54 protein-coding genes (1 of these 54 only partly in view) are annotated in these 56,376 nt (G+C 72.1%); 37 read left to right on the top strand and 17 right to left on the bottom strand.

What is annotated here, in order from left to right; genetic code table 11:
- The 22 genes from ABZ920_RS26450 to ABZ920_RS26345 form a co-directional block, all read left to right on the top strand.
- On the top strand, window positions 1-952 hold the 3' portion of the coding sequence (locus ABZ920_RS26450; RefSeq protein WP_361509859.1) for a homoserine dehydrogenase. The gene continues 377 nt to the left of window position 1, outside the view; 952 of the gene's 1,329 nt are visible here — the last part of the coding sequence; the start codon falls outside the window, past its left edge; it ends in the stop codon at window positions 950-952.
- A gap of 6 nt (window positions 953-958) precedes the next feature.
- A complete protein-coding gene (gene thrC, locus ABZ920_RS26445; RefSeq protein ID WP_361509856.1) occupies window positions 959-2,017 on the top strand; it encodes a threonine synthase in 1,059 nt (352 codons plus the stop codon).
- Window positions 2,018-2,616: 599 nt separating this feature from the next.
- Window positions 2,617-3,534, top strand: coding sequence for a homoserine kinase (thrB, locus tag ABZ920_RS26440; protein ID WP_361509853.1), 918 nt, complete (start codon window positions 2,617-2,619; stop codon window positions 3,532-3,534).
- 419 nt (window positions 3,535-3,953) lie between these two features.
- Window positions 3,954-5,960 carry a transcription termination factor Rho gene (gene rho / locus ABZ920_RS26435; protein ID WP_361509850.1) on the top strand — a complete coding sequence of 669 codons (2,007 nt, stop codon included), beginning with the start codon at window positions 3,954-3,956 and terminating at the stop codon, window positions 5,958-5,960.
- A gap of 570 nt (window positions 5,961-6,530) precedes the next feature.
- Window positions 6,531-7,670 carry an LCP family protein gene (locus ABZ920_RS26430; RefSeq protein ID WP_361509849.1) on the top strand — a complete coding sequence of 380 codons (1,140 nt, stop codon included), beginning with the start codon at window positions 6,531-6,533 and terminating at the stop codon, window positions 7,668-7,670.
- A 318-nt stretch (window positions 7,671-7,988) separates the two neighbouring features.
- A complete protein-coding gene (rpmE, locus tag ABZ920_RS26425; protein WP_361509847.1) occupies window positions 7,989-8,213 on the top strand; it encodes a 50S ribosomal protein L31 in 225 nt (74 codons plus the stop codon).
- A 108-nt stretch (window positions 8,214-8,321) separates the two neighbouring features.
- Window positions 8,322-9,389, top strand: coding sequence for a peptide chain release factor 1 (gene prfA / locus ABZ920_RS26420; protein ID WP_361509844.1), 1,068 nt, complete (start codon window positions 8,322-8,324; stop codon window positions 9,387-9,389).
- 84 nt (window positions 9,390-9,473) lie between these two features.
- Window positions 9,474-10,313, top strand: coding sequence for a peptide chain release factor N(5)-glutamine methyltransferase (gene prmC, locus ABZ920_RS26415; protein ID WP_361509877.1), 840 nt, complete (start codon window positions 9,474-9,476; stop codon window positions 10,311-10,313).
- Between the two features lie 52 nt (window positions 10,314-10,365).
- Window positions 10,366-11,013 carry an L-threonylcarbamoyladenylate synthase gene (locus ABZ920_RS26410; RefSeq protein WP_361509841.1) on the top strand — a complete coding sequence of 216 codons (648 nt, stop codon included), beginning with the start codon at window positions 10,366-10,368 and terminating at the stop codon, window positions 11,011-11,013.
- A complete protein-coding gene (locus ABZ920_RS26405) occupies window positions 11,010-11,687 on the top strand; it encodes a protein-tyrosine-phosphatase (RefSeq protein WP_361509837.1) in 678 nt (225 codons plus the stop codon). Before ABZ920_RS26410 ends, ABZ920_RS26405 begins: the two co-directional genes overlap by 4 nt.
- A 461-nt stretch (window positions 11,688-12,148) precedes the next feature.
- On the top strand, window positions 12,149-13,396 hold the full coding sequence (locus ABZ920_RS26400) for a serine hydroxymethyltransferase (protein WP_361509834.1): 1,248 nt from the start codon (window positions 12,149-12,151) through the stop codon (window positions 13,394-13,396).
- A 120-nt stretch (window positions 13,397-13,516) separates the two neighbouring features.
- Window positions 13,517-14,929, top strand: a complete 1,413-nt coding sequence (locus ABZ920_RS26395) for an MraY family glycosyltransferase (protein WP_361509831.1) — start codon at window positions 13,517-13,519, stop codon at window positions 14,927-14,929.
- A gap of 298 nt (window positions 14,930-15,227) precedes the next feature.
- Entirely contained in the window at window positions 15,228-15,662 is a 435-nt protein-coding gene (locus tag ABZ920_RS26390; RefSeq protein WP_361509828.1) for a hypothetical protein, read from the top strand.
- A 225-nt stretch (window positions 15,663-15,887) separates the two neighbouring features.
- A complete protein-coding gene (atpB, locus tag ABZ920_RS26385; protein WP_361509825.1) occupies window positions 15,888-16,709 on the top strand; it encodes a F0F1 ATP synthase subunit A in 822 nt (273 codons plus the stop codon).
- 75 nt (window positions 16,710-16,784) lie between these two features.
- A complete protein-coding gene (gene atpE, locus ABZ920_RS26380; protein WP_024884520.1) occupies window positions 16,785-17,015 on the top strand; it encodes an ATP synthase F0 subunit C in 231 nt (76 codons plus the stop codon).
- A gap of 42 nt (window positions 17,016-17,057) precedes the next feature.
- Entirely contained in the window at window positions 17,058-17,600 is a 543-nt protein-coding gene (locus ABZ920_RS26375) for a F0F1 ATP synthase subunit B (RefSeq protein WP_361509820.1), read from the top strand.
- Window positions 17,597-18,412, top strand: a complete 816-nt coding sequence (locus ABZ920_RS26370; protein WP_361509817.1) for a F0F1 ATP synthase subunit delta — start codon at window positions 17,597-17,599, stop codon at window positions 18,410-18,412. The genes ABZ920_RS26375 and ABZ920_RS26370 overlap by 4 nt, the downstream gene beginning before the upstream one ends.
- 140 nt (window positions 18,413-18,552) lie before the next feature.
- Window positions 18,553-20,145: a F0F1 ATP synthase subunit alpha gene (gene atpA / locus ABZ920_RS26365; RefSeq protein WP_361509814.1), complete on the top strand. Its 1,593-nt coding sequence runs from the start codon at window positions 18,553-18,555 to the stop codon at window positions 20,143-20,145.
- Between the two features lie 21 nt (window positions 20,146-20,166).
- On the top strand, window positions 20,167-21,084 hold the full coding sequence (locus ABZ920_RS26360; protein WP_361509811.1) for a F0F1 ATP synthase subunit gamma: 918 nt from the start codon (window positions 20,167-20,169) through the stop codon (window positions 21,082-21,084).
- A complete protein-coding gene (atpD, locus tag ABZ920_RS26355) occupies window positions 21,084-22,520 on the top strand; it encodes a F0F1 ATP synthase subunit beta (protein ID WP_361509808.1) in 1,437 nt (478 codons plus the stop codon). The genes ABZ920_RS26360 and atpD overlap by 1 nt, the downstream gene beginning before the upstream one ends.
- Before the next feature lie 111 nt (window positions 22,521-22,631).
- Window positions 22,632-23,009, top strand: coding sequence for a F0F1 ATP synthase subunit epsilon (locus ABZ920_RS26350; protein ID WP_361509805.1), 378 nt, complete (start codon window positions 22,632-22,634; stop codon window positions 23,007-23,009).
- A 161-nt stretch (window positions 23,010-23,170) separates the two neighbouring features.
- On the top strand, window positions 23,171-23,617 hold the full coding sequence (locus ABZ920_RS26345; protein WP_361509802.1) for a DUF2550 domain-containing protein: 447 nt from the start codon (window positions 23,171-23,173) through the stop codon (window positions 23,615-23,617).
- Between the two features lie 85 nt (window positions 23,618-23,702).
- On the opposite strand, the gene ABZ920_RS26340 is transcribed toward ABZ920_RS26345, so the two are convergent.
- The 3 genes from ABZ920_RS26340 to ABZ920_RS26330 form a co-directional block, all read right to left on the bottom strand.
- Window positions 23,703-25,541: a glycoside hydrolase family 18 chitinase gene (locus tag ABZ920_RS26340; RefSeq protein ID WP_361509799.1), complete on the bottom strand. Its 1,839-nt coding sequence runs from the start codon at window positions 25,539-25,541 to the stop codon at window positions 23,703-23,705.
- A 171-nt stretch (window positions 25,542-25,712) separates the two neighbouring features.
- Window positions 25,713-26,354, bottom strand: coding sequence for a response regulator transcription factor (locus ABZ920_RS26335; protein WP_361509796.1), 642 nt, complete (start codon window positions 26,352-26,354; stop codon window positions 25,713-25,715).
- Window positions 26,351-27,517, bottom strand: coding sequence for a histidine kinase (locus tag ABZ920_RS26330; RefSeq protein ID WP_361509793.1), 1,167 nt, complete (start codon window positions 27,515-27,517; stop codon window positions 26,351-26,353). Before ABZ920_RS26330 ends, ABZ920_RS26335 begins: the two co-directional genes overlap by 4 nt.
- 151 nt (window positions 27,518-27,668) lie before the next feature.
- Here ABZ920_RS26330 and ABZ920_RS26325 point away from each other — a divergent pair, with 151 nt between their 5' ends.
- Window positions 27,669-28,202: a hypothetical protein gene (locus ABZ920_RS26325; protein WP_361509790.1), complete on the top strand. Its 534-nt coding sequence runs from the start codon at window positions 27,669-27,671 to the stop codon at window positions 28,200-28,202.
- A gap of 210 nt (window positions 28,203-28,412) precedes the next feature.
- On the opposite strand, the gene ABZ920_RS26320 is transcribed toward ABZ920_RS26325, so the two are convergent.
- Window positions 28,413-28,985 carry a cob(I)yrinic acid a,c-diamide adenosyltransferase gene (locus tag ABZ920_RS26320; protein WP_361509788.1) on the bottom strand — a complete coding sequence of 191 codons (573 nt, stop codon included), beginning with the start codon at window positions 28,983-28,985 and terminating at the stop codon, window positions 28,413-28,415.
- Between the two features lie 41 nt (window positions 28,986-29,026).
- Here ABZ920_RS26320 and ABZ920_RS26315 point away from each other — a divergent pair, with 41 nt between their 5' ends.
- From ABZ920_RS26315 to ABZ920_RS26300, 4 genes are all read left to right on the top strand, one after another.
- The gene (locus tag ABZ920_RS26315) at window positions 29,027-29,536 is read left to right on the top strand and encodes a TetR/AcrR family transcriptional regulator (protein ID WP_361509785.1); all 510 of its coding nucleotides are present in this window, start codon (window positions 29,027-29,029) and stop codon (window positions 29,534-29,536) included.
- A 178-nt stretch (window positions 29,537-29,714) separates the two neighbouring features.
- On the top strand, window positions 29,715-30,563 hold the full coding sequence (locus ABZ920_RS26310; protein WP_361509782.1) for a 3-hydroxyacyl-CoA dehydrogenase family protein: 849 nt from the start codon (window positions 29,715-29,717) through the stop codon (window positions 30,561-30,563).
- Between the two features lie 142 nt (window positions 30,564-30,705).
- The gene (locus ABZ920_RS26305; RefSeq protein WP_361509779.1) at window positions 30,706-31,029 is read left to right on the top strand and encodes an STAS domain-containing protein; all 324 of its coding nucleotides are present in this window, start codon (window positions 30,706-30,708) and stop codon (window positions 31,027-31,029) included.
- 276 nt (window positions 31,030-31,305) lie between these two features.
- Window positions 31,306-33,885, top strand: coding sequence for an ATP-binding protein (locus ABZ920_RS26300; protein WP_361509776.1), 2,580 nt, complete (start codon window positions 31,306-31,308; stop codon window positions 33,883-33,885).
- Between the two features lie 111 nt (window positions 33,886-33,996).
- On the opposite strand, the gene nucS is transcribed toward ABZ920_RS26300, so the two are convergent.
- A complete protein-coding gene (gene nucS / locus ABZ920_RS26295) occupies window positions 33,997-34,668 on the bottom strand; it encodes an endonuclease NucS (RefSeq protein ID WP_361509773.1) in 672 nt (223 codons plus the stop codon).
- Between the two features lie 326 nt (window positions 34,669-34,994).
- On the opposite strand from nucS, the gene ABZ920_RS26290 reads away from it, so the two are divergent.
- The gene (locus ABZ920_RS26290) at window positions 34,995-35,387 is read left to right on the top strand and encodes an SCO5389 family protein (protein WP_361509770.1); all 393 of its coding nucleotides are present in this window, start codon (window positions 34,995-34,997) and stop codon (window positions 35,385-35,387) included.
- Window positions 35,388-35,474: 87 nt separating this feature from the next.
- On the opposite strand, the gene ABZ920_RS26285 is transcribed toward ABZ920_RS26290, so the two are convergent.
- Entirely contained in the window at window positions 35,475-36,503 is a 1,029-nt protein-coding gene (locus tag ABZ920_RS26285) for an LLM class flavin-dependent oxidoreductase (protein WP_361509767.1), read from the bottom strand.
- 220 nt (window positions 36,504-36,723) lie between these two features.
- Here ABZ920_RS26285 and ABZ920_RS26280 point away from each other — a divergent pair, with 220 nt between their 5' ends.
- Window positions 36,724-37,056 carry an ATP/GTP-binding protein gene (locus ABZ920_RS26280; RefSeq protein WP_361509764.1) on the top strand — a complete coding sequence of 111 codons (333 nt, stop codon included), beginning with the start codon at window positions 36,724-36,726 and terminating at the stop codon, window positions 37,054-37,056.
- Window positions 37,057-37,061: 5 nt separating this feature from the next.
- On the opposite strand, the gene ABZ920_RS26275 is transcribed toward ABZ920_RS26280, so the two are convergent.
- From ABZ920_RS26275 to mce, 7 genes are all read right to left on the bottom strand, one after another.
- Window positions 37,062-37,934, bottom strand: a complete 873-nt coding sequence (locus ABZ920_RS26275; RefSeq protein ID WP_361509761.1) for an ABC transporter permease subunit — start codon at window positions 37,932-37,934, stop codon at window positions 37,062-37,064.
- Window positions 37,931-39,280 carry an ABC transporter ATP-binding protein gene (locus ABZ920_RS26270; RefSeq protein WP_361509758.1) on the bottom strand — a complete coding sequence of 450 codons (1,350 nt, stop codon included), beginning with the start codon at window positions 39,278-39,280 and terminating at the stop codon, window positions 37,931-37,933. Before ABZ920_RS26270 ends, ABZ920_RS26275 begins: the two co-directional genes overlap by 4 nt.
- A 112-nt stretch (window positions 39,281-39,392) precedes the next feature.
- A complete protein-coding gene (locus ABZ920_RS26265) occupies window positions 39,393-40,163 on the bottom strand; it encodes an ABC transporter permease (protein WP_361509755.1) in 771 nt (256 codons plus the stop codon).
- Between the two features lie 5 nt (window positions 40,164-40,168).
- Window positions 40,169-41,125 (bottom strand): ATP-binding cassette domain-containing protein, encoded by a 957-nt coding sequence (locus ABZ920_RS26260; RefSeq protein WP_361509752.1) that lies wholly within the window; start codon window positions 41,123-41,125, stop codon window positions 40,169-40,171.
- Window positions 41,126-41,267: 142 nt separating this feature from the next.
- Entirely contained in the window at window positions 41,268-42,203 is a 936-nt protein-coding gene (locus ABZ920_RS26255) for a cellulose-binding protein (RefSeq protein ID WP_361509749.1), read from the bottom strand.
- Window positions 42,204-42,386: 183 nt separating this feature from the next.
- Window positions 42,387-46,235: a polarized growth protein Scy gene (gene scy, locus ABZ920_RS26250; protein ID WP_361509746.1), complete on the bottom strand. Its 3,849-nt coding sequence runs from the start codon at window positions 46,233-46,235 to the stop codon at window positions 42,387-42,389.
- A 244-nt stretch (window positions 46,236-46,479) separates the two neighbouring features.
- The gene (mce, locus tag ABZ920_RS26245) at window positions 46,480-46,920 is read right to left on the bottom strand and encodes a methylmalonyl-CoA epimerase (RefSeq protein ID WP_361509743.1); all 441 of its coding nucleotides are present in this window, start codon (window positions 46,918-46,920) and stop codon (window positions 46,480-46,482) included.
- Window positions 46,921-47,067: 147 nt separating this feature from the next.
- On the opposite strand from mce, the gene ABZ920_RS26240 reads away from it, so the two are divergent.
- Together ABZ920_RS26240 and meaB are read left to right on the top strand one after the other, a co-directional pair.
- Window positions 47,068-48,267, top strand: coding sequence for an acetyl-CoA C-acetyltransferase (locus ABZ920_RS26240; RefSeq protein WP_361509740.1), 1,200 nt, complete (start codon window positions 47,068-47,070; stop codon window positions 48,265-48,267).
- Window positions 48,268-48,359: 92 nt separating this feature from the next.
- Window positions 48,360-49,316, top strand: a complete 957-nt coding sequence (gene meaB / locus ABZ920_RS26235; protein WP_361509737.1) for a methylmalonyl Co-A mutase-associated GTPase MeaB — start codon at window positions 48,360-48,362, stop codon at window positions 49,314-49,316.
- 106 nt (window positions 49,317-49,422) lie between these two features.
- Here meaB and ABZ920_RS26230 read toward each other — a convergent pair whose 3' ends face one another.
- The 4 genes from ABZ920_RS26230 to ABZ920_RS26215 form a co-directional block, all read right to left on the bottom strand.
- Window positions 49,423-49,899, bottom strand: coding sequence for a MarR family transcriptional regulator (locus tag ABZ920_RS26230; protein WP_361509734.1), 477 nt, complete (start codon window positions 49,897-49,899; stop codon window positions 49,423-49,425).
- 95 nt (window positions 49,900-49,994) lie between these two features.
- The gene (locus ABZ920_RS26225; RefSeq protein ID WP_361509731.1) at window positions 49,995-50,792 is read right to left on the bottom strand and encodes an AIM24 family protein; all 798 of its coding nucleotides are present in this window, start codon (window positions 50,790-50,792) and stop codon (window positions 49,995-49,997) included.
- Window positions 50,789-51,439 carry an AIM24 family protein gene (locus ABZ920_RS26220; protein ID WP_361509874.1) on the bottom strand — a complete coding sequence of 217 codons (651 nt, stop codon included), beginning with the start codon at window positions 51,437-51,439 and terminating at the stop codon, window positions 50,789-50,791. The genes ABZ920_RS26225 and ABZ920_RS26220 overlap by 4 nt, the downstream gene beginning before the upstream one ends.
- Window position 51,440: 1 nt before the next feature.
- A complete protein-coding gene (locus tag ABZ920_RS26215; protein ID WP_361509728.1) occupies window positions 51,441-52,079 on the bottom strand; it encodes an AIM24 family protein in 639 nt (212 codons plus the stop codon).
- Between the two features lie 199 nt (window positions 52,080-52,278).
- Here ABZ920_RS26215 and ABZ920_RS26210 point away from each other — a divergent pair, with 199 nt between their 5' ends.
- The 6 genes from ABZ920_RS26210 to ABZ920_RS26185 all read left to right on the top strand — a co-directional run bounded on the left by ABZ920_RS26210 (window position 52,279) and on the right by ABZ920_RS26185 (window position 56,179).
- Window positions 52,279-52,623 carry a DUF3817 domain-containing protein gene (locus ABZ920_RS26210; RefSeq protein WP_361509725.1) on the top strand — a complete coding sequence of 115 codons (345 nt, stop codon included), beginning with the start codon at window positions 52,279-52,281 and terminating at the stop codon, window positions 52,621-52,623.
- Window positions 52,620-52,913 (top strand): MTH1187 family thiamine-binding protein, encoded by a 294-nt coding sequence (locus ABZ920_RS26205; RefSeq protein WP_030187368.1) that lies wholly within the window; start codon window positions 52,620-52,622, stop codon window positions 52,911-52,913. Before ABZ920_RS26210 ends, ABZ920_RS26205 begins: the two co-directional genes overlap by 4 nt.
- 334 nt (window positions 52,914-53,247) lie before the next feature.
- Entirely contained in the window at window positions 53,248-53,382 is a 135-nt protein-coding gene (locus tag ABZ920_RS26200) for a hypothetical protein (RefSeq protein WP_361509722.1), read from the top strand.
- 22 nt (window positions 53,383-53,404) lie between these two features.
- The gene (locus ABZ920_RS26195; RefSeq protein ID WP_361509719.1) at window positions 53,405-53,914 is read left to right on the top strand and encodes a MarR family transcriptional regulator; all 510 of its coding nucleotides are present in this window, start codon (window positions 53,405-53,407) and stop codon (window positions 53,912-53,914) included.
- Window positions 53,915-54,043: 129 nt separating this feature from the next.
- Window positions 54,044-54,382, top strand: a complete 339-nt coding sequence (locus ABZ920_RS26190) for a DUF3817 domain-containing protein (protein WP_361509716.1) — start codon at window positions 54,044-54,046, stop codon at window positions 54,380-54,382.
- Window positions 54,383-54,478: 96 nt separating this feature from the next.
- Window positions 54,479-56,179, top strand: a complete 1,701-nt coding sequence (locus ABZ920_RS26185; RefSeq protein WP_361509713.1) for a methylmalonyl-CoA mutase family protein — start codon at window positions 54,479-54,481, stop codon at window positions 56,177-56,179.
- Window positions 56,180-56,376 lie beyond the last annotated feature (197 nt).

Genomic DNA, 56,376 nt, shown 5'->3' with positions numbered 1-56,376 from the left:
GGACCTCTACTACGAGGCCGCCGTCGCCGGCGCCATCCCGCTGATCCGGCCGCTGCGCGAGTCCCTCGCCGGTGACAAGGTCAACCGCGTGCTCGGCATCGTGAACGGCACGACCAACTTCATCCTCGACAAGATGGACTCCTCCGGTGCCGGCTACCAGGAGGCGCTCGACGAGGCCACCGCCCTGGGGTACGCCGAGGCCGACCCGACCGCCGACGTCGAGGGCTTCGACGCCGCCGCCAAGGCGGCCATCCTCGCCGGCATCGCCTTCCACACGCGGGTACGGCTCGACGACGTCTACCGCGAGGGCATGACCGAGGTCACCGCCGCCGACTTCGTCTCCGCCAGGGAGATGGGCTGCACGATCAAGCTGCTCGCCATCTGCGAGCGGGCCGAGGACGGCGGGTCCGTCACCGCGCGCGTGCACCCGGCGATGATCCCGCTCAGCCACCCGCTGGCTTCCGTACGCGGCGCCTACAACGCGGTGTTCGTCGAGTCGGACGCCGCCGGGCAGCTCATGTTCTACGGCCCCGGCGCCGGCGGCTCGCCCACCGCCTCCGCCGTGCTCGGCGACCTCGTCGCGGTCTGCCGCAACCGGCTGAGCGGCACCACCGGCCCCGGCGAGTCCGCGTACGCGGCGCTGCCCGTCTCGCCCATGGGCGACGTCGTCACGCGCTACCACATCAGCCTCGACGTGGCCGACAAACCCGGCGTCCTCGCCCAGGTCGCCACCGTGTTCGCCGAGCACGGCGTGTCCATCGACACGGTCCGCCAGCAGGGCAAGGAGGGGGGAGACTCCCCCTCCGGCGAGTTCGGCGGTACGGGAGAGGCCTCCCTCGTCGTCGTCACCCACCGTGCGTCCGACGCCGCCCTGAACGGGACCGTCGAGGCGCTGCGCAGCCTCGACACCGTACGGGGCGTCGCCAGCATCATGCGGGTTGAAGGAGAGTAACCAGCAATGACCCACCAATGGCGCGGAATCATCGAGGAGTACCGGGACCGGCTGCCGGTGTCCGACAGCACGCCGGTCGTGACGCTCCGTGAGGGCGGTACGCCGCTCGTGCCCGCGCAGGTGCTCTCCGAGCGCACGGGCTGCGAGGTGCACCTCAAGGTCGAGGGCGCGAACCCGACCGGGTCCTTCAAGGACCGTGGCATGACGATGGCCATCACCCGGGCGAAGGAGGAGGGCGCGAAGGCCGTCATCTGCGCCTCCACGGGCAACACGTCGGCCTCCGCGGCCGCCTACGCCGTGCGCGCCGGCATGGTGTGCGCCGTCCTCGTCCCGCAGGGCAAGATCGCGCTCGGCAAGATGGGCCAGGCCCTCGTGCACGGCGCGAAGATCCTCCAGGTCGAGGGCAACTTCGACGACTGCCTCACCCTCGCCCGGTCGCTCAGCGACAACTACCCGGTGGCGCTGGTGAATTCGGTCAACCCGGTGCGCATCGAGGGCCAGAAGACGGCGTCCTTCGAGATCGTCGACATGCTCGGCGACGCGCCCGACATCCACGTCCTGCCCGTCGGCAACGCGGGCAACATCACGGCCTATTGGAAGGGCTACCGGGAGTACGCCGCCGACGGCGTCGCGCGGCGCACCCCGCGGATGTGGGGCTTCCAGGCGTCCGGCAGCGCCCCGATCGTGCGCGGCGAGGTCGTCAAGGACCCGTCGACCATCGCCACCGCCATCCGGATCGGCAACCCGGCCTCGTGGCGTTTCGCGCTGGCGGCGCGGGACGAGTCCGGCGGTCTCATCGACGAGGTGACGGACCGTGAGATCCTGCGCGCGTACCGGCTGTTGGCCGCGCAGGAGGGCGTTTTCGTCGAGCCGGCGTCCGCCGCGTCCGTCGCCGGTCTGCTGAAGGCCGCCGAGCAGGGCAAGGTCGACCCCGGCCAGCGGATCGTGTGCACCGTCACCGGCAACGGCCTGAAGGACCCCGACTGGGCCGTCGCGGGTGCGCCGCAGCCGGTGACCGTGCCCGTCGACGCGGCGACGGCCGCCGAGCGGCTGGGCCTGGCCTGAGGCGGACGGCCGGCCGCCCGGGAACGGGCCGGCCGGCCACCGCAACAGGCCGTAGCTCACGGCCACCCCGTCCGGCCACCCCGTCCGGCCACCGCGACCGGCCGCACCTCGCGGCCACCGCATCCGGCCACCGGGACCGGCCGTGGCACGCGGTCACCGCACCCGGCCGCCGCGACCGGCCGTGGCACGCGGCCGCCGCAACGGCCGTACCTCACGGTCACCGCGTCCGGTCACCACGTCCGTGCGGCATACCCGCCCCGCGCCCGTCCGGTGCGCGGGGCGGTGCGGCGGGCGCGGCGCCCGTGCGGACGGACCCGCGACGGCCCCGGTGTACGAGGCGCGCGGATCGGGAACGTCCCAGGTGGGTGCACACGGGGCTTGCGACACGCATCGTGCGCCTCCCGTGCGCCCTATGTCGCCACAGAACCTACCTTCGATAGGCTGTACCGAACCCACCGCCGCATATGCCGCGGAGTCGCGCCGTCTCCGCGGCGCGGACGCGGCGGGCCGCCCGGCCGGAAGCGGCCCGAGGGTTCTCGTACGTCGTCGAATGTCCTCGGCAGTCGACAGTCACGCAGCTCAAGGAGAGTCAACGAGCGATGGCCGGTCCAGCGTTCCGCGCCGCCGCCGTCCGGGTGCGCGTCCCCGCCACCAGCGCCAACCTCGGCCCGGGCTTCGACGCCCTGGGCCTCGCGCTGGGGCTCTACGACGACGTCGTCGTCCGGGTGGCCGACTCCGGGTTGCACATCGACATCGCGGGCGAGGGCGGCGAGACCCTGCCGCGCGACGAGAGGCATCTGCTCGTACGCTCCCTGCGCACCGCCTTCGACGTCCTCGGCGGTCAGCCGCGCGGCCTGGAGATCGTCTGCGCCAACCGCATCCCGCACGGCCGCGGCCTCGGCTCCTCCTCCGCCGCCATCTGCGCCGGCATCGTCGCCGCCCGCGCCGTGACCATAGGCGGCGAGGCGAAGCTCGACGACGCCGGTCTGCTGGAGCTCGCCACCGAGATCGAGGGCCACCCCGACAACGTCGCGGCCTGTCTGCGCGGCGGCTTCACACTGTCCTGGATGGAGGCCGGCGGTGCGCGGGCGATCAGGATGGATCCCGCCGATTCCATCGTTCCGGTGGTTTTCGTGCCCGGGAAGCCGGTCCTGACCGAGACCGCGCGGGGTCTGCTGCCGCGCACCGTGCCGCACGTCGACGCCGCCGTCAACGCGGGCCGCGCCGCCCTGCTCGTCGAGGCCCTGACCAGGCGCCCCGAGCTGCTGCTGCCGGCCACCGAGGACCGGCTGCACCAGGAGTACCGCGCCCCGGCCATGCCGGAGAGCGCCGCGCTGGTGGAGCGGCTGCGGGCCGACGGCATCCCGGCGGTGATCTCCGGCGCGGGCCCGACGGTCATGGCACTGGCGGACGCGGGCACCGCCGACAAGGTGGAACAACTGGCGGGCCAGGACTGGGCCGCCAACCGGCTGAGCCTCGATCTGCGGGGAGCGAGCGTGCTACCGCTCGCCGCCTGACACGCGGTTGCCGGATTTCGGAAGGGGGAATGTTTGTTGGATCCGGTAGTGTTAACCTCAAGTCTGCACCCGACCCCACCGTGGCGAGGTGCTTCGTGTCCCCGTCCGGGACAGACATTCTTCCGGGAGCTCCCCGAGCCGCACTGTGTGGTGTACGCCGTACCTGGGCAGTACGTCGTACGCGGACACTGAACGGCCCGCCGGTGGGGGTACCCCCTCTGGGGGAGCTCCGGAATCGGTGCGACCACGCCACGTGACACCAGGTGTCACGGCTCCAGGAAGCGCCATCACCAGATATCTCTTCCGCCGCTCCGGCGGATTACCGCCCCGGCACGGTCCACACAGCAAGGACCGAAGCCGGACAGCACAACCGGTCGCCGAGCCAGAAGGCCGACGTCCGCTCCAGGGAAGGACCCTTCGTGAGCGACACCACCGATCTGATGGGCGCACGTGTCGAGGAGACCGCTGCCGCGCCCGCCACGGACGCCTCCGCGCCTGCCACCGGTGCCGGCTCCCGGCGGCGCCGCGGTACCGGCCTCGAGGGCATGGTGCTGGCCGAGCTGCAGCAGGTCGCATCCGGCCTCGGCATCAGGGGCACCGCGCGCATGCGCAAGAGCCAGCTGATCGAGGTCATCAAGGAGGCGCAGGCGAACGGCTCCGCTCCGGCCAAGGCCGCGGCGTCCGCCGAGACCGCCACCGAGACCAAGCCGAAGCGCCGCGCCACCTCGCGCGCCCGCACGGGTGACGAGGCCGAGAAGGCCGCGAAGAGCGCCGCCCCGGCCGACGCCCCCGCCGAGAGCGCCGCGGCGCAGCAGATCGAGATCCCCGGCCAGCCGGCCGGCGGCCCCTCCCGTGCGAGCGAGGCCGAGCGCGGGGGAGACGACGCCACCGCCGAGCGCCGCCGGCGCCGTGCCACCGCCGAGGCGGGCAGCCCCGAGGCGGTCGCCGCCGAGGCGAAGAGCGAGCCGAGGTCCGAGACGCCGGCCCAGCAGGGCGACGGCCGGTCCGACTCCGGCGAGGGCGAGGGCCGCCGCCGCGACCGCCGTGAGCGCGGCCGCGACCGCGAGCGGGACCGCGACCGCGACCGCCGCGGCAAGGACGACCAGCAGGGCGGCCAGCGCCAGCAGCAGAGCCAGCAGCAGGGCGGCGGCCGCCAGGACCGCCAGCGGGTCGAGGAGGACGCGGACGACTTCGAGGGCGGCCGCCGGGGCCGTCGCGGCCGCTACCGCGACCGCCGTGGCCGCCGCGGGCGTGACGACGTGCAGGAGCCGCAGATCACCGACGACGACGTCCTGATCCCGGTCGCCGGCATCCTCGACATCCTCGACAACTACGCCTTCATCCGCACCTCCGGCTACCTGCCGGGTCCGAACGACGTGTACGTCTCCCTCGCCCAGGTCCGCAAGAACGGCCTGCGCAAGGGCGACCACCTCACCGGTGCGGTCCGCCAGCCGAAGGAGGGCGAGCGCCGCGAGAAGTTCAACGCGCTGGTCCGCCTCGACTCCGTCAACGGCATGGCGCCCGAACACGGCCGCGGACGGCCGGAGTTCAACAAGCTGACGCCGCTGTACCCGCAGGACCGGCTGCGCCTGGAGACCGACCCGGGCGTGCTGACGACCCGGATCATCGACCTGGTGTCGCCGATCGGCAAGGGCCAGCGCGGTCTGATCGTGGCCCCGCCGAAGACCGGCAAGACCATGATCATGCAGGCGGTCGCCAACGCGATCACGCACAACAACCCCGAGTGCCACCTGATGGTCGTCCTCGTCGACGAGCGTCCGGAGGAGGTCACCGACATGCAGCGGTCGGTCAAGGGCGAGGTCATCTCCTCGACCTTCGACCGTCCGGCCGAGGACCACACCACGGTCGCCGAGCTCGCCATCGAGCGCGCCAAGCGGCTGGTGGAGCTGGGCCACGACGTGGTCGTCCTGCTCGACTCGATCACCCGTCTGGGCCGCGCGTACAACCTCGCCGCCCCGGCCTCCGGCCGCATCCTGTCCGGTGGTGTCGACTCGACCGCCCTGTACCCGCCGAAGCGCTTCTTCGGTGCGGCCCGCAACATCGAGGACGGCGGCTCGCTGACCATCCTCGCCACCGCCCTGGTGGACACCGGGTCCCGCATGGACGAGGTGATCTTCGAGGAGTTCAAGGGCACCGGCAACATGGAGCTCAAGCTCGACCGGAAGCTCGCCGACAAGCGCATCTTCCCCGCGGTGGACGTCGACGCGTCCGGCACCCGCAAGGAGGAGATCCTGCTCGGCGCCGAGGAGCTGGCCATCGTCTGGAAGCTGCGCCGGGTGCTGCACGCCCTCGACTCGCAGCAGGCGATCGAGCTGCTCCTCGACAAGATGAAGCAGACGAAGTCGAACGCCGAGTTCCTGATGCAGATCCAGAAGACGACCCCGGCGCCCGGCAACGGCGACTGAGGTTCGCGCTTCACCCGAAAGGGCCGCTCCCGTCACGGGGGCGGCCCTTTCGCCGTGTGCGGAAGCTCGCCGCGACAGCGCGGCCGAGCCGGCGTGGGGGCCGGCCGGGTTCGCGGGTCGACAGGGGAGGACGCCCCGCGTGCGGCTCCGCACGGTCCGGCGAGGGACGGTCCGGTCGGCCCGCGGCCGGCTCCAGGAACGAGGACCGGATGCGCGGGCCGACCCGGCGCGACTCTCGGCGCGAGGGCCGGCCCCGGCCGGGATCACAGGTCAGAGGGGGCGGAGCCGGGCGTCGTCCCGGCTCGCGCCGGTCCGGGCGGAGGGTGGGCGGACGGCGCCGTCGCCCGTTCGAGTTCACCCGTCCGACCGTACGGGGCGACGATGGAGGGACGAGGGCATCGCCCCGGCTCATGGGCGCCCCCGGTCACGGAGCCCGTTCGCGCGCCAGAGGGAGCAGGGGAGCGCGGAGCACGAGGGACGCACGGAGTGCCGGAGGTGAGTCGCACGGACCCGGGCCTGAGAGCGGGATCAGGGGGTAGCCGTCTTCGACGAGAGTTAGTTGAGGAGCGCATGACTGCCGAGAGCACGCCGGACCCCGGCATACCGGGGGGAAGAGCCGGGACGACGTACCGCCGCACACGACAGGCCCGGCGGCGCAGGGCATCGGTGGCGGCCGCGTGGACCGCCGTGGGGATCGTCGTGCTCGGCGGCACCGGCGCCGGCTACCTGTACTCCCGGCTCAACGGGAACCTCAGGTCGATCGACATCGACCAGATCCTCGGCGGCGACCGGCCCGCGAAGGCGGCCAACGGCTCCGAGAACATCCTCGTCCTCGGCTCCGACACCCGTTCCGGCAGCAACAAGCAGCTCGGCGGCGGCACCGACGACGGCAGCGCGCGCTCCGACACGGCGATGGTCGTGCACCTCCACGAGGGCCACCGGGAGGCGAGCGTGGTGTCCATCCCGCGCGACACCCTCGTCGACCGGCCCGGGTGCACGGACCCCGGGGGCACGGCGCACGACGCCGCACGCGGGGTGATGTTCAACTCGGCCTACACCACCGGCGGCGCCGCCTGCGCCGTGAAGACCGTCGAGTCCATGACCGGCCTCCGCATGGACCACTACCTGGAGGTCGACTTCAGCGGCTTCCAGAGACTGATCGACGAGCTCGGCGGCGTCCGCGTCACCACCACCAGGGCCATCGACGACCCCGACAGCCACCTGAAGCTCCAGGCCGGCACGCACACGCTCGACGGCGCCCAGGCCCTCGGCCTGGTGCGCACCCGGCACGGCGTCGGTGACGGCTCCGACCTCGGCCGCATCCAGCTCCAGCAGGCGTTCGTCAGGGCACTGGCCGACCGGATCGACCAGATCGGCGTCCTCACCCACCCCAAGAAGCTGTACGACCTCGCCGACACCGCCACCAAGGCCGTGACGACCGACTCCGGGCTCGGCTCGGTGAACTCCCTGATGTCCTTCGCGGAGGGACTCAAGGGCATCGACTCGTCGAACCTGACGATGGTCACGCTGCCGGTGCGCTACGACCCCGGGAACGCCAACCGGGTCCTCATCGAGGAGGCCAAGGCGCAGCAGGTGTGGACCGCCCTGCGCGCGGACCGGCCTGTCCCGGCGAGCGCGACCCGGGACACCGCCACGGGCGAGGCGGACGGCGTGGTGACCTCCAGGCGGGCGCCCGCGACGCAGCCGTAGCGGCGGGCCGGGCCCGGGAGGGGAGGGCCGGGAACGGGACAGGGAAGGCTGACGGCGCCCCGCAGGGCGAGCGCGCCGGACCGGGGGAGCGGGCCAGGTGCGGACGGCGCACCGAGGCGGGAAGCGGCCGGCGGAGCGGGCCAGGTGCGGACGCCGTGTCACGGCCGGGAGCGGCCGGCGGAGCCGCCGGGAATACCTGGGCGTGTCCCCCGGTTTTGGGGGATGCGGCCAGTCCTGGCAGACTGGTACGTCGGCTCCGGTTCACGCGTCCGCATCCCGCGGCTGCGACCCGGCGCCCTCCCGATCCTAGGAGACACCTTGAAGCGCGACATCCACCCCGAGTACGTCGAGACGCAGGTCAGCTGCACCTGCGGCGCGTCGTTCAGCACGCGCAGCACCATCGAGTCCGGCACCATCCGGGCCGAGGTCTGCTCCGAGTGCCACCCGTTCTACACGGGCAAGCAGAAGATCCTCGACACCGGTGGCCGCGTGGCCCGCTTCGAGGCCCGCTTCGGCAAGGCTGCCGCCGGCTCCAAGAAGTAGCGAGCCCCTCTTCGCCGGTCCACGGCCGCGCCCCTCGCCGGGGTGGGCCGGGACCGGCGTTTTTGGTCGCCCGCCTTCCCTTCCCCCCGCAGTATCAGGAGCCGAAAGATGTTCGAGGCCGTCGAGGAACTCGTCGCCGAGCACGCCGACCTGGAGAAGCAGCTCGCCGACCCGTCGGTCCACTCCGACCAGGCCAACGCGCGCAGGCTGAACAAGCGCTACGCCGAGCTCACCCCGATCGTCGCCACGTACCGCTCCTGGAAGCAGACCGGCGACGACATGGAGACCGCGCGCGAACTGGCGGCCGACGACCCGGACTTCGCCGCCGAGCTCAAGGAGCTGGACAAGCAGCGCGAGGAGCTGACCGAGAAGCTGCGCCTGCTGCTCGTCCCGCGCGACCCCAGCGACGACAAGGACGTGATCCTCGAGATCAAGGCGGGCGCGGGCGGCGACGAGTCCGCCCTGTTCGCCGGCGACCTGCTGCGCATGTACCTGCGCTACGCCGAGCGCGTCGGCTGGAAGACCGAGATCATCGACGCCACCGAGTCCGAGCTGGGCGGCTACAAGGACGTCCAGGTCGCCGTGAAGACGCGCGGGCAGATCGAGCCCGGCCAGGGCGTGTGGGCCCGCCTGAAGTACGAGGGCGGCGTGCACCGCGTGCAGCGCGTGCCGGCCACCGAGTCGCAGGGCCGCATCCACACCTCCGCCGCCGGTGTCCTCGTGACCCCGGAGGCCGAGGAGGTCGACGTGGAGATCAACCCGAACGACCTGCGGATCGACGTGTACCGCTCGTCCGGCCCCGGCGGCCAGTCCGTCAACACCACCGACTCCGCGGTGCGCATCACGCACCTGCCCACCGGAGTCGTCGCCTCGTGCCAGAACGAGAAGAGCCAGCTGCAGAACAAGGAGCAGGCGATGCGTATCCTGCGCTCGAGGCTGCTGGCCATGGCGCAGGAGGAGGCGGAGAAGGAGGCGGCCGACGCCCGCCGCAGCCAGGTCCGCACCGTCGACCGCTCCGAGAAGATCCGCACGTACAACTTCCCGGAGAACCGCATCTCGGACCACCGCGTCGGCTTCAAGGCGTACAACCTGGACCAGGTCCTGGACGGAGACCTCGACGCCGTGATCCAGGCCTGTGTCGACGCGGACTCGGCCGCCAAGCTCGCGGCCGCCTGAGAAGAAGCAACAGGACGACAGCTCAGCCCCGGAGGACGCAGCGTGCAGCAAGGATTTGGGAGGCGCCCGGCAGGCCCCCGCAGCGTGCTGCTCGCGGAGGTGGCACAGGCCACCCAGCGGCTGGCCGACGCCGGCGTGCCCTCGCCGCGCAACGACGCGGAGGAGCTCGCCGCGTTCGTGCACGGTGTCAAGCGGGGCCAGCTGCACACCGTGAAGGACGCCGACTTCGACGCCCGCTACTGGGAGGTCGTCGCCCGCCGCGAGCAGCGCGAGCCGCTCCAGCACATCACCGGACGCGCCTACTTCCGCTACCTGGAGCTCCAGGTCGGCCCCGGCGTGTTCGTGCCCCGGCCGGAGACCGAGTCGGTCGTCGGCTGGGCGATAGACGCCGTGCGCGCCATGGACGTCGTCGAGCCGTGCATCGTCGACCTGTGCACCGGATCGGGCGCCATCGCGCTGGCCCTCGCCCAGGAGGTGCCGCGCAGCAGGGTGCACGCCGTGGAGCTGAGCGAGGACGCGCTCCAGTGGACCCGCAAGAACGTGGAGGGCTCCCGGGTCGACCTGCGCCAGGGCGACGCCCTGACCGCGTTCCCGGACCTCGACGGCCAGGTCGACCTGGTCATCTCCAACCCGCCCTACATCCCGCTCACGGAGTGGGAGTACGTCGCCCCCGAGGCGCGGGACTACGACCCGGAGATGGCCCTGTTCTCCGGCGAGGACGGCCTCCACCTCATCCGCGGCATCGAACGCACCGCGCACCGGCTGCTGCGCCCCGGCGGTGTGGTGGTGATCGAGCACGCGGACACCCAGGGCGGCCAGGTGCCGTGGATCTTCGCCGACGAGCGGGGCTGGGCCGACGCCGCCGACCATCCCGACCTCAACAACCGGCCACGGTTCGCCACCGCGCGCAAGGCGCTGCCGTGACCCCCACCCCCACTTCATGCCAGCAGTACGTGTACGAGGAGGCCCGCTGACCATGGCACGGCGATACGACACCAACGACGCGACCGACCGCGTGACGGGTCTGCGCGAGGCCGCCTCAGCCGTCCGCCGGAGCGAGCTCGTGGTGCTGCCGACCGACACGGTGTACGGCATCGGCGCCGACGCGTTCTCCGCGGAGGCCGTCGCCGACCTCCTCGACGCCAAGGGCCGGGGCCGCAACATGCCCACGCCCGTCCTCATCGGCTCCCCGAACACGCTGCACGGTCTCGTGACGGACTTCTCCGAGACCGCCTGGGAGCTCGTCGACGCCTTCTGGCCGGGCGCGCTGACGCTGGTCGCCCGGCACCAGCCGTCGCTGCAGTGGGACCTGGGGGACACCCGGGGCACGGTCGCCGTGCGCATGCCGCTGCACCCGGTCGCCATCGAGCTGCTCACCGAGGTCGGCCCGATGGCCGTGTCCTCCGCGAACCTCACCGGCCACCCCGCGCCGGAGGACTGCGACGCCGCCCAGGAGATGCTCGGCGACTCCGTCTCCGTCTACCTCGACGGCGGCCCGACCCCGGGCAACGTTCCGTCCTCCATCGTCGACGTCACCGGCAAGATGCCGGTGCTGCTGCGCCAGGGCGCGCTGTCGCCGGAGGAGCTGCGGAAGGTCGTACCCGACCTCGAGGTGGCCAATTGACGGCCCCTGACCCGGGGCGTGGCATAGGCGACGGGGACGGGACGCAGCTCCCCGGCCGGCCGGGCCAGGCCCCCGACACCTTCCGCATCCTCCACGTCAGCACCGGCAACGTGTGCCGCTCGCCCATCACCGAGCGCCTGACCCGCCACTTCCTGGCGGACCGGCTCGGCGGCCGGGCGGGCGGCGGGCTGATCGTGGAGAGCGCGGGCACCTGGGGGCACGAGGGCGCGCCGATGGAGGCGCACGCGGAGACCGTGCTGGGCGAGTTCGGAGCGGACGCCTCCGGCTTCACCGGCCGTGAGCTGCTGGACGAGCACGTCATCCGTGCCGGCCTGGTGCTCACGGCGACCCGCGACCACCGCGCCCAGGTCATCTCCATGGGCCACTCGGCGGGTCTGCGCACCTTCACGCTGAAGGAGTTCACCCGGCTGGTGAACGCGATAGACCCGGCGACCCTGCCGCCGCTGGAGGACGGCCTGGTCGAACGCGCCCGCGCCCTGGTGCGCGCCGCCGCTGCTCTACGCGGGTGGCTCCTCGCGCCGACGGCCGAGGCGGACGAGGTGTACGACCCGTACGGGGCGCCGCTGACGTTCTTCCGGTCGATCGGCGACGAGATACACCAGGCCCTGGACCCGGTCGTCACGGCCCTCACGGGCGTCCCGGCCCGCACCTGAGGCCCCCACCCGGCGCGACCGCCCGGCCTCGACCGCCCCCTTTGGGGGCCGTCCCGGCGCCACACCAGGCGGGCGCCACCGAGCGGCACCGACGGCCGTGCACCCAGCCCCCCGGCCCCTCCGGACGGTCCCCGGGGTCGTGCAGGGCGTCCCAGGTGCGCTGCCGGGTGGACGGGGACGTTCCTGCACCCGATGCGACCGCCCGGCCTCGGCCCGCCCCCTCCGGGGGCCGTCCCGGCGCCACACCAGGCGCGCGCCACCGAGCGGCACCGACGGCCGTGCACCCAGCCCCCCGGCCCCCCGGCCCCTCCGGACGGTCCCCGGGGCCCCGTACGGCGTCCCAGGCGCGCTCCCAGGAGGACGCGGGGCGCCCCGCACCCGCGCGGGCGTCGTGCTCGCGCGGGCCGTCGGGGGCGGGCCTACATTGGACGTACGTCGTCGTCGACCGCCCGGAGTCCGCCATGCCGGTCACCCACGCTCCCGAGGCCGATGTCCTGCGACGGCAGGACCCCGAACTGGCCGACATCCTGGCCGGGGAGCTCGACCGGCAGTCCACGACGCTGCAGCTGATCGCGGCGGAGAACTTCACCTCGCCGGCCGTGCTGGCCGCGCTCGGCTCGCCGCTCGCCAACAAGTACGCCGAGGGCTACCCGGGCGCCCGGCACCACGGCGGGTGCGAGATGGCCGACGCCGCCGAGCGCGTCGCGGCCGAACGGGCCCGGCGGCTCTTCGGCGCCGAGCACGCCAACGTCCAGCCGCACTCGGGCTCCTCCGCCGTCCTGGCCGCCTACGCGGCGCTGCTGCGCCCGGGCGACACCGTGCTCGCCCTGGGCCTGCCGTACGGCGGTCACCTCACGCACGGCTCACCTGCGAACTTCTCCGGCCGCTGGTTCGACTTCGTCGGGTACGGCGTCGACGCGGAGACCGGGCTGATGGACTACGAGCAGGTGCGCACGCTGGCCCGGACCCACCGACCCAAGGCGATCGTCTGCGGCTCCATCGCGTATCCGCGCCACCTCGACCACGCCTTCTTCCGCGAGGTGGCCGACGAGGTCGGCGCCTACCTCATCGCCGACGCCGCCCACCCCATCGGGCTGGTCGCCGGAGGCGCGGCGCCCAGCCCGGTGCCGTACGCGGACGTGGTGTGCGCCACGACGCACAAGGTGCTGCGCGGACCGCGCGGCGGGATGATCCTGTGCGGGAACGAGCTCGCCGACCGCATCGACCGCGCCGTCTTCCCCTTCACGCAGGCCGGCGCGCAGATGCACACCATCGCCGCGAAGGCCGTCGCCTTCGGCGAGGCGGCGACGCCGGCGTTCGCCGCGTACGCCCGTCAGGTCGTCGTGAACGCGCGGGTCCTCGCCGCGCGGCTGGCCGCCGAGGGCCTCGCCGTCACCACCGGCGGCACCGACACCCACCTGATCACCGCCGACTCGTCACCGCTCGGCGTCGACGGCCGCGCCGCCCGCGGACTGCTCGCCGCCGCCGGGATGGTGCTCGACTGCTGCGCCCTGCCGCACGCCGACGCCCGGGGGCTGCGCCTGGGCACCGCCGCGGTGACCACGCAGGGGATGGAGCAGGAGGAGATGGAGTGGATCGCGGTGCTGTTCGGGAAGGTGCTGCGCGGCGAGATCGACGCCGTCCGGGCGCGTGCGGATGTGCGGGAGCTCACGGGGAGATTCCCGCCGTACCGGGCCGAGGCGGGGTAGGCACCTCCGTCGTGCACAGCTGTGCGTGCAACCATGGTCGGTACCCGTAAGTCCCCATACATATGCCCGCGTCGCTAGGGTGTGGGGCTGTGATGGCCAGCGAGACCTGTGGGGAAGCCCGTGCGTGAATACCTGCTGACGCTCTGCATCACGGCGGCGGTGACGTACCTGCTGACCGGGCCGGTACGGAAGTTCGCCATCGTGGCCGGGGCAATGCCGGAGATCCGGGCCCGTGACGTGCACCGGGAACCCACTCCGCGGCTCGGCGGGATCGCGATGTTCTTCGGCCTGTGCGCCGGGCTGCTGGTCGCGGACCACCTCACCAACCTCAACGAGGTCTTCGCCAAGTCCAACGAGCCGCGGGCGCTGCTGTCCGGGGCGGCGCTGATCTGGCTGATCGGCGTGCTGGACGACAAGTTCGAGATCGACGCGCTGATCAAGCTGGGCGGTCAGATGATCGCCGCCGGTGTGATGGTCATGCAGGGTCTGACGATCCTGTGGCTGCCGGTGCCCGGTGTCGGCACGGTCGCGCTGACCCAGTGGCAGGGCACGCTGCTGACGGTGGCGCTCGTCGTCATCACCATCAACGCGGTGAACTTCGTCGACGGCCTGGACGGCCTGGCCGCCGGCATGGTGTGCATCGCGTCGGCCGCGTTCTTCATGTACGCCTACCGGATCTGGTACTCGTACGGCATCGAGGCCGCCGCCCCGGCCACCCTCTTCGCCTCCGTCCTGATGGGCATGTGCCTGGGCTTCCTGCCGCACAACATGCACCCGGCGCGGATCTTCATGGGCGACTCCGGCTCGATGCTCATCGGCCTGGTGCTGGCGGCGGGTGCCATCTCGGTGACCGGGCAGGTCGACCCCGACCTGATGAACCTGTTCACCGGATCCGAGCGCAGCTCCGTGCACCAGATGGTGCCGATCTACATCCCGCTGCTGATGCCGCTGACGATCATCGCGATCCCGGCCGCGGACCTGGTGCTGGCCATCGTGCGGCGCACCTGGCGCGGCCAGTCGCCGTTCGCCGCCGACCGGGGGCACCTGCACCACCGGCTGCTGGAGATCGGCCACTCGCACAGCCGCGCCGTGCTGATCATGTACTTCTGGTCGGCGCTGATCGGCTTCGGCGCGCTCGCCTACTCGGTCAACTCGGCGTCCATGTGGATCGTGCTGGGTGTGGTGTTCCTCTGCGCGATCGGCCTGGTGCTGCTCCTGCTGCCGCGTTTCACGCCGCGTGCCCCGCGCTGGGCCGAGCGCTTCGTGCCGCCGCGCTACCGGCGCCGGGGGGAGACGACGGCCGCCCCGGCGCCGGGCGCCGCGGCGCCCGGGTCGGGTACGGCGGCGGCTTCCGCCACCGCGGAGCGCGCGCCGGCCTCGCAGGCCGTCGAGCCGGGTGGGTCTCCTGTGGCAGCGGAGCGCCGTGGGCGTCAGGAGCCGGTGGCCGCCGGAGTGGCCGGAGCCAACGGGGCGACCGCCCTCGGCGCACGGTCCCGGCTCCTCGACGGGGGCAAAGCGGAAACGTCACGCTGACGTCCAAGGTAAGAATCTGACTAAAGCGTTGCCAACGCGTGGGGGAGTAAAGTCCCCAATACCAGACAAGTCGGCCGGGTTTTTGCACAGACGCGCAGTCTCATTCTCATGTGTGACAGCAAGCACACCCTTCAGGTAAAGACCTCATCAAATAGTTTGTGATACGGTTCACGAGAAGCCCGGATGGAGCTGGAGGGCCCCCAAGCGGCGGCCCTCGGCGCTGAGGTTCTCTCTCGAAGCCGGGACTACGCTCGTCCATGACGACACCCCTGTCCCCTGTGAAAGCGGAGTTGCCGCCATGCCCTCCAGTGACGCCCGGATCGTCCTCCAGGCCGCTGTGCCCACGGCTGCCGTCGGCGCGATCGCCGCCGTCGTCAGCGCCGTGGTCGCCGGCGGCGAGGGGGCGCTCGGGGCCGTCGTCGGGGCGCTGGTGGTCATCGTCTTCATGGGGATCGGTCTCTTCGTGCTGCAGCGCACCGCCGCATCGCTCCCGCACCTGTTCCAGGCGATGGGTCTGATGCTGTACACGGCGCAGCTCCTGCTGCTGTTCGTCTTCGTCGCGCTCTTCAAGGACACGACGCTGTTCGACCCCCGGGCCTTCGCGCTCACGCTCGTCGCCGGCACCCTCACCTGGATCGCCGCGCAGACGCGCGCCCACATGAAGTCCAAGATCCTCTACGTCGAGCCCGATTCGGCCGGCGACAGCCCCCAGAAGACGGGCTCGTCGTCGTGAGGGGTAGGGCCGGGATAAAGACGCTTGAGAGATCCTGCTATCGTCCGGTGCCAACTGCGGCATCGCGGGCGCGGGCATCCGAGCTGACGCCTGCTCAATCGCGAGGCTTGATGCCCCCCAGCCGCCCCCACACCCGTAACACCAGTCCCGTGCCGAACCGCGGCCTCACGCCGCGCCGACACAACGAGGTTGCCGTACCTATGCGCCACGCTGAAGGAGCCCGCGGTGAGTGCTGACCCGACGCAGGTGCTCGCCTTCGAGACCGACTGCCACATCTTCGACGGCTGTGGCTTCCCGGCTCCCGGCCTGCACTCGTTCCTGTTCGAGCCCCTCTGGGGCGACGCGGACAGCAGCCTGTACTTCAACAAGACCATGCTGCTGGCCCTGCTCGGCTCCGTCATCGTCGTCGGCTTCTTCTGGGTCGCCTTCCGCAAGCCGAAGGTCGTGCCCGGCAAGCTGCAGATGGTCGCCGAGGCGGGCTACGACTTCATCCGACGCGGCGTCGTGTACGAGACGATCGGGAAGAAGGAGGGCGAGAAGTACGTTCCGCTGGTCGTCTCGCTGTTCTTCTTCATCTGGATGATGAACCTCTGGTCGATCATCCCGATCGCCCAGTTCCCGGTGACGGCGATCATCGCGTACCCCGCGGTGATGGCGGCCATCGTCTACGTCCTCTGGGTCTCGCTGACCTTCAAGCGCCACGGCTTCGTCGGCTTCTTCAAGAACGTCACCGGCTACGACAAGTCGCTCGGCCCGGTGCTGCCGCTGGCCATGCTGATCGAGTTCTTCTCGAACCTGCTGGTCCGCCCCTTCACGCACGCGGTGCGACTGTTCGCCAACATGTTCGCGGGCCACACCCTGCTGCTGCTGTTCACGATCGCCACCTGGTACCTGCTGAACGGCATCGGCATCGCCTACGCCGGCGTCAGCTTCATCATGACGATCGTCATGACGGCCTTCGAGCTCTTCATCCAGGCCCTGCAGGCGTACGTCTTCGTCCTCCTGACGTGCACCTACATCCAGGGCGCGCTCGCCGAGCACCACTGAGCGCCCCGCACCTGACCCCCTGATCGTCCGGTGGCCAACCCCCACCGGTCCGGAAAAGAAGAAGGAAGAACTGGCATGTCCCAGACCCTTGCCGCTGTCTCCGGCTCGCTCGGCTCCATCGGTTACGGCCTTGCCGCCATCGGCCCCGGCGTCGGCGTCGGCATCATCTTCGGCAACGGCACGCAGGCCCTCGCCCGCCAGCCCGAGGCGGCCGGCCTGATCCGCGCCAACCAGATTCTCGGCTTCGCCTTCTGTGAGGCGCTGGCCCTGATCGGCCTGGTCATGCCGTTCGTCTACGGCAAGTGATCAGCTGATCCACTACCAGCCGACTAGGCGAAAGGCACTTCCATGAGCCAGCTGCTCACGATCGCAGCCGAGACGGAGAACCCTCTCCTCCCGCCGATCCCCGAGCTTGTCATCGGCCTGATCGCCTTCGTCATCGTCTTCGGCTTCCTCGCCAAGAAGCTCCTCCCGAACATCAACAAGGTTCTGGAGCAGCGCCGCGAGGCCATCGAGGGCGGTATCGAGAAGGCCGAGGCCGCTCAGATCGAGGCCCAGAGCGTCCTTGAGCAGTACAAGGCCCAGCTCGCCGAGGCCCGGCACGAAGCCGCGCGTCTGCGCCAGGAGGCGCAGGAGCAGGGTGCCGCCCTCATCGCCGAGATGCGGGCCGAGGGCCAGCGGCAGCGCGAGGAGATCGTCGCCGCCGGTCACGCCCAGATCGAGGCCGACCGCAAGGTCGCCGCGGCGGCGCTGCGTCAGGACGTCGGCAGGCTCGCCACGGAGCTGGCCGGCAAGCTCGTCGGCGAGTCCCTTGAGGATTACGCCCGGCAGAGCCGCGTGATCGACCGCTTCCTCGGCGAGCTCGAGGAGAAGGCCGAGGCCACGCGATGAACGGAGCGAGCCGCGAGGCACTGGCAGCCGCACGTGAGCGTCTCGACGCGCTGACGGACTCCACGTCCGTGGACGCCGCTCAGCTCGCCGACGAGCTGGCGGCCGTCACCGCGCTGCTCGACCGCGAGGTGTCGCTGCGCCGGGTCCTCACCGACCCGGCGCAGGCCGGCGACGCCAAGGCCGAGCTGGTCCAGCGCCTGCTCGGCGCCCAGATCAGCGGTCCCGCCGTCGACCTGGTGTCCGGCATGGTGCGCTCGCGCTGGTCGCAGCCCCGCGACCTGGTGGACGCGCTGGAGGAGCTGGCGAACATCGCCGACCTCATCGCCGCCGAGCGGGCGGATGCGCTCGACGATGTCGAGGACGAGCTGTTCCGCTTCGGGCGGATCGTCAGCTCGAACGCCGACCTGCGCGCCGCGCTGACCGACCGGGCCGCCAGCACCTCGGCCAAGGTCGAGCTGGTGCACCGGCTGCTGGGCGGCCGGGCCAACGTGACCACCGAGCGTCTGGTGACGCGCCTGGTGATCGCGCCGCGGGGACGTAGCCTGGAAGCAGGACTGGAGTCCCTGTCCAAGCTGGCCGCGGAGCGCCGGGACCGGGTGGTCGCCGTCGTCACCTCGGCGGTGCCGCTGAGCGACGTGCAGAAGCAGCGCCTGGGCGCCGCCCTCGCGAAGCTCTACGGCCGCCGGATGCACCTCAACCTCGACGTGGACCCCGAGGTCCTCGGCGGGATCCGGGTGCAGGTCGGGGACGAGGTCATCAACGGCTCCCTCGCGGACCGGCTCGACGAGGCCGCCCGCCGCATGGCGAGCTAGCAGCAACTCAACACGCAGTACGTACACGACGGCCCTGGTTGGGCCGTGCAGAGGATTCACCTCTTGTTGGGGGGAGTCCCCGACTCGTGGAAAACCCCCAAGTGAAACTTCGGGCCCAACAAGGAGAGCAGGGAACCCAGATGGCGGAGCTCACGATCCGGCCGGAGGAGATCCGGGACGCGCTGGAGAACTTTGTCCAGTCGTACCAGCCGGACGCGGCCTCGCGCGAGGAGGTCGGTACGGTCACCGTCGCCGGCGACGGTATCGCCAAGATCGAGGGTCTGCCCTCGGCCATGGCGAACGAGCTGCTGAAGTTCGAGGACGGCTCCCTCGGTCTCGCACTGAACCTGGAAGAGCGCGAGATCGGTGCGGTCGTCCTGGGCGAGTACAGCGGCATCGAGGAGGGCCAGCCGGTCACCCGCACCGGCGAGGTCCTGTCCGTCGCGGTCGGCGAGGGCTACCTCGGCCGCGTGGTCGACCCCCTCGGCAACCCGATCGACGGCCTCGGCGAGATCGAGACGTCCGGCCGCCGCGCCCTCGAGCTGCAGGCCCCCACGGTCATGCAGCGCAAGTCGGTGCACGAGCCGATGGAGACCGGCTACAAGGCCGTCGACGCCATGACCCCGATCGGCCGCGGTCAGCGTCAGCTGATCATCGGCGACCGCCAGACCGGCAAGACCGCCCTGGCCGTCGACACGATCATCAACCAGCGCGACAACTGGCGCACGGGCGACCCGAAGAAGCAGGTCCGCTGCATCTACGTCGCCATCGGCCAGAAGGGCTCCACCATCGCGTCGGTCCGCCGCGCGCTGGAGGAGAACGGCGCGCTGGAGTACACGACCATCGTCGCCGCCCCGGCGTCCGACCCGGCCGGCTTCAAGTACCTGGCGCCGTACACCGGTTCGGCCATCGGCCAGCAGTGGATGTACGAGGGCAAGCACGTCCTCATCATCTTCGACGACCTCTCGAAGCAGGCCGACGCCTACCGCGCCGTGTCCCTGCTGCTGCGCCGTCCGCCGGGCCGCGAGGCCTACCCGGGCGACGTCTTCTACCTGCACTCCCGTCTGCTGGAGCGCTGCGCGAAGCTCTCCGACGACATGGGCGCGGGTTCGATGACCGGTCTGCCGATCGTCGAGACCAAGGCCAACGACGTCTCGGCGTTCATCCCGACCAACGTCATCTCCATCACCGACGGCCAGTGCTTCCTGGAGTCGGACCTGTTCAACGCCGGTCAGCGCCCCGCGCTGAACGTCGGCATCTCCGTCTCCCGGGTCGGTGGCTCCGCCCAGCACAAGGCGATGCGCCAGGTGTCGGGCCGGCTGCGCGTGGACCTCGCCCAGTTCCGCGAGCTGGAGGCGTTCGCCGCCTTCGGTTCCGACCTGGACGCGGCGTCGAAGGCGCAGCTGGAGCGCGGGCAGCGCATGGTGGAGCTGCTGAAGCAGGAGCAGTACCAGCCGATGCCCACCGAGGACCAGGTCGTCTCCATCTGGGCCGGCACCACCGGCAAGATGGACGACGTGCCGGTCGCCGACGTCCGCCGCTTCGAGCGCGAGCTCCTGGAGTTCCTGCACCGCAAGCACCAGGGCCTCATGACCTCCATCAGGGAGGGCGCCAAGATGTCCGACGACACCCTGCAGGCCATCGCTGACGCGATCGCGGAGTTCAAGAAGCAGTTCGAGACCTCCGACGGCAAGCTGCTCGGCGAGGACGTCCCGGCCGCTGCCGCCAAGTGACGTAAGGAAGGGACCTGACTCATGGGAGCCCAGCTCCGGGTCTACAAGCGTCGCATCCGATCCGTCACCGCGACCAAGAAGATCACCAAGGCGATGGAGATGATCGCCGCCTCGCGCGTCGTCAAGGCGCAGCGCAAGGTGGCGGCCTCCACGCCGTACGCGCAGGAACTGACCCGCGCGGTCACGGCGGTCGGCACCGGGTCCACCACCAAGCACCCGCTGACCACCCAGGCCGAGACGGTCACCCGGTCCGCGGTGCTGCTGCTGACCAGCGACCGTGGTCTGGCCGGCGCGTTCAACTCCAACGCCATCAAGCAGGCGGAGCAGCTGACCGAGCGGCTGGAGCGCGAGGGCAGGCAGGTCGACGTGTACATCGTCGGCCGGCGCGGTCTGGCCCACTACAACTTCCGTGAGCGCAAGGTCGCGGAGTCGTGGACGGGCTTCACCGACGAGCCCTCGTACGCGGACGCCAAGAAGGTCGCCGCACCGCTCATCGAGGCCATCGAGAAGGAGACGGCGGACGGCGGCGTGGACGAACTCCACATCGTCTACACCGAGTTCGTCTCGATGATGACGCAGCAGGCGCTCGACGAGCGCATGCTCCCGCTCAGCCTCGAAGAGGTCGCGCAGGTGGCGAAGCCGCAGGGTGAGATCCTCCCGCTCTACGACTTCGAGCCCTCGGCGGAGGACGTCCTCGACGCCCTGCTGCCGCGCTATGTGGAAAGCCGCATCTACAACGCGCTGCTTCAGTCGGCCGCTTCGAAGCACGCCGCCACCCGGCGTGCGATGAAGTCGGCCACCGACAACGCCGGAGAGCTCATCGAGACGCTGTCCCGGCTTGCCAACGCGGCCCGCCAGGCCGAAATCACCCAGGAAATCAGCGAGATCGTCGGTGGCGCGAGCGCCCTCGCCGACGCGACCGCGGGGAGTGACCGCTAATGACCACCACTGTTGAGACCGCGACGGCTACGGGCCGCGTCGCCCGGGTCATCGGCCCGGTCGTCGACGTGGAGTTCCCCGTCGACGCGATCCCGGAGATCTACAACGCCCTGCACGTCGAGGTCGCCGACCCGGCGAACGCGGGCGAGAAGAAGACGCTGACCCTGGAGGTCGCCCAGCACCTGGGTGACGGCGTGGTCCGCGCCATCTCCATGCAGCCCACCGACGGTCTGGTCCGCCAGTCCCCGGTGACCGACACCGGCGCGCCGATCTCGGTGCCGGTCGGCGACTTCACCAAGGGCAAGGTGTTCAACACCCTCGGTGAGGTGCTGAACGTCGACGAGCAGTACGAGGGTGAGCGCTGGCCCATCCACCGCAAGGCCCCGAATTTCGACGAGCTCGAGTCGAAGACCGAGATGTTCGAGACCGGCATCAAGGTCATCGACCTGCTGACCCCGTACGTCAAGGGCGGCAAGATCGGTCTGTTCGGCGGCGCCGGCGTCGGCAAGACGGTGCTCATCCAGGAGATGATCTACCGCGTCGCCAACAACCACGACGGTGTCTCCGTGTTCGCCGGTGTCGGTGAGCGCACCCGTGAGGGCAACGACCTCATCGAGGAGATGTCCGACTCGGGCGTCATCGACAAGACCGCGCTGGTCTTCGGCCAGATGGACGAGCCCCCGGGCACCCGTCTGCGCGTCGCGCTGGCCGGCCTGACCATGGCCGAGTACTTCCGCGACGTCCAGAAGCAGGACGTGCTGTTCTTCATCGACAACATCTTCCGCTTCACGCAGGCCGGTTCCGAGGTCTCCACCCTGCTCGGCCGCATGCCGTCCGCGGTGGGTTACCAGCCGAACCTGGCCGACGAGATGGGCCTCCTCCAGGAGCGCATCACTTCGACCCGCGGTCACTCGATCACCTCGATGCAGGCGATCTACGTCCCCGCCGACGACCTGACCGACCCGGCCCCGGCGACCACCTTCGCCCACCTCGACGCGACGACGGTTCTGTCCCGTCCGATCTCGGAGAAGGGCATCTACCCGGCCGTGGACCCGCTGGACTCCACGTCCCGGATCCTGGACCCGCGCTACATCTCGCAGGACCACTACAACACCGCCATGCGCGTGAAGAACATCCTGCAGAAGTACAAGGACCTCCAGGACATCATCGCGATCCTCGGTATCGACGAGCTCGGCGAGGAGGACAAGCTCGTCGTCCACCGTGCCCGTCGCGTGGAGCGCTTCCTGTCCCAGAACACCCACGTCGCCAAGCAGTTCACCGGCGTGGACGGTTCGGACGTGCCGCTGGACGAGACGATCGCCGCGTTCAACGCGATCTGCGACGGTGAGTACGACCACTTCCCGGAGCAGGCGTTCTTCATGTGCGGTGGTCTCGAGGACCTGAAGAAGAACGCGAAGGAGCTGGGCGTCTCCTGAGCCCGCGAGCTCGTGTGAGGGGGCGGGTGCGTCCCGCCCCCTCTCCCACGCCCACTAGAATTGACCCCAACACCCGGCAGACCCGCCGGGTGGTGACCCGAGGAGCCACCCTTGGCTGCTGAGCTGCACGTCGAGCTGGTCGCCGCGGACCGCCAGGTCTGGTCCGGCGAGGCCACCCTGGTCGTCGCGCGCACCACGTCCGGCGACATCGGCGTCATGCCCGGTCACCAGCCGCTGCTCGGTGTGCTGGAGTCGGGCCCGGTGACCATCCGTACGAGTGATGGTGGAACGGTCGTCGCCGCGGTGCACGGCGGTTTCATCTCGTTCGCGGACAACAAGCTGTCGCTGCTGGCCGAGATCGCCGAGCTGGCGGACGAGATCGACGTCCAGCGCGCGGAGCGGGAGCTGGAGCGCGCGAAGGCGGAGGGCGACGCCTCGGCCGAGCGCCGCGCGGACGTCCGACTGCGCGCGGCCACGGCGGCGCGCTGACCTCAGGCGCCTCCCAGGCCCCCTGGGGCACGGGGGGATCGCCGTCTGACGACGTGACTCAGCCGCGGTCGGCACCGGAGCAATCCGGTGCCGGCCGCGGCTGAGGCCGATAGAGGTGATTTTTACGTTCCATTACCTAGGAGACGAGGAGGTCGGTGCCGATGGTCCTCGCTCTGACTGTGTGCGGACTCGTGGTCGTGCTCGTGGTGGTGGGACTGTTCGTCTTCGGCCTGCGGCGCAGGCTGATCCAGCGCTCCGGCGGCACCTTCGACTGCAGTCTGCGGTGGGACGTGCCCGAGAAACCCGACACCGGCGGCAAGGGCTGGAGCTACGGCGTGGCCCGCTACAACGGCGACCGCGTGGAGTGGTTCCGGGTCTTCTCCTACGCGCCGCGTCCGCGCCGCGTCCTGGAGCGCGCGTCGATCGAGGTGGCCGGCCGCCGTCTTCCCGAGGGTGAGGAGGAGATGGCGCTGCTCTCCGACTCCGTGGTCCTCGCCTGTCTGCACCGGGGCACCCGCCTCGAACTCGCCATGAGCGAGGACGCGCTGACCGGCTTCCTCGCCTGGCTGGAGGCGGCCCCGCCCGGGCAGCGGGTGAACGTCGCCTAGGACGGAACGCCACAGCACGAAGAAGCCGGCCCCTCCCGGACACGTCCGGGAGGGGCCGGCTTCTTCGTGCTGTGGCCGTCCGTGCTTACGACAGGCCGCTGCTGATGGCGCTCACCAGTTCGCCGTTGGCGGTGTCACCGCTGAACTCCCAGAAGAACGCGCCGCCCAGGCCCTGGTTCCTGGCCCAGCTCATCTTGCCGGCGATCGTGGCGGGAGTGTCGTAGGACCACCAGTTGCCGCCGCAGTGCGCGTACGCCGTGCCCGCGACGGTGCCGGTGGCCGGGCAGGACGTCTTGAGCACCTTGTAGTCCTCGATGCCCTGCTCGTAGGTGCCGGCCGCCGGTCCCGTGGCCGTGCCGCCCGGCGTGGCCTGGGTGACGCCGGTCCAGCCGCGGCCGTAGAAGCCGATGCCGATGAGCAGCTTGCTCGCGGGCACACCGACGGCCCTGAACTTGGCCATCGCGTCGGCCGTGGTGTAGCCGGCCTTGGGGATGCCGCTGTAGGAGGTGAGCGGCGAGTGCGGGGCGGTGGGGCCCTTCGCGTCCCAGGCGCCGAAGAAGTCGTACGTCATCACGTTGTACCAGTCGACGTACTGGGCGGCGCCCGCGTAGTCCGCGGCCTCGATCTTGCCGCCGGCGGAGCCGTCGGCCGTGGTCGCGGCGGTGACCAGGTTGGCGGAGCCGAACTTGGCGCGCAGCGCGGCCATCAGGTTGCGGAAGGCGGCGGACCCGCTGGTGTCGCAGGTCAGGCCGCAGGCGTTCGGGTACTCCCAGTCGATGTCGATGCCGTCGAAGACGTCGGCCCAGCGCGGGTCCTCGACGAGGTCGTAGCAGGACTGCGCGAAGGCCGCCGGGTTCCTGGCCGCGTCGGCGAAGCCGCCGGACCAGGTCCAGCCGCCGAACGACCACAGCACCTTGATGTTCGGGTACTTCGCCTTCAGCTGGCGCAGCTGGTTGAAGTTGCCGCGCAGCGGCTGGTCCCAGGTGTCGGCGACGCCGCTGACGGACTGGTCGGCGGTGAACGCCTTGTCGTAGTCGGCGTAGGAGTCGCCGATCGCGCACTTGCCGCCGGTGACGTTGCCGAAGGCGTAGTTGATGTGCGTGATCTTCGAGGCGGAGCCGGACGTCACCAGGTTCTTGACGTTGTAGTTGCGGCCGTAGACGCCCCACTCGGTGAAGTAGCCGAGCTTGACCTTGCCGCCGGGGTTCGGCGGCGGGGTGGTGGTGCCGCCGGTGGTGTGGACGGCGACCGCACCGCTGGCCGGGCCGGTCTGGTCGGCGGTGTCGCGGGCCCGGACGGTGTAGGAGTAGTCGGTGCCGGCGCTCAGGCCGGTGTCGGTGTACGAGGTCGAGGCCACGGTCGCGACCGCCCTGCCGTCGCGCAGGACGTCGTAGTTCCTGACGCCCTTGTCGTCGGTGGCGGCCGGCCAGCTCAGCTTCACCGAGGTGTCGGTGATGCCCGAGGCGGTCGGGGTGCCGGGGGCGGAGGGCGGGTTGTCGCCGGGGACGGAGGGGCCGCCGTCGCAGCTGGCGCCGTTGAGCGCGCAGTTGCCGGGGGAGCCGCTGCCGGAGCCGTTGAAGCCGAAGGAGACGGAGGCGCCGGGGGCGAGGGTGCCGTTGTAGGACTTGTTCCTGGCGGTCCAGTGGGTGCCGGCGGAGGTGACGTCGGCGTCCCAGGCGGAGGTGACGGACGTGCCCGAGGGGAAGTCCCACTCGATCGTCCAGGAGCTGATCGCCGAGGTGCCGGTGTTCTTCACCGTCCACTTGCCCTCGAAGCCGCTGCCCCAGTCCTGGGTCTTGGCGAAGGTCGCGGTGGCCGACGTGGCGTTCGCCGCCGCGTGGGCGGGGCTCGGGAGGCCGGCCAGACCGGCCAGCGGGAGCAGCAGGGTCGCGAGTCCTGCCGTCGCTCTGTGTTTGAAGCGCACGCTGCGCCTCCTCTGTGAGGTGTGCCGTCGGGGCGCTGCGGGCCCCCACGGCGGTGTGGGGTTGTCGCGGGCATGACTGAGCCATCACGCCCACGGTGCCGCGAGAATAGAAAGGTCTGGACCATAGGTCAATAGGTCTGGACCACTCTGAACACTCGTCCTTGGGATGCCCTAGATCCCCAACTCCTGCGCCAGCACGGCGGCTTGCACCCGGCTGCGCAGCTCCAGCTTTCCCAGCAGACGGCTGACGTGGGTCTTCACCGTCCCCTCGGCCATCTCCAGCCGCGCCGCGATCTGGGCGTTGGACAGCCCCTCGCCGATGCACGCCAGCACCTGGCGCTCGCGGCGCGTCAACGCCTCCACGACCGCCGGGTCGACGGACGGCTCCCGCACCGGCCGGGCGGCGAACTCGGCGATCAGCCGCCGCGTGACCGCCGGGGCGACGACCCCCTCCCCGCGCGCCACCGTCCGCACCGCCTCCAGCAGGTCCTTCGCCTCCGCGTTCTTCAGCAGGAACCCGGCCGCCCCGGCCCGCAGTGCCCCGAAGACGTACTCGTCGTGGCCGAAGGTGGTCAGCACGAGCACGTCCGCGAGCCGGTCCGCGACCACCTCCCGGGTCGCCGACACGCCGTCGAGCCGGGGCATCTGCACGTCCATCAGCACCAGGTCCGGCCTGAGCTCCCGGGCCAGCGCCACCGCCTGGTGCCCGTCCGCGGCCTCCCCGACCACCTCGATGTCGGGCGCGCTGCCCAGGATGAGCACCAGTCCGGAGCGGACGGCCGACTGGTCCTCGGCGACCAGGACACGGATCACGCGGGGTCTCCTTCGGTCAGGGGGAGGGCGGCGCGTACGGTCCACAGCGCGCCGTCGGGTCCGGCGTCGAAGCTGCCGCCCAGCAGCGCGGCCCGCTCCCGCATGCCGACGAGACCGGCGCCGGAGCCGGGGGCGCGGGGCCCGTCGGCGTCGGCGTACGGGCTGGTCACCCGGACCCGGAGGGTGCCGTCGGCCTGCTTCAGCACCACGTGGACGCGACCGTGCGCGGCGTGCTTGAGCGCGTTGGTCAGCGACTCCTGCACGATCCGGTAGGCGGCCAGCCCGACCGGGACGGGCACCTGGCCGGGGTCGGCGTCGAGCCGGACGTCGAGGCCGTTCGCCCGGGCGCCGTCGACCAGGCCGGCGAGACCGTCCAGGGTCGGGGTCGCGGCCGGCGCGTCGTCCCCCTCACGGAGGATGTGGATCAGCCGCCGCATCTCGGCGAGACCGTCCACGCTGTTCTCCCGGATGACGGACAGGGCCCGCTTGGAGGTGTCCGGGTCGTCGAGGGACAGTGCGGCCGTGGAGTGGATGGCGATCGCCGACAGGTGGCCCGCGACCAGGTCGTGCAGCTCCCGCGCCATCCGCGCCCGCTCGGCGGTGACCGCCTGGACCCGGTCCGTCTCGGCGAGCAGGGCGGTCTGCTCGGCACGCAGCCGGGCGGCCTCGGCGGCCTCGCGGTGGTTGCGGACCACCCAGCCGGTCTCGGCGGGGGCGAGCGCGACCACCCCGACGCCCACGCCGATCAGCAGTCCCTGCGGGTCGCGCCACAGCGCGGCCGGCACCACGCCGCCGATCACCGTGAGCAGACCGGTGATCCACGGGATGCGGCGGGCGGCGGCGGGACTGCCGTACAGGACGGCCGCGTACATCAGGTCCGTGTACAGCACGATCGTGACGATGCTGCCCAGGGTCACCGTGTCCACGACCAGCGCCGCCGTGCCGACCAGCAGACCGGCCCGGGGCCGGGTACGGCGAAGCGGCTCGCAGGCGGCGGTCACGGCCAGCGGCACCAGGGCCGCCCAGCGCTGGGGCCACAGCACCAGGTCGTCCGAGGGGACGCGCGGAAAGACGCCCAGCGTCCACAGCAGCAGCCCGCCGAGCAGCCCGCCCACGGCGATGAACACGTCGTCGCGGTGCGGACGGAGGAGTCGTACGGGCATGACCCCATCAAACACGGGCGGGACGCCGTCCGCGTGCCCCCACGGAAGGGTCGGGGGCTGCATCTTTCGCTTACCTCGGGTTCGTCACCGGCGACGACGATCCGCGCGGGCATCCGGGCGAGCCTGGTGGGGTGAGCGAAGGGAGCGAGCCGTGATCGTCGGACTGGTCGTCGCCTGTGAGGTGGCCTTCTGGGTCCTGCTGGCCGCGGGGCTGGTGTTCCGGTACGTCTTCCGGATGCCCCGCGTGGGACTCGCGCTGCTGCTGTGCGAACCGCTCCTGGAGGTCGTGCTGTTCGCCGTCACGGCGATCGACCTGAAGAACGGCGCCGAGCCCGACTGGCGGCACGGCCTGGCCGCCGTGTACATCGGCTTCACCGTCGGCCTCGGCCACTCCACGATCAAGTGGGCGGACGCCAGGGTCGCCCACCGCTTCGCGGGGGGCCCGCCTCCCGCCCGGCCGCCCGAGTACGGCGCGGCCCGCGCTGTCCACGAATGGAGGGTCGCGGGACGCTGGATCCTCGCGGCGCTGGTCGCCGTCGTCCTGTTGCAGGCCGCGGTCTGGTACATCGGCGGCGACGGCGGGACCGGCTCGCTGCGGGAGTGGCAGCAGCGCATGCTGTGGCTGATCGGCATCAATGTGGCCATCGCCGGCAGCTACACGCTGTTCCCCAAGCGCGGGCGCTAGGTCCTGTCCGACCGTTCGCGTCGTCGCCCGAGGGGCGGCCGCGCGGCGTCGGGTGCGTGCTCTCGGCGTGCCGGCCCCAGGCCCTCGTACGGGACGTACTCGGGTCCGGGGCCGGTGCGGCGCGTGGGGGTACCCCCTGCTCGGGCGAAGCCGGGAGCCTGGGGGAGCGTGCAGGGCGTCGCGCGGCGGACGCGCAGGGTCAGACAGGGCCTAACGCTCCCCGCCCGGCACCCACAGCACGTCCCCCGTCTCCTTGTTCGCCGTGCGGGCCAGGATGAACAGCAGGTCCGAGAGGCGGTTGAGGTAGGTGGCCGTGAGCGGGTTCATCACCTCGCCGTGCACCTCCAGTGCGGCCCACGTCGAGCGCTCGGCCCTGCGCACGACCGTGCACGCCTGGTGGAGCAGGGCCGCGCCGGGCGTGCCGCCGGGCAGGATGAACGACCGCAGCTTCTCCAGCTTCTCGTTGAAGTGGTCGCAGTCCGCCTCCAGCCGGTCGATGTAGAACTGCTCGACCCGCAGGGGCGGGAACCCGGGGTTCTCCACCACCGGCGTCGACAGGTCCGCACCCACGTCGAACAGGTCGTTCTGCACACGGGTGAGGACCTTGACGATCTCCTGGTCAAGGTTCCCCAGCGCGATCGCCGTGCCGATCACCGCGTTCGCCTCGTTGGCGTCCGCGTACGCGGAGATCCTGAGGTCGGTCTTGGCGACCCGGCTCATGTCGCCGAGGGCGGTGGTGCCCTGGTCGCCGGTCCTGGTGTAGATGCGCGTCAGATTGACCATGAGGCCAGCGTAATTACGCCCCGGACGTTCGGAACACCCGTGTGCCCACCGTCACGGCCGGCGCGGCGAAGGCGACGGCCACCACCGCGCCGTACAGCTCCAGCGGCATGGCCGACCGGCTCGCCCGCTGGGTCCGGGGCCGCGGCACGGGTGAGTCGGCCGCCGCGGCCGTCCTGCGTGAACTGCGCGAGGAGGTCGAGGTGGTCTCGCCCCGGATCGGCCTGATGCCCGAATATGCCCGCTTCATGCGGGTCGTCGAGGAGGCGCCCGCGCTGCGCTCACGGCTGTGGGCCCTCGCGCAGGAGGTCCAGGCGAACCTGGAGGCGGTCCTGCGTGAGGAGACCGGTGCGACGGACGGCGACGAGAGGCCGTATCTGATGGCCGGTCAGATCGGCTGGGTGCACGGTACGGTCATGGCGGTCATCGGCCGCGAGATGGTCAAGGGGCGCAAACCGAACGAAGTGTCACGAGAGGTGCTGGATCTCCTCGACGACATAGAGGAGCTGTTGGGCGAGAAGGTACTCAACTACGCCGTCCGTGGCGTGGAATAACCGCTGCCGGTGTGATGTCCGTCAATTGAGACGTGACGCGCGTTACTTACCGGTCACACAGCGCCTCACGAGCGCTAGTGTCCGCCCGAGGGGCTCCGTCTGCCCGCGGCTTCGCGGCAGCGGGGGAGCCCGCGTCAACAGCGCGCACACTCGTGCAGTCGTTCAAAGGGGAGTCGGAGTGGCACGGAAGCTCGCCGTCATCGGGGCCGGACTCATGGGGTCCGGCATCGCCCAGGTCTCCGCGCAGGCGGGCTGGGACGTCGTCCTGCGGGACGTCACCGACGAGGCACTCAAGCGTGGCACCGACGGCATCAAGGCCTCGTACGACAAGTTCGTCAGCAAGGGCAGGCTGGAGGCGCACGACGCCGACGCCGCCCTCGCCCGCATCACCGCGACCACCGACCTGGACGCGGCCGCCGACGCGGACGTCGTCGTCGAAGCCGTCTTCGAGAAGCTGGAGGTCAAGCACGAGATCTTCCGCACGCTCGACAAGCTGGTGCGCGAGGACGCCGTGCTCGCCTCCAACACCTCCGCCATCCCGATCACCAAGATCGCGGCTGTGACGGAGCGCCCGGAGCGCGTGGTCGGCACGCACTTCTTCTCGCCGGTCCCGATGATGCAGCTGTGCGAACTCGTCCGCGGCTACAAGACCAGCGACGAAACCCTCGCCCGGGCACGGGAGTTCGCCGAGTCCGTCGGCAAGACCTGCATCGTCGTCAACCGGGACGTCGCCGGGTTCGTGACCACCCGCCTCATCTCCGCCCTCGTCGTCGAGGCGACCAGGCTGTACGAGTCGGGCGTCGCCACCGCCGAGGACATCGACCTCGCCTGCAAGCTGGGCTTCGGCCACGCCATGGGCCCGCTCGCCACCGCGGACCTGACCGGCGTCGACATCCTGCTGCACGCCACCAGCAACATCTACACCGAGACCCAGGACGAGAAGTTCGCCCCGCCGGAGGTGATGCGCCGGATGGTTGACGCCGGTGACATCGGCCGCAAGAGCGGGCAGGGCTTCTACAAGCACTGAGGTCCGCGCCCCGGAGTTATCACTCTTCGGGGTGAATTCGGTATCGGTTCGCTTACAGGCAGCAACCGCACTGCCACTCAGGCAGTCAGAGGTTGCACAGCCATCGCCATGGAGTCCGCCACCGCACTCACGGGGAGCGCATATGCACATCAGGGGCGACCACGCCGAGCTGGTCGTCGGGGGCCGCCTCGACGTGCACAGCGCGGCGGACGCCCGCACGGTCCTGCACTCGGCCGTCGACGACGGCATCGGCGACCTGGTGCTCGACCTGTCCGAACTCGACTCCTGGGACGCCACCGGACTCGGCGTGATCATGGGTGTCCACCGGCGGGCCGGCCGCCGTGGACGGCGGCTGGTGCTGCGCGGCGTACCGCCGCAGATGCGGCGCCTGCTGGTGGCCACCCGGCTGCACCGCATCCTGGCCATCGAAGGCGGCATCGGGCTGGAGTCCCTGCCCCGCGTGTGACGGCCCGTGAGGTCCCCCGCAGGTGTGAACCGGGCCAGGCGGGATACCCGGACGCAGGCCGCCGAAACGCACGTCAAGCGCAATCCTCACGAGACCGTGACGTCTCGGACGGCGCAGTACCCCGGGCTGTCGTAGATACTGTGCGAAGGTTTAGGGTTCGGCTGCCCGCTGCCACGTAACCCTCGAGCGGGCCCGGACCAGAAGCGACAGCGCGGTGTGCGGCAAGGCCGGGAGGGGCTTGACGAGCACACGACGCTTTTGGGGGGCTTGGAACCTATGGACCCGAACAGCCGGGGGCCCGAGGGCATGAGCCAGGACGACGACGGCCAGGGGCCGCGTCAGCGCCCGCCCAGGGACTCCCTCACACCCGACTTCGCCCAGCACGCGCCGGCACTGGCCCGTACCGTACAGCTCGTCACGGGTGACTTCCTGCTCACCGTCAACCCGGTCGACGGCAGCGAGATAGAGGTCTGCCCGCCCGCGGAACGGCCCGGCAGGCCCCGCAAGCGCACCGCGGACGAGCGTGCGGACGTCGAGCGCGCCGCCGCGGCCCCCGTACCGCCCGGCCCCGGGCAGAGCACGTGGCCGCTCCTGGAGCGCCAGAACGAACGCGAGCAGCTCGTACGGCTGCTCGCCCGCGGCCGCTCGGTGCGGCTCACCGGCCCCGCCGGGTCCGGCCGCACCAGCCTCCTCGCCCTCGTCGCCGACGACTGCGCGGACCTCGCCCCCGACGGCGTCGTGCGCCTGAGCGGGTTCCGCCGCACCGCCGCGGAGCTGCTCCACGACCTCTTCCACGCCGTCCACGACGCCCCCCTGCACCGGCCCGGACAGGACGAACTGCTCGAGTGCGTCCGCGAGATCGGCGCGGTCGTCGTCATCGACGACATCGAGGTCGGCGGCAGCGCGCTCGACGAACTGCTCGACGCGACCCCCGAGTGCGCCTTCCTGCTCGGCGCGACCCCCGACGTGCCGGCGCCCTCGGCGGACTCGGACGTCGAGGAGGTCGTCCTCGCCGGACTGGACCGGGCCGGCGGCGTCGAGGTCATCGAACGCGCCGCCGGACGCGTCCTCACCGAGGAGGAGTCGAACTGGGCGGGCGACCTCTGGTTCGAGTCCGAGGGCCTGCCGCTGCGCTTCGTCCAGGCGGGCGCCCTGCTGCGCCAGCACGACCAGCTGCGGGCCAGCGCGGACGCCGTCGACGAGTACGGCGTGTTCGAGGACGCCCCGCCGGCCGACCTGCCGCTGGACGGCGGCGGCGCCGCCGCCGGCGTGCCCCTGCCGCCCCTCGGCGAGGCCGCCGCGCCCGCGCCGCTGCTCGCGTCCCGGCTGAGTGCCTCCGCCCGCACCACGCTGCGGTTCGCCGTGGCCCTCGGCGGCGAGGTGCCGCACCAGGCGCACCTGCCCGCCCTGGTCGGCGACACCCACGCCGACGCCGCGCTCGGCGAACTGGCGGCCTGCGGCCTCGTCTCACCGGTGGGCTCCCGCTACCGGCTCGCCGCCGGGGTGCTGACCCAGCTGGAGGCCGCCGGATACGGCGACGACGCCGAGGAGCGCGCCCGCGCCGCCGCGCAGCACTACGCCTGGTGGGCCGGCCACCCCTCGGTCACGCCCGAGCGGGTGTGCGGTGAGGCGGACGCCCTGCTCGCGTCGCTGAGCGCCCTGGTGCAGGCGTCCCGGCCCGGCGGGCAGGACGGGGAGAGCCCCGCCGTGCGGGTCGCCCGCACGGCCGCCCCCGCGTTCGCCGCCGGGCTGCACTGGAGCGCCTGGGAGCGGGCGCTGCGCTCGGGCGCCGAGGCGGCCCGGCTCGCCGGGCAGGTGGCCGAGCAGGCCTACTTCCACCACGAGTTGGGCATCCTGGCGCTCTGCGGCGGCGCGCTCGACCGGGCACGCGCCGAGCTGGAGGCCTCTATCGGCCTGCGCGGCGCGCTCGCCGACAAGCGCGGCACCGTCGCCGGGCGGCGTGCCCTCGCCCTGGTCGCCGACCGGTCCGGCGCGGCGCCGGGATTCGCCGCGATGGCCGGCCTCGGCATGAGGCCGGGCGAGGAGGAGCCCGACCCGCGCGGCGAGGAGCCGGCGACGCCGGCCGGTGGTGCCCCCACGCCCTTCCCCACGCTCCAGCCGCCCGCCGCCGGCCCCTCCACGCCGGTCGCGTACCGGGTCCCGAACGTGCCCGGGCCGTCCGGCCCGAAGGCGGCGGCCGCGTCCGAGCAGCGCCTCGGGGTCAAGAAGCTGGCCCGGCGCAACCTCGTGGCGGCGGGCGCCGGCGCCCTCCTGGTGGCCGTCCTCGGCACGGTCGTGACGCTCGGCGCCAGCGGCCACAACGACGCCGACGACCCCTCGCACAAGGTCAACGTCAACCCCTCCGCCAGCCAGGACCTGGACGACGGCAGCCTGGGCGGCGACGTGCCGGGGCAGGGTGGCGGCAGCGGCGGCGGCGACACCGGCGTGGCGACCAGCCGGCCGACGGACCCGGGCCCGGACGGCACCTACGGCACGCCCGACGACCCGGCCCCGGCGGCGCACACGGCGCAGCCGTCGGACGAGCCCACCGGGACGCGGCGGCCGGGCGGCAGCGGCGGCGACGCCGGCTCGGCGAGCGAGTCGCCGTCCCGGCCGTCGTCGACCAGGCCGACGCCGCCGGCGCCCACGCATTCCTCGCCGTCGCCGTCGCCCTCCGAGAATGCGCCGTCGCCGTCGCCGACCCAGTCGCAGACGGCGCCGTCCGACCCGGGCACGCCGAGCACCTCCGACTCGGCCAGCGGCCCGTCGACCGCGAGCGCGACGGCGACGTCGAGCAGTTCCGCGGGCGCGCCGGAGACCGGCGGGAGCACGTCCGGGTCCGATCAGGTCATCTGACCGGGATCGCACCGAGGGCCGGGTCCGCGTGGCGGGACCCGGCCCTCGCCGGTCAGGTGCCGGGGCCTCATCCGGCATGCGGGGACAGGGCCCGTCCCGGAGGCAACCCGCTCAGAACAGCCGCAGCTTGTCGTCCTCGATGCCGCGCAGTGCGTCGTAGTCCAGCACCTGGCAGCCGATGCCGCGGTCGGTCGCGAGGACGCGGGCCTGCGGCTTGATCTCCTGGGCCGCGAAGATGCCGCGCACCGGCGCCAGATGCGGATCGCGGTTCAGCAGCTCCAGGTACCGGGTCAGCTGCTCCACGCCGTCGATCTCGCCGCGCCGCTTGATCTCCACCGCCACCGTCCGGCCCTCACCGTCACGGCAGAGGATGTCGACGGGGCCGATGGCCGTCATGTACTCGCGCCGGATGAGGGTGTAGCCCTCGCCCAGCGTCTCGATGCGGTCGGCGAGCAGCTCCTGCAGGTGCGCCTCCACGCCGTCCTTGATCAGGCCGGGGTCCACGCCGAGTTCGTGGCTGGAGTCGTGGAGGATCTCCTGCATCGTGATGATGAGCTTCTCGCCCGCCTTGTTGGTGACGGTCCACACGCCCTCTTCGTCGCCCGCGCCCTCCTTCAGGGTGCAGGGGGGCGACATCCAGTTGAGGGGCTTGTAGGCGCGGTCGTCCGCGTGGATCGAGACGCTGCCGTCCGCCTTGACCAGGATCAGGCGGGGCGCGGACGGGAGGTGGGCGGTGAGCCGGCCCGCGTAGTCGACGGAGCACCGGGCGATGACGAGACGCATGGTCCGCAACGCTACTCGACACCTCCCGGTGCGCGCGATTCGCCCTCGTCGCCGCCCCCGGCCGGGGTGCGGCGGCCGCCGCCCGGGTCCGGCCCCCCGGGGCGGCCCGCGGCCGCCCCATTTTTACCGTGATCACCCGTGTTCACTTGTGGCCGATTGTGTATCCAACTCGACTGGTCTGTAAGCGCGTTCGCCTGGTGGGTCCCGGTTTCCTTGCATACCGTAGGAACGGGAGGTCGCGATGTGCGTACGGAGAGTGTCCGGTGTCGCGCACTCCCTGACCTGTCCGGCAACCCCTGCTGTTCGGGGGTGCGAGAGGAGAACCCATGTCGCTCGACGTCTCACCGGCCCTACTCGAAAAGGCCGAGCGAGGCGAGGTCGACGAAGCCGCCTTCGTCGACTGCGTCCGGACCTCCCTGCCCTACGCATGGGAGATGATCAGCTCCCTGGTGGCCCAGCTGAAGGTGGACGGCGGAGACTTCGCCGACAACCAGACGCCTCCGCCGGACGAGCAGGCGCGCGGCCAGTTGCTGCGTGCGCTCGCCAGCGACGCCATCCGAGGGGCGCTCCAGCGGCACTTCGGGGTGCGGCTGGCCTTCCAGAACTGCCACCGCGTGGCGGTGTTCCCGCTGGACGCCTCGGTCGACGAGACGCTGGCCCGCTTCACGTCGGTGCGCAGCCAACTGCTCAACCAGTCCCCGGAGCTCAGGGACTGCTGACGCGGCGGACCGCCTGCTTGCCGCTCCGTCCGCGGGAGGTGCATGGAGTGGGGCGGCAAGCTCCCCGCGACACCGCTGTGCCACGGCTCACCCGAGGTGGGGCAGTACCTCGGCGCCGAGCCGCCGTACGTTCTCCTCCGTCGCCGCGAGGTCACCGGAGCCCTCCACCAGCAGCGTGAAGCGGGAGATGCCGGTGCGCTCGGAGGTCGCCGCGAGCCGGTCGGCGCACAGGCGCGGGGTGCCCACCGGGTGCAGACCGCACAGCAGTTCCGTGTAGCCCAGCGGGTCGCGGAGCCGGCGGGTGCGGCCGTCGACCGTGACGTGCGCGTCCAGGCCGTACCTCAGCCAGCCCGGCATCGCCTTCAGCAGCGTCTCCTCCGCGTCCGTGCGCCGGTCCGCGATCTGGCAGACGCCCGCCGAGACGTGACCGGCGTCCCGGATCTCCTCCGCGGGCCGCCCGGCCGCCCGTGCGCACCGCTGCCACAGGCCGACCATCTCGGCCTTCTCCTCGTCCCCGACGTGCATGCCGAGGAGCATCGGCAGCCCGTGCTCGGCGGCCAGCCGCACGCTCGCCGGGGAGGTGCAGGCGACGACGACCTCGGGCCCCGGGACGTCCGTGAGCGCCTCCGCGGGGCGGGGGACCACGGGCACCTCGCGGAAGGCGAAGCGTTCCCCCGAGGCGCCCACCGACGGCTCGCGCAGCCAGCGCACCAGCAGATCGAGTGATTCGGGGAACCCCTTCTCGTACGCCTCGAGGCCCGTCCCGAAGACCTCCAGGTCGACCCACGGCCCGCCGCGGCCCACGCCCAGTGAGAACCGGCCGCCGCTCGTGACGTGCAGCAGCGCGGCCTGCTCGCCGAGCGCGACCGGGTGCGCGGTGGGCAGCACGCTGACCGCCGTACCGACCCGGATGCGGCGGGTGCGGCCGAGCAGCAGCGCGGCCAGGGTGACGGCCGACGGGCACGTGCCGTACGGCACGAAGTGGTGCTCGGCCAGCCAGACCGAGTCGAGCCCCGCCTCCTCGGCCACCTCCGCCGAGCGGACCGCGCGGTGCAGCGCCTCACCCTGGCCCTGGCCGGGGAACTGGGCCGCCACCACGAAACTTCCAACGCGCATCGCACTTCCTGCTTCCATTGCTCCGACACGGAGCTCCCCCACCCCGCATAACCGGACGACACGTGCGGAGGACACGGCTTTGCGGAGAGATTTGCGGATTGTCGGTGAAATGGGCCGCGCCAGGGGCGATGTGGGCAGGCCGGCACCGTCCGCGTGCCTCCGCGTGCGCCCCGTAGGCTGGATGCGGCCCGTCGATTCGCCTGTCCCGGTGAGGTGTCCTGTGTCCCCGCGTCGCAACCGACCCAAGGTTTCCGGCTCGTCCGGCCCGAGCGCCGAGGAGGACCGGGCCGACCGCTACGGCGGCTGGCAGTCCACGGAGAGCTGGCAGGGCGAGGACTGGAGCGTGCGGCACGTGGCGGGCGCGAGCGCGATCGGCAAGACGTACCGCTGCCCGGGCTGCGACCAGATGATCGCCTCCGGGGTGCCGCACGTGGTGGCCTGGCCCGAGTACGCGGGCGTCGACGACCGCCGGCACTGGCACAAGGCGTGCTGGAACGCGAAGGACCACCGCACCACGCGGGTGCAGCGGTCCCGTAACGCGCCGAGGTTCTGAGCGGTCTACACGTCGCGCCGGTCCAGCAGGAGCCAGGCGCCGGCGAAGGCGACGGCCGTCACGCCCAGCATGATCCACAGCGGTTCCCAGCCGGACGGGCCCGAGCGGCTGAGGGAGTTGGCGTAGAACACGCTCAACTGGTTCGGGATGGAGTACTCCAGCAGGGCCGTGCGGACCTTCTCCAGCGACTCGGTGAACATGAACAGCGCGATGACCAGCGGGGCCAGCACCGCGCCGATCATGATGGTGATGGCGCCCGCCGAGTGCCGCACGATCGAGCCGATGAGCAGCGAGAGCAGGCCGAGCAGCGCCAGGTAGAGGCTGACGCCGGCCGTCGCCTTGAACCACTCACCGCCGGACGGCTCCCGGCCGCCGCTGCCCTCCAGCATGGCCACCTGCACCACGGCGACGAGGGCGGCCGACACCAGGGTGACCGTGAACGCGACGAGGAAGAACACGATCGCCTTCGCCACGAGCACCCGCCCGCGGGTCGGGCAGGCCGTCATCGTGGTCCGGATCATGCCGGTCCCGTACTCGGAGGCCGTGGTCAGCACGCCGAGCGTGATGACGCAGATGCTGCCGAGGAGCAGCCCGAAGAAGCCCAGGGACAGCGGGTTGTCCTCGCTCGACAGCGCGGAGTCGGAACTGGCGACCACCCCGCCGGTCAGCAGGCCGATGCCGACCACGAGCAGGACGAACACGCCGAGTGTCCACATCGTGGAGCGCACCGACTTGATCTTCGTCCACTCGGACGCGACGGCGTGCCCGAGGTGCGTGCGGACGACGGGGATCGGCGAGGTGTAGCCGGGGTACGGAGCACCGGCCGGGGCCTCCCAGGCGGGCGCGGCCTGCGGCGTCGGAGTCTGGGGCGAGCTCATCGGGCATCCTCGGGCTTGGTCGGGTCGGCGTCGGAGGAAGGGGCGGGGGCCGGAGCCGGGGCCGGGACCGGCGCGGAGGGCTGCGCGGGCGGCTGGGCCTGCCCGGCGGGCGCGGGCTGCGCGGCGGGGGAGTGCCCCTGCCCGGCGGCCGCGGTCCCCGCCGGTGCCGCCGGAGCCGGCGGGGCGTACGGGCCGGGCTGCCCGGCGCCGAAACCGCCGGCCGCGGCGCCGTACGGGGCGGCCCCGCCCGCGCCGTAGTAGCCCGGCGCCGCCGACTGGCCCGGCAGCCCCTGCGGCGGCGGCGCGAACGGCTGTGCGCCCTGCTGGGGCGGCGGCGGGGCGTACCAGCCCGGCTGCCCCTGCCCGGGCACCGGCACCGGCGGCTGCGCGCCCGGCGGCAGCGGCTGCATCAGCCCGGCCTTCTGGTCGGTCGTCGAGCGGTAGTCGACGGCCCCCTGCGTCATCCGCATGTAGGCCTCCTCCAGCGAGGCCTGGTGCGGCGACAGCTCCCACAGGCGGACGTCGGTGTCGTGCGCGATGTCGCTGATGCGCGGCAGCGGCAGTCCGGTCACGCGCAGCGCGCCGTCCTGCTCCGGCAGCACGTGCCCGCCCGCCTCGGTGAGCGCGGACGTCAGCTTCTCGCGCTGCTGCGGCTCGGCGTCGGGGGTGCGGACGCGGGCGAAGTCCGCGGAGTTCGCGGAGATGAAGTCCCTGACGCTCATGTCGGCCAGCAGCTGCCCGCGCCCGATCACGATCAGATGGTCGGCGGTGAGCGCCATCTCGCTCATCAGGTGACTGGAGACGAACACGGTCCGCCCCTCCGCCGCCAGGGACTTCATCAGATTCCGTACCCAGAGGATGCCCTCGGGGTCAAGACCGTTCACCGGCTCGTCGAACAGCAGCACCTGCGGGTCGCCGAGCAGCGCCGCGGCGATGCCGAGCCGCTGGCCCATGCCGAGGGAGAAGCCCTTGGAGCGCCTGCGGGCCACGTCCTGCAGGCCCACGACGCCGAGCACCTCGTCCACGCGCCGGGCGGGGATGCCCGACAGCTGCGCCAGGCTCAGCAGGTGGCTGCGGGCGGACCGGCCGCCGTGCACGGCCTTGGCATCCAGCAGGGCCCCCACCTGGCGCGGTGCGTTCGGCAGCCGGCGGTAGGGGTGGCCGCCGATCGTCACGGTGCCCGAGGTGGGGTTGTCCAGGCCGAGGATCATCCGCATGGTCGTCGACTTGCCGGAGCCGTTCGGCCCGAGGAAGCCGGTGACGGCGCCCGGCCGTACCTGGAAGGAGAGGTTGTACACGGCGGTCTTGTCGCCATAGCGCTTGGTCAGGCCGACTGCCTCGATCATGCTCCGCACCCATCGGAAGGTTCAGGTCAGCGGGGCACACGCCCCCGTAAGGGTTAGGAGGATATCCGGGCGCTGACGGTTCCGTTCAAGAGAAAGTAAAAGCCCGCCCGGCTCAGGCGTCGCGCCGCTCGATCACCGCGTAGCCGCCCGCGAGGGCCGCGACCACCCACAGCGCCATGATCCCGAGGCCGCCCCAGGGCCCGTACGGGGTGTCGTCGCCGGCTTGCGGGAGCACCTGCATGATCCGGCCGCCGGCCTGGTCGGGCAGGAAGCGGCCGGCCTCCTTCGTCGCCGTGACGTTGCCGAGGACGTTGGAGACGATGAAGAAGAACGGCATCAGGATGCCGAGGGACAGCAGCGGCGAGCGCAGCATCGCGGCGACCCCCATCGAGAACATCGCGATCAGCGTCATGTAGAGCCCGCCGCCGACGACCGCCCGCAGCACGCCCGGGTCGCCGAGCGAGGTGCGCAGGGGGCCGAGCACGGCCTGCCCGCAGAGGAACGCGGCGAAGCTGGTGGCCATGCCGACCACGAGGGCGAGGCCGGTGGCGACCGCGACCTTGCCGGTGTAGAAGACGCCGCGCCGCGGAACGGCGGCCAGCGAGCTGCGGATCGTGCCGGTGCTGTACTCGGTGGACACCACGAGCACCCCGAAGACGGTCATCGCCAGCTGCCCGAGCGCCATCCCCGCGAAGCTGACGAGCGTCGGGTCGAAGGAGAGCGCCCGCCGCGGGCCCGGACCGCCCGACTCGCCGGTGGACAGCGCCGAGATCAGCATGCCGAGGGCGACGGTGACGACCACGGCGGCCGACAGCGTCCACACGGTGGACGCGACCGACCGGACCTTCGTCCACTCCGACCGGATGACCCGACTGACCGTCATGTCGCTCAGCTCTCCTTCTGCTTCGGCCGGCCGGCGCTCCGGGCCCGGCCTGGTGCGTCGGCGTGCGCGTGGTACTCCACCGATTCGGCGGTCAGCCGCATGAAGGCCTCCTCCAGGGAGGACTGCCGGGTGCTCAGCTCGTGCAGGACGACGTGGTGCCGCGCGGCCAGCTCACCGACCTGCTCGGGCTTTCCGCCGTCGACCTCCAGCAGCCCGCCGCCGGCCTCCACGACCGTGATGCCGGCCTCGGCGAGCACGTCGAGCAGCCGCTCGCGCTGCGGGGTGCGGATGCGCACGCAGGTGCGCGCGTTGCGTGCGATGAAGTCGGTCATGGAGGTGTCGGCGAGCAGCCGGCCCTGGCCGATGACGACGAGGTGGTCGGCGGTCAGCGCCATCTCGCTCATCAGGTGCGAGGAGACGAACACCGTGCGGCCCTGGGCCGCCAGGGACTTCATCAGGCCCCGGATCCAGTGGATCCCCTCGGGGTCCAGGCCGTTGACCGGCTCGTCGAACATGAGGATCCGCGGGTCGCCGAGCAGCGCGGCGGCGATGCCGAGCCGCTGGCTCATGCCGAGCGAGAAGCCCTTGGCCTTCTTGCGCGCGACCGCGGTGAGGCCGACGGTGTCGAGGACCTCGTGCACCCGCCCGGTCGGGATGCCGTTGCTCCGGGCGAGGCACAGCAGATGGTGGAAGGCGGTCCGCCCGCCGTGCACGTCCTTGGCGTCGAGCAGGGCGCCGATGCGGGTGAGCGGATCCCTGAGCCCGCGGTAGGGCCTGCCGTCGACGCGCACGGCCCCGCAGGTGGGGCGGTCGAGGCCCAGGATCATCCGCATCGTCGTGGACTTGCCCGCGCCGTTCGGGCCGAGGAAGCCCGTGACGGTGCCCGGCCGGACGGTGACGGTGAGGTTGTTGACCGCCAGTTTCTCGCCGTACCGCTTGGTCAGCCCCTCCAGCTCGATCATGCGGCCACGCTAGAACGGCCCGAAGCCCCCCGCCACTCCAGTGGCGAGGGGCTTCGTACATTCAGCCGCCGTCCGCTCGGCGGTGCCGGACGGACCGGGCCGTCACCGGGACTGCCGGCCTGTCACCGGGACTGCCGGGGCGTCACCGGGACTGCTGGGCCGGGACCCCGCGGGAGATCGACTCGTCCTCGGACGGCGTGCCCGCGGCGGCCACCGCGGCACCGGTGAGGGTCGCCAGCATCTCGCGCACGTTCGTCAGCTGGGCGTTGATCGAGTCGCGGCGGTTGGTGAGGGCGGCCAGCTCGCGCTCGGACTCCGAACGGATCCGGTCGGCCTTGGCGTTGGCGTCGGCCACGATGTCCTCGGCCTGGCGCTGCGCCGTCTCCACGGTCTGGCGGGCGCGGCGCTCGGCGTCGGTGCGCAGCTTCTCCGCCTCCAGGCGCAGCTGCTCGGCCCGGTGCTCGATCTCCGCTAGGCGCTTCTCCGCCTTGGCCTGACGGGACGCCAGGTCGCGCTCGGACTGCTCGCGGCGCTTGGCGAGGTTCGTCTCGAAGTCGGCCGCCGCCTGCGCGGCCTTGGCGCGGGTCTCCTCGAAGAGGGCGTCCGCCTCCTCGCGCTTGGACTGCGCGTCCTTCTGCGCCTCGGCCCGCAGCTGCGCGGCCTCACTCTGGGCCTTCTCGACGACCCGGACGCCCTCGTCCTCGGCCTTGGCCTTGCGCTCGGCGGCGTAGGACTCGGCGTCGTTGCGGACCTGCTGGGCCGCCGACTCGGCGAGGTCGCGGTGCTGCTCGGCCGCGCGACGGGCCTCCTCACGCAGCTCCTTGGCCTCTTCCTCGGCCAGCCGGAGGATCTTCTCGACGCGCGCGCCGAGACCCGCGTACGACGGCTCGGCGTCGGTGATCTGGGCCTGGGCGTTCTGCGTCTCGAGGTGGAGCTCCTCGATGCGCTTCTCCAGAGCGGTGATGCGGGCGAGAGCGCTGTCACGGTCGGAGACGAGCTTGGAGATACGTTCGTCCACCTGAGCGCGGTCGTACCCACGCCGCACAAGCTCGAAGCCGTAGGGGGAAGTGTCGCTCATGGGGTTCCTGTCGAATGAGACCGGTGAGGTGATAGGTCGAATCCTAGGGGCCAGGACGGTGTGTCATCGAGCGGATACGTGTTTGATCTGGAGAATGAGCCTTCTTTTGGGTGGCCGCGCCTCGCAAGGCTTGCCAAAGAGTTGGCCAAAGCCCCCAGAACACACCCGAATCCGTCTACCAGGCTAGCCCTCTGACGACTTGCCACCCGATCGGGGGGCACCCACCGTGGCTCCCGCCTTGACGCCGGAGTCCTTCCCGGACGGCGGCGCCTCGAAGGACTCCAGGGCCTCCAGGACGTCCTGGACGCGGGAGATCTCGGCGTTGATGTCCTCGCGCCGGCGCACCAGGACCTCCAGCTCCCGCTTGCCCTCCTCGACCGTGCGCCGGGCCTCGCGGATCGCCTCCGCCTTCAGCTCCTCGGCCTCCCTGACGAGCGTCGCCTTCTTCTGCTCGGCCTCCTTCAGCAGGCCCTCGGCCTTCTTGACCGCGGCGATGCGGACCTTGCCCGCCTCGGAGTTGGCCTCCGAGACGATCTCCTTCGCCTTCGCCTGCGCCTTGGCCAGCTGCTCCTCGGCCGCCTTGATGAGGGCGTCGCAGCGGTCGCCGGCCGACTTCATCGTCTCGGCGGCCTCACGGCGGGCCCGCTCGTGCAGCTCCTCGATCTCGGCCGTGAGACGCTCCCGCAGCTCCTCGGCGCGCTCGCGGATCGCGGTGGCGTCCCGGCGGGCCCCGACGAGCAGCTCGTCGGCGTCCGTACGGGCCTTCTCCACCAGCCCGTTGCCCTCGATCGCCGCCTCGGCGACCAGCCGCTCGGCCTCCTGGCGGGCCGCGCCCACCATGCTGTCCGCCTGCGACTCGGCGTCCGCCTTGGTCCTGACCGCGCTCGCGTGCGCCTCGGTGAGCAGCTTGTCGGCCTCCGCCGTGGTCTCGGTGATGAGCGTGTCGACCTGCTCGGCCGCCTCCGAACGCCGCTTGTTGGCCTCCTTGCGGGCCTCGTCCAGCGTCCGCTCGGCCTCCTCGCGCGCCGAGGCCACCAGGCGCTCGGCCTCCGCCTGCGCCTCGGTCCTGAGCCGCTCGGAGTCGGTGCGGATCCGCTCGGCGCGCTGCTGCGCCGAACCGACCGTCTCGGCGGCCTCGGCCCGCAGCCGCTCGGCGTCGCCGGTGGCGTCCGAGATCAGCTTCTCGGCCTTGGCGACGGACTCGGCACGGAGGCGGTCGGCCTCCGCGACCGTCTCCGTCTGCAGGCGCTCGGCCTCGGCCCGCGCCTCGGAGATGAGGGTGTCGGCCTGGGTGGCGGCGTCCGACCGGATACGGTTGGCGTCCTCGCGGGCCTCCGCGCGGGTCCGGGTGGCGTCCTGCTCGGCCTGCGCGATGGTGTCGGACGCCTCGGTGCGCACCCGCTGGGCGTGCTCGGCGACGTCCGCGCGGATCCGGTCGGCCTCCGCGATCGCCTCGGACACCGTGCGCTCCGCGAGCGACCTGGCGGCCTCGTTCTCCTCGTTCGCCTCGCGCCGCAGCCGGCTCGCGTCCTCGCCGGCCCGCTCCCGCTCGGCGTAGGCGTCCGCGCGGACCCGGTCGGCCTCCTCCTCGGCCTCGCGCCGGGTACGGTCCGCCGCGTGCTCCGCGGCGGAGCGCAGCCCGGCGATCTCCTCCTGCGCCTGCTCGTGCAGTCCGGCGACGGAGTCCCGCACCTGCTGCGCGTGCTGCTCGGCCGCCGACACCATCTCGGTCGCGTGCCGGTCGGCCTCCTCCACCAGACGGGTGGCCTCGGCCTGCGCCTCCTCCACGCGCCTGCGCGCGGAGGCCAGCAGCTCCTCGCTCTGCTCGCGGGCCCGCTCCCGCTCCCGGTCGGCCTCCTCGCGGGCCGCGCCGAGCAGTTCCTCGGCCTCGCGGCGGCGCCGGGCCGCCTCCTCCTGGGCGGCGGCCAGCGCCTCGGACGCCTCGGCGCCCAGCCGCTCGGCGGCGGCCTGCGCCTCCGCACGCACCCGGTCGGCGGTCTCCTGGGCCTCGACCTTCAGCCGCTCGGCCTCGGCCGCGGCCTCCGACCGCAGCCGGACGGCGATGGCCTCGCCCTCGGCGCGGGAGGCGGACGCGTCGGAGGCGGCCTCCGTCCGCAGCCGCTCGGCCTCCGCCTCGGTCTGCTGCTGGAGGGCGCGGATGCGCTCCGCGGCCTCCGTGCGCAGCCGCTCGGTCTCCTCGGCGGCCTCGCGGCGGATCCGCGCGGCCTCCTCGCGGGCGTCGGCGAGCGCCTGGTCGGCGGAGGCGAGCCGCTGCTCGGCCTCCGCGTGCAGCCGCGTCAGCTCCTCGGCGGCCTCGGCCTGCCGGGCCGCCACGGCGCGCTCGGTCTCCTCGCGCAGCTCGCCCGCGGCGCGCTCGGCGTCCGCGTGGACGGCCTCCGCCTGCTCGGCCGCCTCCGCGCGGTGCCGCTCGGCCTCCTTGCGGGTGCGCTCCAGGGTCTCCTCGGCCTGCCGGCGCAGCGTGCTGGCGCGTTCGATGGCCTCGGTGCGGACCTTCTCGCTGTCCGCCGTCGCGGTCTGGCGCAGCTCGTCGGCGTCCGCCTTGGCCTTGGCCAGCAGCTCCTCGGCGGACTTCGCCGCCTCCTCGATCTGGGCGACGGCCTCGCGCCGGGCCTCCGCGCGGATCTTCTCGCCCTCGGCGACCGCCTCGGCGCGCAGCTGCTCGGCCTCGCCGCGCAGCCGGCGAGCCTCCTCCTGGAGCTCGACCGTCTTGGCGCGGTACTCCTTGGTGTCGTCCTTGGCGGCGCCCTTGAGCTGCTCGGCGATGTCGTGCGCCTCGGCCCGCAGCCGGTCCGCCTCGGCCTCCGCCTCGCGGCGGATCCGCTCGGCCTCCTCGGCGGCGGCCCTGGTGGTCCTCTTGGCGTCCTCCGACGCCTTGTTCAGCACGTCCTCGGCGGTCCTGGCCGCCTTGGACAGCTGGGTGGCCGCCTCCTCGGCGGTGACCGTGCGGGCCTTCTCCGCGGCCTCCGCGACGATCTTCTCGGCCTCGGCGCGGGCGTCCGCGACCAGCTGCTCGGCCTCGGCCCTGGTGGACTCGGCCTCCTTGGTGGCCTCGCTGACCAGCCGGGCGACCTGCTCCTTCGCCGTCCGCGTACGCGTCTCGTTGGCCGCCTCCGCGCTCGCGAGCGCCTTGGCCGCGGCCTCCCTGGCCTCCGTGACCAGCTTCTCCGCCTCGGTGCGGGCCTCGCGCAGCGCCGTCCCGGCCTCCGCCATGCGCTGCTCGGCGGCACGGCTCAGCTCGGCGGCCTGGCGGCGCGCGGCGTCCGACTCGGTGACGGTGGAGCTGCGCAGCTGCTCGGCGTGGTCGGTGGCCTCCTGGGCCTGCGTGGAGGCCGCGTTGAGCAGCCGCTCGGCGTCGGTCCGGGCCCGGCGCAGGATCTGCTCGGCCTCCGCGCGGGCGGCATCGGCCTCGTTCTGCAGCCGCTGCCGGGCCTCGGCGGTCAGCCGCTCGGCCTCCGCGCGGGCGGCCGCCATCGCCTGCTCGGCCTCGGCGCGGGACTCGTCGAGAAGACGGCGGGCCTGCTGCTCCGTCCGGGCACGCAGCTGCTCCGCCCAGGCGACGTTCTCGTTGACGTGCGACTCGACGGTCTGCCGGCGCTCGGCGAGCTCCTGGTCCAGCTGCTGGCGGCGGGTGACCGCCTCCTGGTGCAGCTCGGCCTGCAGGCGGGCGGCCTGCTCGGCGTGCTCCTGGAGGATGCGCTGGGTCTGCGCCCGGGCCTGGCTGAGCTCGCGCTCGGCGTCGGCCCTGAGCTGGTCGGCCTGCATCTGCGCGTTGCGCAGCAACTGCTCGGCCTGGTAGCCGAGGTCGGCGCTGTCGTAGGCGGGCCGGGACATGAGGGTGCGCCGCGCCTCGTGCAGCTTGGCGCGCAGCACCTCGACCTGGTAGCCGAGGTCCTCGGCGTGCTGGATCGCCTTTTCCCGCTCGGTCTTCAGCCGCTCCATCTCGGCCTCGAACCGAGAGAGGTGGTCGACGTCAGCCGCCGGCTCTCGCTCCTGGCGTTCGTAGCCCCGCACTGCGCGGTCCCATCCGTCCCCTGGTCGCAACCTTCTCCGAACGAGCTCCGTCCGTCCGACGGACGGGGCCCCCGGGGAATGGTGTCAGATCAACGGCGGAGCACGGGCTGCCGCCCCGACGCTCGTCCCCCGAAACCCGGACCCCGGCTGGGCCCGGCCGCAGGCGACGGCGGGCCCCCGGCCGTCCCGTGGTTCATGATGCGGGACGGCCGCCCCCAACCCTACCGGCCCTTATGTACGTCGGTCAGTGGTCGGACGACTCAACGGGCGCCGAAGTGACCAGTTCTGTCAGTACCCCGTGGCAGTCCTTGGGGTGCAGGAAGGTGATCCGGGACCCCATGGAGCCGCGCCGCGGCTCGTCGTACAGGACGCGGACGCCCTTGTCGCGGATGCCTGCGGCGTCCGCGTCCACGTCCGCGGTGCCGAAGGCGATGTGGTGGACGCCCTCCCCGTTCTTCGCCAGCCACTTGGCGACGGTGGAGTCCTCGCGGGTGGGCTCCAGCAGCTGGAGGTAGGACGACCCGCCGTCGGAGGTGTCGTTGATCTTGAGCATGGCCTCCCGCACGCCCTGCTCCTCGTTGACCTCGGTGTGGAAGACTTCGAAGCCGTAGGTGGCACGGTAGAACTCGACGGTGGCGTCGAGGTCGTGGCAGGCGATCCCGATGTGGTCGATTCGCGTCAGCATGGATTCAGTGCAGCGCTCCCGCGGTGGTTACGCAACGTGCGCGCGATCACACCGACGGCCCGATGCGCGGCGGACCGGCCCTCAGTACATTCGCAGTAAACCCTCGTTCACTCCTCGGCTGTGCAAGCCGGAAGGGGATCGCGACTCATGTCTTCTGGAACGAACAGCTCAGTGATCGTCGCGGGCGCACGGACGCCCATGGGGCGGCTGCTGGGTTCGCTGAAGTCCTTCTCGGGAGCCGACCTCGGCGGCTTCGCGATCAAGGCCGCCCTCGACCGTGCGGGAATCGGGGGCGACCAGGTGCAGTACGTCATCATGGGCCAGGTGCTGCAGGCCGGGGCGGGGCAGATCCCGGCGCGCCAGGCCGCGGTCAAGGCGGGCATCCCGATGAGCGTCCCGGCGCTCACCATCAACAAGGTCTGCCTCTCCGGCCTCGACGCGATCGCCCTCGCCGACCAGTTGATCCGGGCGGGTGAGTTCGACATCGTGGTCGCGGGCGGCCAGGAGTCCATGACCAACGCCCCCCACCTGCTGCCGAAGTCCCGCGAGGGCTTCAAGTACGGCGCGGTCGCCATGCTCGACGCCATGGCCCACGACGGCCTGACCGACTCCTTCGAGGGCGTCGCCATGGGCGAGTCCACGGAGAAGCACAACACGCGCCTGGGCATCGGCCGCCAGGAGCAGGACGAGATCGCCGCGCTGTCCCACCAGCGGGCCGCGGCCGCGCAGAAGAACGGCGTCTTCGAGGCCGAGATCACCCCGGTGGAGATCCCGCAGCGCAAGGGCGACCCGGTCCTGTTCAGCAAGGACGAGGGCATCCGCGGCGACACCACCGCCGAGTCGCTGGGCAAGCTGCGCCCGGCCTTCGCCAAGGACGGCACCATCACGGCCGGCTCCTCCTCGCAGATCTCCGACGGCGCCGCCGCCGTCGTGGTGATGAGCAAGGCCAAGGCCCAGGAGCTGGGCCTGGACTGGATCGCCGAGATCGGCGCCCACGGCAACGTGGCGGGCCCGGACAACTCCCTGCAGTCGCAGCCGTCCAACGCGATCGCGCACGCCCTGAAGAAGGAGGGCCTGGAGGTTTCCGACCTCGACCTCATCGAGATCAACGAGGCGTTCGCCGCCGTCGCCGTGCAGTCAATGAAGGACCTCGGCGTGTCCACGGAAAAGGTGAACGTCAACGGCGGCGCCATCGCCCTGGGTCACCCGATCGGCATGTCCGGCGCCCGCCTCGTGCTGCACCTGGCGCTGGAGCTGAAGCGCCGGGGCGGCGGGGTCGGCGCGGCCGCGCTGTGCGGTGGCGGCGGCCAGGGCGACGCGCTGATCCTCCGGGTGCCCAGGGCCTGACCCCCGGGTACCTCCCGACCCACCACCTCCCGGTGAGCCGAGCCGGCTCGAGCGCCGCGCGGCGCACCGATCGACGCAGAAACGGAGCAGTGATGCAGGACGTCTCCTCTCTGGTGGCCCAGGCCAGGGAAGGCCGGCCGCGGGCCGTGGCCCGGCTGATCTCCCTGGTGGAGGGGGCGTCCCCGCAGCTGAGGGAGGTCATGGCAGCGCTCGCGCCGCTGACCGGCAACGCCTACGTCGTCGGCCTGACGGGCTCGCCCGGAGTCGGCAAGTCGACGTCCACGTCGGCGCTGGTGACCGCGTACCGCAAGCAGGGCAGGCGGGTCGGCGTCCTGGCCGTCGACCCGTCGTCGCCCTTCTCCGGCGGCGCCCTGCTCGGTGACCGGGTGCGGATGTCGGAGCACTCCTCCGACCCCGGCGTCTACATACGGTCCATGGCCACGCGCGGCCACCTCGGCGGCCTCGCGTGGGCCGCGCCGCAGGCGATCCGGGTGCTGGACGCGGCCGGCTGCGACGTGATCCTGGTCGAGACGGTCGGCGTCGGCCAGTCGGAGGTGGAGATCGCCTCCCAGGCGGACACCTCGGTGGTCCTGCTGGCGCCGGGCATGGGCGACGGCATCCAGGCGGCCAAGGCCGGCATCCTGGAGATCGGCGACGTGTACGTCGTCAACAAGGCGGACCGGGACGGCGCGGACGCGACCGCCCGCGAGCTGAACCACATGCTGGGTCTGGGCGAGGCACGCGGTCCCGGCGACTGGCGCCCGCCCATCGTCAAGACGGTCGCCGCGCGCGCGGAGGGCGTCGACGAGGTGGTCGAGGCGCTGGAGAAGCACCGCGCCTGGATGGAGGAGCGGGGCGTGCTGGCCGAGCGCCGCAGGGCCCGCGCGGCCCGCGAGGTGGAGACGATCGCGGTCACCGCCCTGCGCGAGCGCATCGGCGACCTGCACGGCGACCGCCGGCTGAGCGCCCTGGCCGAGCGCATCGTCGCCGGCGAGCTGGACCCGTACCGGGCCGCGGACGAACTGGTGGCGGGCCTGACGCAGGGCTGAGCGCCGCCCCGGACGGGCCCGCAGCCCGTCCTGCCCACGGCGGAGGCCGGAACCCCGGGCGAGGGGTTCCGGCCTCCGCCGTACGCGTGACCGGGCCTCGCGGCCGCTACGGACGGCCCCGCTGCCCGCGCAGGTGCTCCGCGATCGGCCGCAGGGCCTTGTCGAGCTCGATCAGGGCGTCGGGGGACAGCAGGTCGATGAAGTGCCGGCGCACGGACGCCACGTGGTGCGGCGCGACCTTCCGCATCGTCTCCAGCCCGTGCTCGGTGAGGACGGCGTACAGACCTCTGCGGTCGGACTCGCAGTTCTCACGGCGCACCAGGTTCGCGTTCTCCATGCGCGTGATCTGGTGCGAGAGGCGGCTCTTGGACTGGAGGGTGGCGGAGGCGAGGTCGCTCATCCGCATCCGTACGTCCTCGGACTCGGAGAGGTTCACCAGGATCTCGTAGTCGTTCATTGTCAGGCCGAACGGCTGCAGGTCCTTTTCGAGCTGGTAGGTCAACAGCCTGTTGACCTCCAGCTGGGTGCGCCAGGCGCACTGCTCCGCATCGGTCAGCCAGCGCGTGGCCGTGTCGGTCTCCATGAATGAAGTCTACCTAAAAAGTTGAAAGGCGAACTAGTGAGAGGTGGCATGACGGTGCGCACGCGTTCGAGCCGTCACACTCCGCAGACTACCGCTCACAGCCCGAAGCGACGCTGGAGGTCCCCCAGCTGTCCGGGAAGGCGCGGTGCCCCCGGCTGCTGTCCGTGCCCTCCGGGTACCCCGCCGCCGCCCGGTACGCCGGGCTCGTTCGGCACCCCTCCCGTGGCCTGCTCGGCCATCAGGGTCTCGGTCGACTGCAGCAGGACCGTACCGGCCCCCACGAACTCGAACTGGTGCTCCTCCCCGGAGGCCCCGCCGAGGCCCGTCATCGCACGTAGACCGCCCATGACCCCGGTCAGGTAGCCGTGGTCGTAGTGGTGGCACGGGGACGGGCAGTCGGCCCATCCCACAAGCGCTTGCGGGTCCACCCGGATCGGCGGCTCCATGAACACCACCGGACCGTTGGACGCCGCCACGAACCTTCCGGTTCCGATCAGGGTCAGGAACCCCGGCACGATCGACTGCTTGAGGGAAAGAGTTGGCTGAAAAGCGAGGAGGTTGCCGGAGCGAATGGTCAGGTTGCCGTCGTCCAGGTCATAGGAATTGACGTCGAAGGCCCGGTCGGCGAGCAGCATCTTGCCCGAGCCCTCCGCCACGACCCAGTCGCTCGCGTGCAGAGGCGAATGGAAGGACGTGCGCACCAGACGGTCCAGCCGCCCGTGCCCCACGCCGTTGAAGTCGATCGCCCCGTAGTAGGCGATCATCTTCCCCTTCTGCAGGAACCACTGGCTCCCCTTCAGCTCGACGCAGAAGGTGTAGGCGTTGACGTTGTCGTCGGCCGGCAGGGTCGTGGGGTCGTACACCACGGGCCCGGCGCCCCCGTATGCGCTCACAGCTTCTCCTCCGAGGCCTGGACGTAGACGGCACCGCTCCCGCTGAGCTCCAGCTGGAACGCCTCACCGGAGCCGCGGCCCACCATGTCGCGCCAGCCGAGCGCCGTCGACAGCTTGTTGCGGACGTCGCCGTGGTGGGCCACGTACGCCTGCGGGTCGACGTGCACCGGCCGCTGCGGGGTGACCGGGACCTCGAAGACGCCGCCGTGCGCCATCACGGCCACGGCCCCGTGGCCCTGGAGGGTGGTGGTGAACAGCCCCTGGCCCGTCACCTGGCCGCGGACCATGCCCATGACCCCGCCCTGCGAGCCCAGGAACATCGTGCCCTGCCGCAGCGTGCCCTCGAAGGCGAGCAGCCGGTCCGCCTCCACGTAGAGGGTGTCACCGGTGAGGTGGATGACGTGGACGTGGTGGCCGCCGTGCCCGAAGAGCACGGTGCCGCTGCCCTCCACGGTCATCAGCGGCGTGGCCTCGTTCGCGAGCCGGCGCCCGATCATCGACATCACCCCGCCCTGGCCGCCCTGGACGTTGGGGGTGAAGGAGACGTCGCCCCGGTAGGCGAGCATGGCGCCGCGCTGGCTGAACAGCCGCTGCCCGGGCGTCACCGTCGCCTCCACCATCTTGGAGTTGAGCTCCCGGAACGCCATGTCAGACATCCCCCGCGATCGTGTTGCGCTCACTGGGCTGGACGTACACGAGCCCGTCCCCCTCGAAGCGGATCTGGAAGGCCTCGCCGCCGCCCTCGCCGAGCAGCGTGCGGAACGTCACGCCGGACTGGAACGACTGCCGTACGTCGCCCTGGTGGGCGACGTACGCGCCCGGGTCGACGATCAGCGGGTACTGCGGGCTGACCCGCAGCACCACCGCCGGCCCGTCCGACAGGATCGCCGCCTGCCCGTGCCCCTCGACCGTCGTCGTGAACAGCCCGTGGCCCTGCGAGGCCCCGCGCAGCCCGGTGAACGTCGTGCCGGTGCGCAGCCCGGCGTCCGTCGCGAGCAGATTGCTCGACTCCACGTACAGCCGGTCGCCCTGGAGCGCCACGAGGTTGATCTCGGAGGCGCGGTCGGCGAACCAGCAGGTCCCCTGTCCGCGCACCTCCATCACGGTCATCTGCTCGCCGGTGAGCCGCCGGGTCACCATGCCCCGCAGGCCCTCGCCGCCGCCACTGAGTTTCTTGAAGGCCATCTGCCCGTCGTACGCGACCATCGAGCCGTTCTTCGCCTTGACGGCGTCCCCGGTCATGTCGACGGCGAGCACCTTGCTTCCCTGAAGCCGGAACGTCGTCACGCTGTGAAGGTAGCGGGCGAGAGGCCGGGCCGACAGCTACTCCAGGAGGAGATCGACCCCGAGCCGGCCCCTGCACGCCGGCGCCGCGACCCCCTGCCACCGGGGGTCCGCCGGAGGTTTGCCACAATGGACGGGGCGTTTGTGCTCACTTTCACAAGCGTCCGCGTCGTCAGCGTCTCTCCCCTTCCGAAGGTGACCCGTGGACCTCAAGACCGCCACCGCCCTCCGCCGCCTCCGCCTGGTCTCGGCCCCCGAGGCCGTGTCCTTCCTCCTGCTGCTGGTCTGCTCGGTCCTGAAGCGGACCACGGACTTCAACGCGGTGCCCGTGATGGGCGCGATCCACGGCGTCCTGTTCATCCTGTACGTGCTGTTCTGGGCGGACGCCTGGAACCGGGCCAGGTGGAGCCCGGGGATTGCCGCGCTGTACTTCGTGCTGTCGGTGTTGCCGGCCGGCGGCTTCTTCGCCGAGCGCAGGCTGAAGCGGGCCGCCGAGGACGCGGTCATCGCCTCCCGTGCCCGCCGCGAGGAGGTCGCGAAGGCATGATCGTCGCCTTCTCCGTGACGCCGCTGGGCGTCGGCGAGGACGTGGGGGAGTACGTCGCCGACGCCGTCCGGGTGGTGCGCGAGTCCGGCCTGCCGAACCGCACCGACGCCATGTTCACCTCGGTCGAGGGGGAGTGGGACGAGGTCATGGACGTGGTGAGACGGGCCGTCGCGGCCGTCGAGGCGCGCGCGCCGCGGGTCTCCCTCGTCCTCAAGGCCGACATCCGCCCCGGCGTGACCGACGGTCTCACCAGCAAGGTCGAGACGGTGGAGCGCCACCTCGCCGGCTAGACGCGCGGCCCGGCAGGCCGGTGCCTGCCCGGCGGTGCGCTCGTGCCGTCCGCGCCCGCGCGGTGAGAGGACCCCGGCCCCCACGGGCCGGGGTCCTCTCGTTCGCCGCTGGTCACGTGGGTGTGTCCCGTGGGGTCGGGCAGCCAGGGGCCAGTCGCCGCCCGCTGAGGCGCCTTGACGGCGGGCAGGGGAGCGCGGGAGAGTCCCACCGCGGGCGGCCTCCCGCGGCCCTCGCCGGACGCCTCCCGCGGCGGTGGCCGGCACTCCCCGGACGTCACCCGCCCGACGCCGGCGCGAAGCCCAGCGGGGTTGCGTCGCGGCCGAGGTCGCCGGGGTGCGGGCCACGGTGGCGGGCGCCGGAGCGCTGGGCACGGTGTGCTGCGTGCTGCTGGCCGTGCGGGCACGGCGCGTGGGACGCGAGGCGGACGGCGGGGGACCGAAGGGCGAGACGGGGCTGGCCCCGATATGACCGCCCGGTAGGGTCTGATGACGTGCCGAAGCCCCTCAGTCTCCCCTTCGACCCCATCGCCCGCGCCGACGAGCTCTGGAAGCAGCGCTGGGGCAGCGTGCCGTCGATGGCCGCGATCACCTCGATCATGCGCGCGCACCAGATCCTGCTGGCCGAGGTCGACGCGGTGGTCAAGCCGTACGGGCTGACGTTCGCTCGCTACGAGGCCCTGGTCCTGCTCACCTTCTCCAAGGCCGGCGAGCTGCCGATGTCCAAGATCGGTGAACGCCTCATGGTGCACCCGACCTCCGTCACGAACACCGTGGACCGGCTGGTCAGGTCCGGCCTGGTGGCCAAGCGGCCCAACCCCAACGACGGACGCGGCACGCTCGCCGTCATCACCGACAAGGGCCGCGAGGTCGTCGAGGCCGCCACCCGGGACCTGATGGCGATGGACTTCGGGCTCGGGGTCTACGACGCCGAGGAGTGCGGGGAGATCTTCGCGATGCTGCGCCCGCTGCGCGTCGCCGCGCACGACTTCGACGACCAGTAGGGCCCTGTCCCCGGCGGGGCCGCCGCCGGCCGCCGGTCCGCGGCGGCCCGGGCACCCGGGCGCGGCACCGGCCGGGGACAGGGGCTCCCCGGCGAAGCGGGGATGTTTCGGGCGGTTACGCTCGTATCCATGAAACGAAGCGTGCTGACCCGCTACCGGGTCATGGCCTACGTCACCGGCGTGCTGCTGGTCCTGCTGACCCTGGGCGTCATCGCCAAGTACCTGCTCGACATCGACGGCGCGGCGGACTTCACGCGTGTCGTCGGCATCGCGCACGGGTGGCTGTACGTGGTCTACCTGGTCTTCGCCTTCGACCTGGGCTCCAAGGCGAAGTGGCCGGTCGGCAAGCAGGTGTGGGTGCTGGTCGCCGGGACGATCCCGACGGCCGCCTTCTTCGTGGAGCGCAGGGTCAGCCACGAGCTGGAGTCCCGCCTCGCCGGCGACTCGCCCGCGGTCGCCGAGGCGTAGCGCCGCCGTCACCGGGAGCCGTCCGACCGCCGTACGCAGACGCGTACGGCGGTCAGCCGTCGACATTTACTAGGACGTCCAAGTAAATTCGTGGGTATGGACGCTGACGCCATCGAGGAGGGCCGCCGTCGCTGGCAGGCCCGGTACGACGCCGCACGCAAGCGCGACGCTGACTTCACCACGCTCTCCGGCGACCCCGTGGAGCCCGTGTACGGCCCCCGGCCGGGGGACACCTACGACGGGTTCGAGCGGATCGGCTGGCCCGGGGAGTACCCCTTCACCCGCGGGCTGTACCCGACCGGCTACCGGGGGCGCACCTGGACGATCCGGCAGTTCGCCGGGTTCGGCAACGCCGAGCAGACGAACGAGCGCTACAAGATGATCCTCGCGGCGGGCGGCGGCGGCCTCTCGGTCGCGTTCGACATGCCCACGCTCATGGGCCGCGACTCCGACGACCCGCGCTCGCTCGGCGAGGTCGGGCACTGCGGCGTCGCCATCGACTCGGCGGCCGACATGGAGGTGCTCTTCCGGGACATCCCGCTCGGCGACGTCACCACGTCGATGACCATCAGCGGCCCCGCCGTCCCCGTGTTCTGCATGTACCTCGTCGCCGCCGAGCGCCAGGGCGCCGACCCCGCCGTCCTGAACGGCACGCTGCAGACCGACATCTTCAAGGAGTACATCGCCCAGAAGGAGTGGCTGTTCCAGCCCGAGCCCCATCTGCGGCTGATCGGCGACCTGATGGAGCACTGCGCGGAGCGCATCCCCGCGTACAAGCCCCTGTCCGTCTCCGGATACCACATCCGCGAGGCCGGCTCGACGGCCGCGCAGGAGCTGGCGTACACGCTCGCGGACGGCTTCGGGTACGTCGAGCTGGGCCTCAGCCGCGGTCTGGACGTGGACGTCTTCGCCCCCGGCCTGTCCTTCTTCTTCGACGCGCACGTCGACTTCTTCGAGGAGATCGCCAAGTTCCGCGCCGCACGCCGCATCTGGGCGCGCTGGATGCGGGACGTGTACGGCGCGAAGACCGACAAGGCCCAGTGGCTGCGCTTCCACACGCAGACCGCCGGCGTCTCGCTGACCGCGCAGCAGCCGTACAACAACGTGGTGCGCACGGCCGTCGAGGCGCTGGCGGCGGTGCTCGGCGGCACCAACTCGCTGCACACCAACGCCCTCGACGAGACCCTCGCGCTGCCCTCCGAGCAGGCGGCCGAGATCGCCCTGCGCACGCAGCAGGTGCTGATGGAGGAGACCGGGGTGGCCAACGTGGCCGACCCGCTGGGCGGTTCGTGGTACGTCGAGCAGCTGACGGACCGGATCGAGGCGGACGCCGAGAAGATCTTCGACCAGATCAAGGAGCGCGGTCTGCGGGCGCACCCCGACGGGCGGCACCCCATCGGCCCGATCACCTCCGGCATCCTGCGCGGCATCGAGGACGGCTGGTTCACGGGCGAGATCGCCGAGTCCGCCTTCCGCTACCAGCAGGCGCTGGAGAAGGGCGACAAGAAGGTCGTCGGCGTCAACGTCCACACCGGCTCCGTCACCGGGGACCTGGAGATCCTGCGGGTCAGCCACGAGGTCGAGCGGGAGCAGGTCCGGGTGCTCGGCGCGCGCAAGGCCGCACGGGACGACGCCCGGGTGCGCTCCGCGCTGGACGCCATGCTCGCCGCCGCGCGCGACGGCTCCAACATGATCGGGCCGATGCTGGACGCGGTCCGGGCGGAGGCCACGCTGGGGGAGATCTGCGACGCGCTGCGCGACGAGTGGGGCGTGTACACCGAGCCCGCCGGCTTCTGACGGCCCCGGGCCGCGAGGACGTTACGCGGCCGCTTCGCGTCCCGGGGGGCATCGCGGTCAGCCGGCCCGCGCGCGGGGGCGACGCGGTCAGCCCGCCTGTGCGGAGGCGTCGCGGCCGGCCGGCCGAGAAGGCGCGCGGCAAGGGGGTCGCCCGCGCCCTGCTGCGCGCCGCCGTCGAGGAGTCCCGCCGCCAGGGC

It is taken from the genome of Streptomyces sp. NPDC046831 (assembly GCF_040645305.1).
GTDB lineage: Bacteria > Actinomycetota > Actinomycetes > Streptomycetales > Streptomycetaceae > Streptomyces.
The sequence above is the reverse complement of the archived record's forward strand: the minus strand, read 5'-3'. Positions and strand labels throughout refer to the sequence as shown.

What these genes read in the sequence shown, in the direction of transcription:
- thrC (WP_361509856.1), top strand. Translation starts at nt 959, where the DNA reads ATGACCCACCAATGGCGCGGAATCATCGAGGAGTACCGGGACCGGCTG.
- thrB (WP_361509853.1), top strand. Translation starts at nt 2,617, where the DNA reads ATGGCCGGTCCAGCGTTCCGCGCCGCCGCCGTCCGGGTGCGCGTCCCC.
- ABZ920_RS26430 (WP_361509849.1), top strand. Translation starts at nt 6,531, where the DNA reads ATGACTGCCGAGAGCACGCCGGACCCCGGCATACCGGGGGGAAGAGCC.
- prfA (WP_361509844.1), top strand. Translation starts at nt 8,322, where the DNA reads ATGTTCGAGGCCGTCGAGGAACTCGTCGCCGAGCACGCCGACCTGGAG.
- ABZ920_RS26410 (WP_361509841.1), top strand. Translation starts at nt 10,366, where the DNA reads ATGGCACGGCGATACGACACCAACGACGCGACCGACCGCGTGACGGGT.
- ABZ920_RS26400 (WP_361509834.1), top strand. Translation starts at nt 12,149, where the DNA reads ATGCCGGTCACCCACGCTCCCGAGGCCGATGTCCTGCGACGGCAGGAC.
- ABZ920_RS26390 (WP_361509828.1), top strand. Translation starts at nt 15,228, where the DNA reads ATGCCCTCCAGTGACGCCCGGATCGTCCTCCAGGCCGCTGTGCCCACG.
- atpE (WP_024884520.1), top strand. Translation starts at nt 16,785, where the DNA reads ATGTCCCAGACCCTTGCCGCTGTCTCCGGCTCGCTCGGCTCCATCGGT.
- ABZ920_RS26375 (WP_361509820.1), top strand. Translation starts at nt 17,058, where the DNA reads ATGAGCCAGCTGCTCACGATCGCAGCCGAGACGGAGAACCCTCTCCTC.
- ABZ920_RS26370 (WP_361509817.1), top strand. Translation starts at nt 17,597, where the DNA reads ATGAACGGAGCGAGCCGCGAGGCACTGGCAGCCGCACGTGAGCGTCTC.
- atpA (WP_361509814.1), top strand. Translation starts at nt 18,553, where the DNA reads ATGGCGGAGCTCACGATCCGGCCGGAGGAGATCCGGGACGCGCTGGAG.
- ABZ920_RS26360 (WP_361509811.1), top strand. Translation starts at nt 20,167, where the DNA reads ATGGGAGCCCAGCTCCGGGTCTACAAGCGTCGCATCCGATCCGTCACC.
- atpD (WP_361509808.1), top strand. Translation starts at nt 21,084, where the DNA reads ATGACCACCACTGTTGAGACCGCGACGGCTACGGGCCGCGTCGCCCGG.
- ABZ920_RS26345 (WP_361509802.1), top strand. Translation starts at nt 23,171, where the DNA reads ATGGTCCTCGCTCTGACTGTGTGCGGACTCGTGGTCGTGCTCGTGGTG.
- ABZ920_RS26330 (WP_361509793.1), bottom strand. Translation starts at nt 27,517, where the DNA reads ATGCCCGTACGACTCCTCCGTCCGCACCGCGACGACGTGTTCATCGCC.
- ABZ920_RS26320 (WP_361509788.1), bottom strand. Translation starts at nt 28,985, where the DNA reads ATGGTCAATCTGACGCGCATCTACACCAGGACCGGCGACCAGGGCACC.
- ABZ920_RS26305 (WP_361509779.1), top strand. Translation starts at nt 30,706, where the DNA reads ATGCACATCAGGGGCGACCACGCCGAGCTGGTCGTCGGGGGCCGCCTC.
- ABZ920_RS26300 (WP_361509776.1), top strand. Translation starts at nt 31,306, where the DNA reads ATGGACCCGAACAGCCGGGGGCCCGAGGGCATGAGCCAGGACGACGAC.
- nucS (WP_361509773.1), bottom strand. Translation starts at nt 34,668, where the DNA reads ATGCGTCTCGTCATCGCCCGGTGCTCCGTCGACTACGCGGGCCGGCTC.
- ABZ920_RS26290 (WP_361509770.1), top strand. Translation starts at nt 34,995, where the DNA reads ATGTCGCTCGACGTCTCACCGGCCCTACTCGAAAAGGCCGAGCGAGGC.
- ABZ920_RS26285 (WP_361509767.1), bottom strand. Translation starts at nt 36,503, where the DNA reads ATGCGCGTTGGAAGTTTCGTGGTGGCGGCCCAGTTCCCCGGCCAGGGC.
- ABZ920_RS26275 (WP_361509761.1), bottom strand. Translation starts at nt 37,934, where the DNA reads ATGAGCTCGCCCCAGACTCCGACGCCGCAGGCCGCGCCCGCCTGGGAG.
- ABZ920_RS26270 (WP_361509758.1), bottom strand. Translation starts at nt 39,280, where the DNA reads ATGATCGAGGCAGTCGGCCTGACCAAGCGCTATGGCGACAAGACCGCC.
- ABZ920_RS26265 (WP_361509755.1), bottom strand. Translation starts at nt 40,163, where the DNA reads ATGACGGTCAGTCGGGTCATCCGGTCGGAGTGGACGAAGGTCCGGTCG.
- ABZ920_RS26260 (WP_361509752.1), bottom strand. Translation starts at nt 41,125, where the DNA reads ATGATCGAGCTGGAGGGGCTGACCAAGCGGTACGGCGAGAAACTGGCG.
- ABZ920_RS26255 (WP_361509749.1), bottom strand. Translation starts at nt 42,203, where the DNA reads ATGAGCGACACTTCCCCCTACGGCTTCGAGCTTGTGCGGCGTGGGTAC.
- mce (WP_361509743.1), bottom strand. Translation starts at nt 46,920, where the DNA reads ATGCTGACGCGAATCGACCACATCGGGATCGCCTGCCACGACCTCGAC.
- ABZ920_RS26240 (WP_361509740.1), top strand. Translation starts at nt 47,068, where the DNA reads ATGTCTTCTGGAACGAACAGCTCAGTGATCGTCGCGGGCGCACGGACG.
- meaB (WP_361509737.1), top strand. Translation starts at nt 48,360, where the DNA reads ATGCAGGACGTCTCCTCTCTGGTGGCCCAGGCCAGGGAAGGCCGGCCG.
- ABZ920_RS26230 (WP_361509734.1), bottom strand. Translation starts at nt 49,899, where the DNA reads ATGGAGACCGACACGGCCACGCGCTGGCTGACCGATGCGGAGCAGTGC.
- ABZ920_RS26220 (WP_361509874.1), bottom strand. Translation starts at nt 51,439, where the DNA reads ATGGCGTTCCGGGAGCTCAACTCCAAGATGGTGGAGGCGACGGTGACG.
- ABZ920_RS26205 (WP_030187368.1), top strand. Translation starts at nt 52,620, where the DNA reads ATGATCGTCGCCTTCTCCGTGACGCCGCTGGGCGTCGGCGAGGACGTG.
- ABZ920_RS26190 (WP_361509716.1), top strand. Translation starts at nt 54,044, where the DNA reads ATGAAACGAAGCGTGCTGACCCGCTACCGGGTCATGGCCTACGTCACC.
- ABZ920_RS26185 (WP_361509713.1), top strand. Translation starts at nt 54,479, where the DNA reads ATGGACGCTGACGCCATCGAGGAGGGCCGCCGTCGCTGGCAGGCCCGG.